Source organism: Paenibacillus terreus (genome assembly GCF_042138595.1).
Classification (GTDB): domain Bacteria; phylum Bacillota; class Bacilli; order Paenibacillales; family Paenibacillaceae; genus Paenibacillus; species Paenibacillus terreus.
On record NZ_JBHIRX010000002.1, the window covers coordinates 57,672 to 115,342 of the forward strand.

46 protein-coding genes and 1 riboswitch (2 of these 47 cut by a window edge) are annotated in these 57,671 nt (G+C 51.8%); of the genes, 43 read left to right on the forward strand and 3 right to left on the reverse strand.

The features are described from left to right. Nucleotides 1-1,546 carry the 3' portion of a rhamnogalacturonan lyase gene (locus ACE5KN_RS04480; protein ID WP_375523404.1) on the forward strand. It extends 1,058 nt beyond the left edge of the window, so only the last 1,546 of its 2,604 coding nucleotides appear in the window; its start codon lies off the left edge, out of view; it ends in the stop codon at nt 1,544-1,546. A gap of 122 nt (nt 1,547-1,668) precedes the next feature. On the opposite strand, the gene ACE5KN_RS04485 is transcribed toward ACE5KN_RS04480, so the two are convergent. Next, on the reverse strand, nt 1,669-2,109 hold the full coding sequence (locus tag ACE5KN_RS04485) for a GNAT family N-acetyltransferase (protein ID WP_375523403.1): 441 nt from the start codon (nt 2,107-2,109) through the stop codon (nt 1,669-1,671). A 422-nt stretch (nt 2,110-2,531) separates the two neighbouring features. Then, nucleotides 2,532-2,726, forward strand: a riboswitch (cyclic di-AMP (ydaO/yuaA leader). Between the two features lie 127 nt (nt 2,727-2,853). Between ACE5KN_RS04485 and ACE5KN_RS04490 the strand changes: the two genes are divergently transcribed. The 25 genes from ACE5KN_RS04490 (at nt 2,854) to ACE5KN_RS04610 (ending at nt 33,265) form a co-directional block, all read left to right on the forward strand. Continuing rightward, the gene (locus ACE5KN_RS04490; RefSeq protein ID WP_375523402.1) at nt 2,854-3,270 is read left to right on the forward strand and encodes a hypothetical protein; all 417 of its coding nucleotides are present in this window, start codon (nt 2,854-2,856) and stop codon (nt 3,268-3,270) included. A 98-nt stretch (nt 3,271-3,368) separates the two neighbouring features. After that, entirely contained in the window at nt 3,369-5,111 is a 1,743-nt protein-coding gene (locus tag ACE5KN_RS04495) for an ABC transporter ATP-binding protein (protein ID WP_375523401.1), read from the forward strand. Beyond that, nucleotides 5,092-6,903, forward strand: a complete 1,812-nt coding sequence (locus ACE5KN_RS04500) for an ABC transporter ATP-binding protein (protein ID WP_375523400.1) — start codon at nt 5,092-5,094, stop codon at nt 6,901-6,903. The genes ACE5KN_RS04495 and ACE5KN_RS04500 overlap by 20 nt, the downstream gene beginning before the upstream one ends. A 266-nt stretch (nt 6,904-7,169) precedes the next feature. Beyond that, a complete protein-coding gene (locus ACE5KN_RS04505) occupies nt 7,170-8,843 on the forward strand; it encodes a DEAD/DEAH box helicase family protein (protein WP_375523399.1) in 1,674 nt (557 codons plus the stop codon). Between the two features lie 380 nt (nt 8,844-9,223). Then, the gene (locus ACE5KN_RS04510; RefSeq protein WP_375523398.1) at nt 9,224-9,475 is read left to right on the forward strand and encodes an AbrB/MazE/SpoVT family DNA-binding domain-containing protein; all 252 of its coding nucleotides are present in this window, start codon (nt 9,224-9,226) and stop codon (nt 9,473-9,475) included. Next, nucleotides 9,469-9,909 carry a type II toxin-antitoxin system VapC family toxin gene (locus ACE5KN_RS04515; RefSeq protein WP_375523397.1) on the forward strand — a complete coding sequence of 147 codons (441 nt, stop codon included), beginning with the start codon at nt 9,469-9,471 and terminating at the stop codon, nt 9,907-9,909. Before ACE5KN_RS04510 ends, ACE5KN_RS04515 begins: the two co-directional genes overlap by 7 nt. A 271-nt stretch (nt 9,910-10,180) precedes the next feature. Next, nucleotides 10,181-10,951, forward strand: coding sequence for an amino acid ABC transporter substrate-binding protein (locus ACE5KN_RS04520; protein WP_375523396.1), 771 nt, complete (start codon nt 10,181-10,183; stop codon nt 10,949-10,951). Between the two features lie 125 nt (nt 10,952-11,076). Further along, complete coding sequence (locus tag ACE5KN_RS04525) at nt 11,077-11,736, forward strand: amino acid ABC transporter permease (RefSeq protein ID WP_375523395.1); 660 nt, start codon at nt 11,077-11,079, stop codon at nt 11,734-11,736. A 15-nt stretch (nt 11,737-11,751) separates the two neighbouring features. Then, nucleotides 11,752-12,519, forward strand: coding sequence for an amino acid ABC transporter ATP-binding protein (locus ACE5KN_RS04530; protein ID WP_375523394.1), 768 nt, complete (start codon nt 11,752-11,754; stop codon nt 12,517-12,519). Between the two features lie 74 nt (nt 12,520-12,593). Next, nucleotides 12,594-13,538 carry a nucleoside hydrolase gene (locus tag ACE5KN_RS04535; protein ID WP_375523393.1) on the forward strand — a complete coding sequence of 315 codons (945 nt, stop codon included), beginning with the start codon at nt 12,594-12,596 and terminating at the stop codon, nt 13,536-13,538. A 193-nt stretch (nt 13,539-13,731) separates the two neighbouring features. Then, nucleotides 13,732-14,121 (forward strand): GntR family transcriptional regulator, encoded by a 390-nt coding sequence (locus ACE5KN_RS04540; protein ID WP_375523392.1) that lies wholly within the window; start codon nt 13,732-13,734, stop codon nt 14,119-14,121. Further along, nucleotides 14,114-15,016 (forward strand): ABC transporter ATP-binding protein, encoded by a 903-nt coding sequence (locus ACE5KN_RS04545; RefSeq protein WP_375523391.1) that lies wholly within the window; start codon nt 14,114-14,116, stop codon nt 15,014-15,016. Before ACE5KN_RS04540 ends, ACE5KN_RS04545 begins: the two co-directional genes overlap by 8 nt. After that, on the forward strand, nt 14,970-17,000 hold the full coding sequence (locus tag ACE5KN_RS04550) for an ABC-2 transporter permease (RefSeq protein ID WP_375523390.1): 2,031 nt from the start codon (nt 14,970-14,972) through the stop codon (nt 16,998-17,000). Before ACE5KN_RS04545 ends, ACE5KN_RS04550 begins: the two co-directional genes overlap by 47 nt. A gap of 118 nt (nt 17,001-17,118) precedes the next feature. Further along, complete coding sequence (locus ACE5KN_RS04555; RefSeq protein ID WP_375523455.1) at nt 17,119-17,841, forward strand: class I SAM-dependent methyltransferase; 723 nt, start codon at nt 17,119-17,121, stop codon at nt 17,839-17,841. A gap of 168 nt (nt 17,842-18,009) precedes the next feature. After that, entirely contained in the window at nt 18,010-18,873 is an 864-nt protein-coding gene (locus tag ACE5KN_RS04560; protein ID WP_375523389.1) for an aldo/keto reductase, read from the forward strand. Further along, a complete protein-coding gene (locus ACE5KN_RS04565; RefSeq protein ID WP_375523388.1) occupies nt 18,870-19,382 on the forward strand; it encodes a mismatch-specific DNA-glycosylase in 513 nt (170 codons plus the stop codon). The genes ACE5KN_RS04560 and ACE5KN_RS04565 overlap by 4 nt, the downstream gene beginning before the upstream one ends. 347 nt (nt 19,383-19,729) lie before the next feature. Further along, the gene (locus ACE5KN_RS04570; RefSeq protein ID WP_375523387.1) at nt 19,730-20,965 is read left to right on the forward strand and encodes a branched-chain amino acid ABC transporter substrate-binding protein; all 1,236 of its coding nucleotides are present in this window, start codon (nt 19,730-19,732) and stop codon (nt 20,963-20,965) included. A 129-nt stretch (nt 20,966-21,094) separates the two neighbouring features. After that, entirely contained in the window at nt 21,095-22,078 is a 984-nt protein-coding gene (locus ACE5KN_RS04575; RefSeq protein ID WP_375523386.1) for a branched-chain amino acid ABC transporter permease, read from the forward strand. Nucleotides 22,079-22,096: 18 nt separating this feature from the next. After that, nucleotides 22,097-23,353 (forward strand): branched-chain amino acid ABC transporter permease, encoded by a 1,257-nt coding sequence (locus ACE5KN_RS04580; RefSeq protein ID WP_375523385.1) that lies wholly within the window; start codon nt 22,097-22,099, stop codon nt 23,351-23,353. A 27-nt stretch (nt 23,354-23,380) separates the two neighbouring features. After that, a complete protein-coding gene (locus tag ACE5KN_RS04585; protein WP_375523384.1) occupies nt 23,381-24,166 on the forward strand; it encodes an ABC transporter ATP-binding protein in 786 nt (261 codons plus the stop codon). Then, a complete protein-coding gene (locus ACE5KN_RS04590) occupies nt 24,163-24,867 on the forward strand; it encodes an ABC transporter ATP-binding protein (protein ID WP_375523383.1) in 705 nt (234 codons plus the stop codon). The genes ACE5KN_RS04585 and ACE5KN_RS04590 overlap by 4 nt, the downstream gene beginning before the upstream one ends. A 335-nt stretch (nt 24,868-25,202) precedes the next feature. Then, nucleotides 25,203-26,954 (forward strand): methyl-accepting chemotaxis protein, encoded by a 1,752-nt coding sequence (locus ACE5KN_RS04595; RefSeq protein ID WP_375523382.1) that lies wholly within the window; start codon nt 25,203-25,205, stop codon nt 26,952-26,954. A 65-nt stretch (nt 26,955-27,019) separates the two neighbouring features. Beyond that, entirely contained in the window at nt 27,020-30,706 is a 3,687-nt protein-coding gene (locus tag ACE5KN_RS04600) for a non-ribosomal peptide synthetase family protein (RefSeq protein WP_375523381.1), read from the forward strand. A gap of 155 nt (nt 30,707-30,861) precedes the next feature. After that, nucleotides 30,862-32,286 (forward strand): helix-turn-helix domain-containing protein, encoded by a 1,425-nt coding sequence (locus ACE5KN_RS04605; RefSeq protein ID WP_375523380.1) that lies wholly within the window; start codon nt 30,862-30,864, stop codon nt 32,284-32,286. 79 nt (nt 32,287-32,365) lie between these two features. Then, nucleotides 32,366-33,265, forward strand: coding sequence for a helix-turn-helix domain-containing protein (locus ACE5KN_RS04610; RefSeq protein WP_375523379.1), 900 nt, complete (start codon nt 32,366-32,368; stop codon nt 33,263-33,265). 139 nt (nt 33,266-33,404) lie between these two features. Here the strand turns inward: ACE5KN_RS04610 and ald are convergent, their stop codons facing one another. Beyond that, entirely contained in the window at nt 33,405-34,544 is a 1,140-nt protein-coding gene (ald, locus tag ACE5KN_RS04615) for an alanine dehydrogenase (protein ID WP_375523378.1), read from the reverse strand. Nucleotides 34,545-34,721: 177 nt separating this feature from the next. Here ald and ACE5KN_RS04620 point away from each other — a divergent pair, with 177 nt between their 5' ends. The 5 genes from ACE5KN_RS04620 to ACE5KN_RS04640 all read left to right on the forward strand — a co-directional run bounded on the left by ACE5KN_RS04620 (nt 34,722) and on the right by ACE5KN_RS04640 (nt 41,644). Further along, entirely contained in the window at nt 34,722-36,389 is a 1,668-nt protein-coding gene (locus ACE5KN_RS04620; RefSeq protein ID WP_375523377.1) for a PucR family transcriptional regulator, read from the forward strand. A gap of 144 nt (nt 36,390-36,533) precedes the next feature. Beyond that, on the forward strand, nt 36,534-38,048 hold the full coding sequence (locus ACE5KN_RS04625) for a copper amine oxidase N-terminal domain-containing protein (protein ID WP_375523376.1): 1,515 nt from the start codon (nt 36,534-36,536) through the stop codon (nt 38,046-38,048). 297 nt (nt 38,049-38,345) lie between these two features. After that, complete coding sequence (locus tag ACE5KN_RS04630) at nt 38,346-39,263, forward strand: RecB family exonuclease (protein WP_375523375.1); 918 nt, start codon at nt 38,346-38,348, stop codon at nt 39,261-39,263. Between the two features lie 126 nt (nt 39,264-39,389). Further along, nucleotides 39,390-40,661 carry a methyl-accepting chemotaxis protein gene (locus tag ACE5KN_RS04635; protein ID WP_375523374.1) on the forward strand — a complete coding sequence of 424 codons (1,272 nt, stop codon included), beginning with the start codon at nt 39,390-39,392 and terminating at the stop codon, nt 40,659-40,661. A 62-nt stretch (nt 40,662-40,723) separates the two neighbouring features. Then, the gene (locus tag ACE5KN_RS04640) at nt 40,724-41,644 is read left to right on the forward strand and encodes a serine/threonine protein kinase (protein ID WP_375523373.1); all 921 of its coding nucleotides are present in this window, start codon (nt 40,724-40,726) and stop codon (nt 41,642-41,644) included. A 57-nt stretch (nt 41,645-41,701) separates the two neighbouring features. Here ACE5KN_RS04640 and ACE5KN_RS04645 read toward each other — a convergent pair whose 3' ends face one another. After that, entirely contained in the window at nt 41,702-43,816 is a 2,115-nt protein-coding gene (locus ACE5KN_RS04645; RefSeq protein ID WP_375523372.1) for a VWA domain-containing protein, read from the reverse strand. Nucleotides 43,817-44,367: 551 nt separating this feature from the next. Between ACE5KN_RS04645 and ACE5KN_RS04650 the strand changes: the two genes are divergently transcribed. From ACE5KN_RS04650 to ACE5KN_RS04705, 12 genes are all read left to right on the forward strand, one after another. Then, the gene (locus ACE5KN_RS04650) at nt 44,368-46,536 is read left to right on the forward strand and encodes a transcriptional regulator (RefSeq protein WP_375523371.1); all 2,169 of its coding nucleotides are present in this window, start codon (nt 44,368-44,370) and stop codon (nt 46,534-46,536) included. Between the two features lie 119 nt (nt 46,537-46,655). Further along, nucleotides 46,656-47,081, forward strand: a complete 426-nt coding sequence (locus ACE5KN_RS04655; protein ID WP_375523370.1) for a membrane-associated protease 1 — start codon at nt 46,656-46,658, stop codon at nt 47,079-47,081. Between the two features lie 125 nt (nt 47,082-47,206). Further along, nucleotides 47,207-47,662 carry a DnaJ domain-containing protein gene (locus ACE5KN_RS04660; protein ID WP_375523369.1) on the forward strand — a complete coding sequence of 152 codons (456 nt, stop codon included), beginning with the start codon at nt 47,207-47,209 and terminating at the stop codon, nt 47,660-47,662. Nucleotides 47,663-47,702: 40 nt separating this feature from the next. After that, complete coding sequence (locus ACE5KN_RS04665) at nt 47,703-48,278, forward strand: FHA domain-containing protein (protein WP_375523368.1); 576 nt, start codon at nt 47,703-47,705, stop codon at nt 48,276-48,278. Nucleotides 48,279-48,316: 38 nt separating this feature from the next. Then, a complete protein-coding gene (locus ACE5KN_RS04670; RefSeq protein WP_375523367.1) occupies nt 48,317-48,838 on the forward strand; it encodes an FHA domain-containing protein in 522 nt (173 codons plus the stop codon). Between the two features lie 30 nt (nt 48,839-48,868). Further along, on the forward strand, nt 48,869-49,735 hold the full coding sequence (locus tag ACE5KN_RS04675; protein WP_375523454.1) for a PP2C family protein-serine/threonine phosphatase: 867 nt from the start codon (nt 48,869-48,871) through the stop codon (nt 49,733-49,735). A 49-nt stretch (nt 49,736-49,784) separates the two neighbouring features. Then, a complete protein-coding gene (locus ACE5KN_RS04680; RefSeq protein ID WP_375523366.1) occupies nt 49,785-51,566 on the forward strand; it encodes a serine/threonine protein phosphatase in 1,782 nt (593 codons plus the stop codon). A gap of 17 nt (nt 51,567-51,583) precedes the next feature. After that, entirely contained in the window at nt 51,584-52,882 is a 1,299-nt protein-coding gene (locus tag ACE5KN_RS04685) for a normocyte-binding protein (protein WP_375523365.1), read from the forward strand. Continuing rightward, a complete protein-coding gene (locus tag ACE5KN_RS04690) occupies nt 52,879-53,568 on the forward strand; it encodes an iron-dependent peroxidase (protein ID WP_375523364.1) in 690 nt (229 codons plus the stop codon). The genes ACE5KN_RS04685 and ACE5KN_RS04690 overlap by 4 nt, the downstream gene beginning before the upstream one ends. 55 nt (nt 53,569-53,623) lie before the next feature. After that, on the forward strand, nt 53,624-56,275 hold the full coding sequence (locus ACE5KN_RS04695) for an Hsp70 family protein (protein WP_375523363.1): 2,652 nt from the start codon (nt 53,624-53,626) through the stop codon (nt 56,273-56,275). Nucleotides 56,276-56,353: 78 nt separating this feature from the next. Further along, entirely contained in the window at nt 56,354-57,508 is a 1,155-nt protein-coding gene (locus ACE5KN_RS04700; protein WP_375523362.1) for an RDD family protein, read from the forward strand. A 29-nt stretch (nt 57,509-57,537) separates the two neighbouring features. Continuing rightward, a protein-coding gene (locus ACE5KN_RS04705) for a DNA and RNA helicase (RefSeq protein ID WP_375523361.1) crosses the window boundary here: on the forward strand, nt 57,538-57,671 show its beginning. 652 nt of this gene lie beyond the right edge of the window; only the first 134 of its 786 coding nucleotides appear in the window; it begins with the start codon at nt 57,538-57,540; its stop codon lies beyond the right edge, outside the window.

The window sequence follows — 57,671 nt, forward strand, 5'->3', positions numbered from 1 at the left end:
GGAGCTTGCGGACTATTTTATGGATGAATACGCGCCTGCCCGCAGCAGCCGTAACGATCTGCGCACCTTTGAAGGTTTTATTGTTGACGGACCCGAGTATTTAACGGTCTTTGACGGGGATAGCGGGAAAGAGCTGGATACTGTGCGGTATGAGCCGGAACGGCATGATGACGGGCTGATGTGGGGAGATTACGCCATGGCCCGGATTGAACCAGGCAACCGGGTGGACCGTTTTCTCGCAGGGGTCGCTTATCTGGACGGGGTACATCCGTCAGCTGTATTGGCGCGAGGCTATTACACACGCTCGACCATTGCAGCCTACCAGTGGGATGGCGAGCAGCTGCGGAAGCAGTGGCTGGCGGACAGCGGCTGGACGGTCATGAGCAATCCGTTCAATGACAGCCCGCATGGCAGGGATGGCACCGATCCGGAGCTCGGCGCACTGACGACCCAGGGGGCGCATTCCTTGAGCGTGGCGGATGTTGATCAGGACGGCAGGGATGAAATCGTCTATGGCTCGTCCACTCTGGATAATGACGGCAGTCTGCTGTACAGCTCCATGGATGAGATGCCTGAGCAGAGCGCCGTGCCGGGTACGGTCGCCCGTCTGGGGCACGGGGACGCGCTGCATGTCACGGATATTGACCCTGATCGGCCGGGACAGGAGATTTTCATGGTCCATGAAGGCGGCACCTACGCTCCTTACGGCTATTCCCTGCGTGATGCGGCCACCGGTGAGGTCATTTATGGCGGATACACCGGCAAGGATACGGGACGCGGCATGGTAGGAGATATCGAGCCGGAGCACAGGGGGCTGGAGACATGGGCCGTCGGCCTGTGGACGGCGGACGGCGAACAGCTCAACGGAAGCATGCCCGGCACCAATATGAACATCAAATGGGCCGCGGATATGACGACGCAAATTGTGAACGGGGCCATTGACGTCACGCCGGTGATTGAAGACTGGAAACGCGGCGTTCTGCTGACAGCCGATGAAACCTTGACCAACAATTATACCAAAGGCACACCATCGCTTGTTGCGGATATTTTCGGGGATTGGAGAGAAGAAATGTTTGTCCGCAAGGCGGACAGCTCGGCAATCCGGATTTATCTAAGCACGGAAGTAACGGACCGCAAGCTGTACACGCTTATGCATGATCCGCAGTACCGGACCGGGGTAGCACGGCAAAATACGGCCTACAACCAGCCGTCATATACCAGCTTTTATTTCGCTTCAGACACGGATTGGGCGGATGTGCCGGTTCCTGTCTTCCATGCGCCCGCCGCGCTGAACGGTCTGCAATCCGTATTTGAACAGTACCGTGCGGCCAAAGAAGTAAAAGGCGACCTCGCTTCCCGTCTGAACAGCACTCTGAAGCAGGCGCAAAAACAATTGGAGCAAGGGAATACAGGCAAGGCTGCAAGTTTGATGGAGAAGTTCATTTCTCAAATAAGCGGGAACAAAAAAGAGGAGCAGATTTCGCAGCGGGCTGCATGGACTCTCACCCGGTATGCTCAGCTGTTTATTGGACAAAATGAGAAGTGATGTGAAGCTATCATTTTACGAAACTTTTCGGTCAAAAGATAAACCGCCCCCGTAAAGGGCGGTTTAATGCAGTCAAGGCACCAGTTCATGCAGCATAATATTCATAATTGCAATCAGATAAGTTATTCAAAACTATACTTTGCAAGTATTTCCCCCCAAGGAGCTGGTCCCACTTCTCTAAAGCCTGATTTTGTGTATAGCGCTCTGGCTTCTTCATTATCTGGATTGTAGCCAAGCATTATAACCTCAGTTCTGTTATTGCTTTTTCTTATCTCATCAATAACCAGCAGCATAGCTTTATAACCATGGCCTTGTCCTTGGAATCTTTCGTCAATCATAAAACGGTAAATCCAGTAATTCCCATCCTCAGGATCGGGTCCATACATTGTAAATCCAATCATTACATCATCATTGTAAATCGCCTTTGTTACAAATCCTTCTAAAAATTGCGCCTCTGCAATCGAATAAAGATTTGCAGCCATAAACCTTTCTTGTTCCGGTTTCGGTTTAAGATAGGCACATTCTTCCCAATTACTCTTGGATATGGTTTGTAATGTAATCAATACTGGACTCCTCCTTGTATTCAGGAGAACCCTGTACGTGCTCCCCTACTTGGTAGACTTTTTCGGCATAGCATCAATTTGACATCTGTAATTTCTCATACCACATCACTCCTTCAAGAAGATGCATCAATTTCGTTCGTCATCTTTTTGTGAACTTTGAACCGAGGAGTTCCCGTTAATATTAAACTACTTGCACCTACGATGGTAGTGAATTTCAGATATAACTAAAGCCTTCCGCAAACGTCTTTTCGGATGGTTATGGCGGATATTGACATTTTTGATATAGTAGCGCCTCAACAGGCTGCTTTGACAGCCTTTGATTAAAGCAAATTTTGAAAGAATCGGGAATAACAAGTCTTTACACTATCATCCGGGCGGGTGTATGATTCAAATCGTAATTTGATTTTTTTTATATGATGATTTTGCTTTTATCGCTGAATTTCCGCACAGAGCGGAAAATGGGGGAACCAAAGCGGCCGACTGATTCCGGCAGAAGAGGCGGAACAGTTATGGCTTGCAGGGGTGAATCGCGGAGGAGATTCCAAGGTCTCGGCCGCGTAGGGCGACTCTCTCGCCCGAATCCGACAGCTAACCTCATAAGCGTACAGGGAGAGGCAGCAAACCGACTAATATCCAGTCCGTGTTTTATTGGCATATGGACCTTGGGAGAGAAGCCGCGGGAAGCTACTTGGACGCCCTGGCTTCTTTTTTTATTTTGCTGCCCGAATATCGAGGAGGATCTGAATGCAAACCGAGACCATTCTCGTTGTTGCTCCTAACAACGACGGCCGAAAATTTGTAAAGCTGTTGCAGCATCACCATTTGCCCTTTGCGGTTCTGACGAACAGCACCGCAGAAGAGAAGCATTTTGAGAAGCAGGGGGTGGAGCAAATTGTTCGGATCGATACGTCCATGACGGAGAAGTGGGTCATTCCCAAAATGACGGTAGGCTGTATTTTCATATTTGAGAGCAGTCTCAATCTTACCTGCCGCTATCTGCAAATCTGCAGGTCATGGACAGAACGGGAGATTCATGTCATTACCCGGCAGCTGATGCATCCAAGAGGCGTGTACCAGCGGATGGGCGCGGACCATGTGATTTATACCAAGACAGGAGAAGTCGGCTTTATCTTGAAAGGACTTAGAGATGGATGCCGGTAATATGTTTGTTACAATGTACGTATTAAAGGATGCAGACTAAGCGGCGGGAGTCGCTAAAGCTCAGGCTGAACGGCGGACCGTGCTAATCGGAGGGGGATATGGCATTCATATTTGTATTTCTGAAGAAGTATCGACTCGCCTCATTTATCGCTATTTTTATGATGCTGGTGGAGCTGTCGGTTGAACTGCTTCAGCCGTGGATCATTTCCAGAATCATCGATGATGGCATTCGGACGGGCAATCTGCAGACTGTCTGGCTGTGGGGCGGCATTCTTGTGGCAGGAGCAGCCGTCGCATTTGCCGCCGGGATCATTGGCACGTTTTATGCGTCACACGCCAGCCAGGGATTTGCTTATGATTTGCGGAGCAGGCTTTATGTGACGGTACAGTCTTTTTCTTATGCGCTGTTCAGCCGGTTCGCGGCCTCGTCGCTGATTACCCGCCTTACTGGCGATGTATCGCAGCTCCAGGATACCATTTTCATGAGCTTGCGCTTTATGTCCCGTGTGCCGCTGCTTGTTCTGGGCAGTGTCATCATGTCGCTCGTGGTTAACGTCAAACTAGGGGGGCTTCTGACAGTTACCGTTCCTGTGCTGCTGGTGTTTCTTTACCTTGTAATGAAGAAAGCCTCGGCTTTGTTCCGCAGCGTACAGCGCCGGCTGGACAGCGTAAACGGCTCTATTCAGGAAAATCTGACCGCGATCCGGCTGATTCGGGTATTTGTGCGCATGGGGCATGAAATCGGGCGTTTCTCCCGTCTTAGCGGAGAATTGATGAAGGGCACCGTTCGTGCGCTGCGGTTGACGGAAACGACGATGCCGTTTATTTTGCTGCTGATGAACCTGGCCATCATAGCGGTGCTGTGGAACGGAAGGGCGGATATTGCCACTGGAGAGGTCTCAGTCGGCGAAGTTGTTGCAGTTGTCAATTATGCGCTGAGGACGATCGGCGCCTTGTCGGCCCTGTCCTGGATTGTGGTTACCTATTCCCGTGCGGGAGCATCGGCGCAGCGAATCGGTGAACTGCTTGCAGCGACAGACAACATGTTGAAATATGTGGAAGGCACGTGCGAGAGGAAGCCTGTTCAAGGACAGGTGGAGTTTCGCAACGTTGGGTTCCGTTACCCGGACGGCAGCGCCCCGGTTCTGGCGGATATTTCATTCCGGGTGCGTCCGGGCGAGCGGGTGGCAATCATGGGGGCGACCGGTTCGGGCAAGTCTTCGCTCGTTCAGCTCATACCCAGGCTGTATGAGGAGACGGAAGGTGTCGTATTGATCGATGGCACGGACGCGAAGCAGCTTGATGTGAGGCAGCTAAGGGATGCCACTGGTTACGTGCCGCAGGAGGTGATACTGTTCTCGGGAACGATCCGTGAAAATATCGCCTGGGGGGATGAGCGTGCCACGCTGGACGATATCCGTGCAGCGGCACGGCAGGCGCAGCTTCATGAGACGATCGAAGGCCTGCCGAATGGTTACGATACGGTTCTGGGCCAGCGTGGGATCAATCTGTCCGGGGGGCAGAAGCAGCGGCTCTCCATTGCCCGTGCGCTCGTACGCAAGCCGTCCATTCTGATACTGGACGACAGCACCAGCGCGCTTGACGTGAAGACCGAAGCGGCTTTGCTGGCCGAATTGGAGGCTCTCTCGTGCACGACGTTCCTGATTACACAGAAAATCAACTCGACGATCTCTGCGGACCTGATTCTACTGCTGGATGAAGGCCGCCTCATTGCGAAGGGAACACATGAGGAATTGCTTTCCGGTTCAGAATTATACCGGCGTATTTATCAGTCCCAATTCGGAGAGGAGGCACTTCAGCATGCTCAAGGCATTCACTGAACCATTCCGGTATCCAAGGCCTGCATCGGCTCAGCAGCCAGGCGCCCGTGGCGGCCGGAAACCTGCGGCCAAAGCGAAGAACTGGTCCGGCACATTACAGCGGGTATGGCATTACCTTGCCCGCCGCAAATTCAAATTGGCGCTTGTTCTGCTGATGGTCTTGCTCAGTTCCGGTCTGGCGCTGCTGGGGCCTTATCTCGTGGGCGTGGCCATAGATCATTATCTGGAAGGAGGGCTAAACCGGACATGGATCTGGTTCCTGGCCGGATTGGCTGTCGTGTATGCCCTGTACTCACTGACCGTCTGGCTGCAAAATATCTGGATGATCGAGGTGGCGCAGGAGACGGTGTACCGGATGCGCCTCGATTTGTTTGCTCACCTGCACAGGCTGCCGATCCCGTTCTTCGGCAAGCGCCAGCAGGGAGAAATTATGAGCCGCTTGACCAACGACATTGAGAACGTCAGCTCCACGCTGAACAGCTCGGCCATCCAAATTTTCTCCAGCGTGCTGACGCTCGCGGGAACGGTGATTGTGATGCTGTCCCTAAGCCCAGTGCTAACGCTGCTGACTTTTACGGTTGTGCCGCTGATGGCTCTTGGCATGCGCTGGATTACACGCAGGACGGGGCCGCTCTTTAAGGAAAGGCAGCGGAGATTGGGGGAGCTGAACGGCTTTATCGAGGAAACGCTGTCCGGGCAGCGTATTGTTAAGGCCTTTTCCCAGGAGCAGCGGGTAATTGGTGAATTCAGCACCCGTAATGACAGCATCCGGCTTGCAGGCTTCTGGGCTCAGACAATATCCGGCTTTATTCCAAAGCTGATGAACGGACTGAACAACCTGAGCTTTGCCATAGTTGCGGGCTTTGGCGGCATTTTGGCCATCCGCGGCTCCATTACCGTGGGTGTCATTATTATTTTTGTGGAATATGCGCGCCAGTTCACCCGTCCGCTGAACGATTTAGCCAACCAGTGGAACACGCTGTTGTCTGCTATTGCCGGAGCCGAACGGGTCTTTGAGGTATTGGATGAGAATGAGGAAGCCGGGGATGAGGGCGCATCCGCATCGCTCGACCGGCTTGAGGGCGAGGTTTGCTTTCGTAACGTCTCGTTCTCGTATGAGGAAGACGGAAATACGCTGACAGAGATCACCTTCACGGCACACCCCGGAGAAACGATTGCCCTGGTTGGCCCGACCGGCGCAGGCAAAACGACGCTGATTCAGCTGCTGTCCAGATTTTACAATCCCTCCTCGGGAATCATAACGATGGACGGAAGGGATATCACAACCATCCGGCGTGAGAGTCTCAGATCCCATATGGCCTTCGTGCTGCAGGATACCTTTCTGTTTGCGGGCACGATCCGTGAAAATATCCGCTACGGCAGGCTGAATGCCACCGATGAGGAGGTGGAAACGGCAGCCAAACTAGCCAATGCCCACTCCTTTATCATGCGTTTGCCGGACGGTTATGATAAGAAGCTCGAAACGGGGGGCAGCGGCATCAGCCAGGGGCAGAAGCAATTGCTCGCGATTGCCCGCGCCATGCTTGCAGACCCGGCGATCCTGATCCTCGACGAAGCGACCAGCAGCATTGATACGGTCACTGAGGTTAAAATTCAGGAGGGGCTGAACAGGCTGATGAAAGGGCGTACAAGTTTTGTCATTGCTCACCGACTGAACACCATTCACCGGGCGGACCGTATTCTGGTGCTCAAGGATGGAAGGCTGCTTGAGCAGGGCTCCCACGAAGAGCTGCTGACCAAGGATGGCTTCTACGCCAGTCTGGTTAAATAGGTTGTTCAAAAAGTCATCTTTTGATCACGAAGGAAGTCAGGAAGCAGACTCGACATCGAATCTTGAATTCAGCCGGTGTATGAATTTTCAGGCCGTCAAATTTTTGCACGGCCTTGTTTGCTGCACTTATTCGCTTAACAAAGAATTGCTGCTGCCCTCTGTTTTTGAGTATTTCAGTTTCTAAAGATTTGTTCAGAATCCGTTCAGAACTGCATGTTACTTTGAAATGTAAAAAAGACATTATTACATCCAAAGGAATGATTGAGATGAGTGAACGGAGGCAGCAGACAGCCGAAAGTCATCCGGATTCCATGGATCATCACCTGATCCAGATCACTTCATTGCATCGACAGCTCAGATTTGTAAAAGACGGTGAATTGAAAAAACAAATGAATTTCGCCGGACGAAGCATAGAGGCAGGGCCAGGCAACGTTCAGCAAAAATACAGGGTGTTTGCTGCAGCGAAGGAAGCGGTCAAACGGGTAACGGGACTTGAACTGCATGAGCTTCAGATGACGGCAGGCTGGTGGATGACCGAGGGGAAAATTATTCAAATGGCATCCAGCGAAGAAAGACTGCTCGCCTCGGTACTGACATGCGCATGGCGTGCCCTGCAGGGACGCGGGGTGCATATGATGTCAACGGACAATCAGTCCTCCTGGAGGGATTATAATGTGTTATATCCGGTGTACACCCTGCTTGGTCTCACTGCGGGCTGCAATCTTGCAGGCGCTTCGATTGAACAGAAGCAGCAGGCTTATCTCACGGATATAACCTTTGGTGATTTCAGAGAGTTTGCAGCAGATTATTTGCACGATCATCTGACCATGAATGCCGCTGAGCGTATGCAGACGTTCAACGCCTGCACGGTCATTGACAACGCAGAGCAGGTGCTGGTTCATCATCTTTTGACCCCGATCACTCTTTCGGAGCAGAGCGGAGCGGCGGGGCAGACAGCCGCAGGCGCACATGCCGAAATAACGGTGCATCATTACATGCAGCAGTACGAGAGCATTGCAGGGATGATCGACCGGGTTACCGGAAAAGATGTCCTTTTACGGAAAGCGTATGGTCTGGACACGGTTATTTTGCCTGCTTCAGATTTGAGGAAAAGGTCCGTAGCGGAGGAAGTCATCAGATATCGCCGGGAGAAGGCTTCCTTCAAAGCCAGCGGAACGGATGGGCAGCCGACGTCCGGTTCCGCGGAAAGTCTGAGAACAGCGGGTTTGAAATGTTTGGTGAAAAGGGATTCCCACGGAGAAAAGACGCTCAGCCGGGAAATAATCGGACAGCCGGGGACTGCCGAAGAACGGCGCAAGCTGATATTGCAGCCTGATGGAGCACGCTTGGAAGAGGAATGGCTGTATGTTATGGAAAAGGAACGGATTGTGCATACCCACCGGCAGCTTGTGTATGAGCGGCGTGACCAAATGTGGGAGAAGGCCAATATCAAGCATGTAATGAATACCCACGTGTCTGCAACGATCATGGAAACGGATGCTGCATATCGGGAAAAAATGCGGGGCTGGCTGTTCACAATCGGCCAGGACACATTGGAAGAGGGCCATCCGCTGCTGCAGGGGAATACTTTGGACGGTGAGCAGCTTCAGCAGGCATGGGCGGATATATGGCAAAGTCTGCTGAGGCGTCCGGCGATGAGCAAACATCTCCTGAGCTGGAGCCATAAATATATATGTCTGCTGGATAAGCACTGGGCCCGGTATATGGATGGCGTGAAGGAGCTGCGGCTGCAGGCCGGGAATGGTGAAAGCCTCAAGGAAACGATGATTCAAGCTTATCATGAGGCATGCTCCGATCTGTTCCTGCGAATTAAAGCCGGATGGAGAACCGATTTCACGGACTGGTTTTTGGGCGAAGCGCTGCTTGCCTTTGCGGCCGGAAAACAGGAACAGTCATTATCCGGCTCAGGAGCTACTTAGACGTTGGCATTGACTCAAATCATAAAATAGTCTGAATTCCTTGGAAAAAGGAATTCAGACTATTTTATTTTCATCTCTCTTCTCATCATTGAACTTATGGATTCTTACTTTTTTTCTGAACTTTCCAATACTTCCTCTAATCTTGATTCTCGATATTTCTGGAACCGTTTATAGGTATTCTGTATGACAGTATCGATCAATGAATCCACTTGATTTAGATAAGGGAAGGGAGCATTTGAAAGGTAGTTTGATGGAAGGTGATTTAATGATAATTTAATACTCCTAAAATTGGGTTGCGATAAGATCAAGTTTGATTAGATGGATTTATTTTATGTATGATATAATTCATATATGTAAGAAATATCAAGGAGTTGATCTGTGTGGATCATGTTGTTAAATCAGAAAGCGAAATTCGCACAAGATATCAAATAACAATACCCGAGGAGATAAGAACGAGGGCTAAACTTAATATTGGCGATTCATTACTCTGGCAGTACGATGAAATAAGTCAGGAGATCATTGTTATGCCAAAACCAAAATCTTTCTCAGACAAACTGTGGGGACTTGGCAAAGACATCTGGGAACAGGAATCAGCAGATGGTTACATTCGCAAGGAGCGTGCTGAATGGTAACGTCTAATACTCTCCGTGGTAATAAGAAAATTGCGTTAGATACTAACCTATTCATTTATGTTTTTGAGCAACATCCTGAATTTGGTGAGAAAGCTAAAGCGATTTTGGAGCAGATAGAAGATGGATTTGTTGCAGCAGTGGCTTCTTCTGTCTCTCTCACCGAGATCTTAGTTAAACCAATACGTGAAGGAAATCTGACTCTGGAAAAGCAATACAAATTGCTTTTTTTCCACTTCCCCAACCTCACCATCTTACCGATAGATAACATGGTCGCCGAGCAAGCTGCCTATCTTCGAGGAAAGTACAATATTAAAACACCGGATGCATTGATCGTCGCCACGGGACTGGTAGCCAATGCGGATTTGTTTATAACGAATGATCAACGACTCGAAATGATCAAAGAAATAAAATGCATATCATTGAGCCAGCTGTAATTTAAGTGGAATGACACTTGGAAAATAAAGCGGAATACCATTAAGCTAACGGGTAGAAGAATTCAATAAGAAAGCTCCCAATCGGCAAATGAGGATTTCCATTCAAGCCGATTAGGAGCTTATTGTTCATTCACTATTCCGCAGCCTCCTCTCGACGAATCTATCCTATCATGTTAATATAATAGTCTGATAACGTGGTAGCGGACTAAAGCGACTGCCTGCATCAGCGGGTGCTTTTGCATTCCGGGGATCAATACGGAGGGGATTTTAAATGAGAAAAACAGCACTTCTAGTTATTATAGGGTCGATTTTGCTGGTCCTGGCCGGGTGCTCGGGCACAGGCGGCAAGGATGGGAATACCCTGGTGGTGGGGATTGATGACAAATTCGCCCCCATGGGCTTCAGAGATGAAAACAATAACATTGTTGGCTTTGATATCGATTACGCCAAGGCGGCTGCGGAGAAAATGGGCAAAGAGGTCCAATTTCAGCCAATCGACTGGTCTTCCAAGGAATCGGAGCTGAACAGCGGACGGATTGATTTGATCTGGAACGGTTACACCATTACAGATGAGCGCAAGGAGAAGGTGCTTTTCACGAAGCCGTATCTTTCCAATAGCCAGGTTGCTGTCGTTCTTGCCGATTCGCCGCTGGCCAAGCTGGAGGATTTGAACGGCAAAGCCGTCGGTCTTCAATCCCTGTCCTCTGCAGCGGATGCGCTGAATGCCAGCCCGCTCAAGGATCAGGTCAAGTCGGTTGCAGAATTCAAGGATAACGTGCTTGCGCTGACGGATCTCAAGACAGGCCGTCTGGACGCCGTCATTATTGACGAGGTTGTGGCCAGATATTATATGGCCAAGGAGAAGGGCGTATTCAAAATTGTAGATGGCACACTGGCTCCTGAAGAATATGGGGTTGGGGTCAAAAAAGGAAATGAAGAGCTGCTCAAGCAGCTGCAGACGGCCATGGACGAGCTGAATGCGGACGGAACGGCTGCGAAGCTGTCCGAAAAGTGGTTTGGAGAAGACAAGGTGTTGAAGTAAGAGGGATACCTTGTGCCACAGCTGCTTGTTAAAAATTTGCTGGAAAACCGGAAAATTATCTTCCGGTTTTCTTTACTTGGAGCCAAACAAAGGGCACCGTTCGTTAAGGGAGTCGAATAGATACAATGGAAACCGATTATATTTTGAGAATTACACAGCCGCTGCTGCAAGGGGCCTGGACGACAGTATACACCTTCCTGATCGTTATTGTGCTGTCCATACCGCTGGGCTTTCTTGCCACACTAATGGCCAACAGCCGTATCAAGGTACTGTCGGGGGCGGCGCATTCTTTTATCTATGTCATGAGAGGCACGCCGCTGCTGCTGCAGGTGCTGTTCTTTTGCTTCGGGCTGCCGCAGCTTCCCGTGGTTGGCGAATATCTTGTGCTGGATCGTTTTGTGGCCGCATGCCTCGCCTTTGTGCTGAACTATGCTGCTTATTATGCGGAAATTTTCAGAGGCGGGCTGCTTTCTATCGATAAAGGTCAATATGAGGCGGCCCAGGTGCTTGGATTAAGCCGGCTGCAAACGATGACGAAAGTGCTTATCCCCCAGATGATCAGGGTTACGCTGCCGGCGATGGCCAATGAATCGATCACGCTGGTTAAGGATACGGCGCTGCTCTATGCTGTGGCCGTTCCCGAACTGCTGTATTATGCGCAAGCCGCGGTGAACCGTGATTTTACCATTACGCCGTTTTTTGCGGCAGGTGTGATTTATTTATTGATGACGCTGCTGCTTACGCTCTTGTTCAGAGCGCTGGAAAGAAGATTCAAATTCGAATAAAAGGACTGTCGTGACATGAATTCGATGATAGAAGTAACCCATTTGCAAAAATCCTTCGGCACGCTGCCGGTTTTGAAGGATGTGAGCTTTACTGTAAGGCAGGGGGAGACCATTGCCGTCATCGGCCCTTCCGGCTCGGGCAAGAGCACCATGCTGCGCAGCCTGATTCATCTGGAGGATATTACAGGGGGCAGCATTCGCATCAACGGTGAAGTGCTCGTTTCCGAAGGAAGATATACCGGTGCAGCCCGGATCAAGGCCATTACCTCCCGGATGGGAATGGTCTTCCAGCAGTTCAATTTGTTCCCCCATCTGACGGTTCGCGACAATCTGGAGCTTGCTCCACGGGCACAAAAGCTGGAATCGGCACAGGAAATCCGCCGCAGAAGCGATATGCTGCTTGCCAAGGTGGGACTTGCCGATAAGGCGGATGCCTTCCCCTCCAGACTGTCGGGCGGGCAAAAGCAGCGCGTGGCCATCGCCAGGGCGCTGATGCTGAAGCCGGATATTCTGCTGTTCGACGAGCCGACCTCCGCGCTTGATCCGGAGCTGACCGGCGAGGTGCTGCAGGTGATCAGGCAGCTGGCGGAAGAACGGATGACGATGATCGTTGTCACGCATGAAATGAGCTTTGCCAGAGACGTGTCCGACAGGGTGATCTTCATGGATCAGGGAGAAATCGCCGAGGCGGGCACTCCTGCGCAATTATTCGGGAATCCGCAGCTCGATCGTACGCGCGCATTTCTGGGCCGCTTTACCGGGACGGCGGATGCCGACAGGTAGCTTGGGTGCAACGCCGTTGCTCACTGTCTGATTTGGTGTATAATCAGTGGGACAACTGCTGATGGAGGACTGGAATGACGAAACGAATCATACTGGATGTAGACACAGGCATTGATGACGCGCTGGCCATTGGTTATGCGGTACACTCGCCCGAGCTGGAGCTGCTTGGAATTACGACAACGTTCGGAAATATTTCTGTACCGGAAGCGACCCGCAATTCGCTGGTGCTGCTGGAGAAGCTGAATAAAGAAATACCGGTGTACCAGGGGGCGGACAAGCCATATGCCAGAGAACTGTTCAAGCCCTACTCAAGACATATTCATGGCGAGGACGGCATCGGCGGCTGCTACAGCACAAGTCCGATGGGCTCGGCAGCTGAAGGGCATGCGGCTGATTTTATCATTCAGCAGGCACGCAAGTACTCCCGGGAGCTGACAGTAATTGCTGTGGGACCGCTGACGAACCTTGCGCTTGCGCTGGATCGCTGTCCCGAGCTGCCTGAACTGCTTGACGGTCTGATCATTATGGGCGGTGCGGTCACCGTGCCCGGTAATGTGAAGCCGACGGCCGAAGCAAATATCTATGCTGATCCCGAAGCGGCGGAAAAAGTGCTGACTGCAGGCTTTAATCTGACGCTTGTCGGCCTGGATGTGACAATGCAGACGCTGCTTCCACAGTCTGATGTTGACGCTTGGCGCGGTCAGGGCGAGCTTGCGGAGTTTATGGCTGACATGACCGATTTTTATATGCAGGCTTATAAAAATTTCAAGCCAGGCATCGCAGGCTGTGCGCTGCATGATCCGCTCGCTGTAGGGGTGGCGATCGATCCGGGTTTTGTCACAACAAAACCGATGCATATCGCTGTGGACACCGGGGATTCACCTACTGTCGGCCGGACCTATGAAGTGCCAGCTGCCGGGGTTGCCGCCGGGGCCGCCCGTGCGGGCAAAACCATTGATGTGTGTCTTGAAGTTGATGCGGAACGTTTTCTGCAGCATTTTCTGGGCCGCATCCTGTAAATGATATAGAATCCGGTTGGTTGAAAGTGGAGCCGTCGCTATTTGTTGCTGTTGCAGCAGATAGCGGCGGCTTTTTTTCTATTGACAAAGGTGTATTAACTGTATTATTAATAGTAATACAGTTAATACACTTTTTTAGCATGAGTAACCGCGGGCCAAGTACATAAGAGTGTGAAGAGAAGGGAGGAGAAGTATGTTCGAATTGGATGTGCGGAGCCGCAAGCCTATTTACGAACAGCTGCAGGATAAGATCCGGGAAATGATCGTGTTCGGCGCCCTGCAGGCGGATGAACAGCTGCCATCCGTGCGGACATTATCATCCCAGCTTACAGTGAATCCCAACACAATACAGAAAGCCTACCGGGAGCTGGAACGCCAGGGTTATATCTATTCCGTTCAGGGAAAAGGCAGCTTTGTGGCGCCGCCCGAGCATCATCCCAAGGAAGCAAGCAGGGAGAAGCTGCGAGGGGAGCTGCTGCGGTTAATGACGGAGGCGGTATTTCTTGGATGGACGAAGCAGGAAATCGATGATTTGTATCATGATGCTGTGAAGCAGCAGGAAAGGGGGATATCCCGTGATTGAATTGGGAGAGGTTACGAAACGATTTCAAGGGGAAGCGGCGGTCGACAGGCTTACGCTGCTGGTACGCAAAGGCTCCATCTTTGGTCTGCTTGGCTCCAACGGGGCAGGCAAAACCACTTTGCTGAAAATGCTTGCCGGGATCTACAGGCCAGATGAGGGCGGAGTTGCTGTCGAGGGAGAGGTGGTTTATGAAAATCCCAAAGTCAAGCAGCGTATTTTCTTTTTACCGGATAGCCCCTACTTTTTTCCGCAATCCTCTATCGAGCAGATGGCCCGTTTTTACAGGTCGGTGTATCCGGGATGGAGCGAGGAGCGTTATGCCATGCTTGGTAAGGTGTTCAAGCTGGATACGAAGCGCAAGCTGAGCCGTTTTTCGAAGGGGATGCGCAGGCAGGCGGCTTTCTGGATGGCATTAAGCTGCATGCCGGATCTGCTGGTGCTGGATGAGCCGATCGACGGCCTTGATCCGGTCATGCGCAGACATATTAAAAATCTGCTGTTCCAGGATACGGCTGAACGCGGGATGACAGTGATTATTTCATCCCATAACCTGCGTGAGATTGAGGACTTATGTGATCATGTTGCCATTATGCACAAGGGACGGCTGGTGCTGGAGAAGGAAGTGGATGATCTGAAGGAGGACACCCATAAAATTCAGATCGCCTTCCGTGAGCAGGCCCATGAACAGGCTTTGGAGGAGCAGGTGGATGTTTTACATAAGGAAACGAGGGGCAGCGTTGTTCTGTATATCGTGCGGGGAGAGCGCGAAGGGATCAGTCGTATAGTGGAAGCCTTTGACCCTTATGTGTTTGACGTGCTTCCGCTCACCTTGGAGGAGATATTTATTTATGAAATGGGGGACGCCGGATATGACATCCAGCCGATTCTTCTTTAACGGCGGGGTAATCCGTCAAAATATAAGACAGCACGGATGGATCGGCATCCTGTATCTGGCCGGGCTGTTGTTCACACTGCCGCTGCAGCTGATGATGGGGTTGCCGTACGAGGAGGCTGTCCGTGTAAGAGACTTGTTTGAACATCACGGTGATGAACAGATGATATTTGTCCTAAGCCTCCCGGTCATTGCCGGCGTCTTCATTACAAGGTACATACAGAGCAGGCCCGCGGCCGATTTGTACCACAGTCTTCCGCTTCGCAGAGAGCATCTGCTGACTGCTCATATAACAAGCGGTCTGCTGCTGCTGATCGTTCCGGTCTGGTTAACGGCGGCCGTCACTGCTTTGCTGTCCGGCAGGCATGACCTGGACTATTGGTTCACCCTGTCCGATGTTTTGTCCTGGGCAGTTACGGTTACAGTCATTACATTATTCCTGTACAGCTTTAGCCTGCTTGTCGGCATGTGTACGGGACAGTCCATCTTTCAGGCGATAGCGGTGTATGCAATCCTTTTCCTGCCCATGGTGCTGAGAGGGCTGCTTGCTGCTCATTTTGACTGTTACCTGTACGGATACCCGGATCCGGGGCGCATAGGCCATACTTTTGAAGTCTATTCACCGCTGTACCGTATGATCGCTATTTCGGAACTGACCTTTAGCGGTCTGGAATTGCTCATTTATATGGCTCTTGCCATGCTGTTCCTAGCGCTGTCTTATCCGCTGTACAAGAAACGACATATTGAAACTGCGGGCCAGGCCGTGGCTTATGTCTTTTTTCAGCCATTGTTCAAAACGGCCGTTATTTTTTGTCTGATGCTGCTGGGAGGCATCTATTTTCAAGGCCAGTCTGACGGGAAAACAGGCTGGATGGTTGCGGGTTACGTGCTTGGAGCAGTGTTGGGCTACATTATCAGCGAAATGATCATCCGCAAAACCTGGCAGATATGGTCCAAAAAAGCAGCGATCGAGCTGCTTGCCTATGGGGCGGGAATCGGTCTGCTGCTGTATGGATCGGTATCCGACGTCACGGGTTACGAAACGCGGATTCCGGCTGCATATTCTGTGGAAGCCGTCTATTTGGGAGACTATTTTGACTGGTCCAATACGGAGGAGGAGAACTCCTATTCCCGCAATCCGGATTATATCTCCGCGGTGCTCAGCCTCCAGCGTGAGGTTGTGAACGCGCGGCCACCCGAAATCTCGGACGCGGATCGTCCCCAAACCTATCGGAATGTATCCATCGCTTACCGGTTGAAAGAAGGGGGCACGATATACCGTGAGTATCAGATTCCTGAAGAACAGTTCGGAGATGAGCTGAAGAACGTGATGGAATTTGAGGATTACAAAAGAAGCAGCTACTGGCTGTATAAATTGAACGGTACGGCGTCGTCCGCCGAGATCTCCAGCGGAATATCTCCGAATCGGAGAGTTACAATTCACGATCCGGCAGAAATACAGGAGCTTGAGCGGGCTTTGCTGCAGGATATGGATCGGCTGAGCTATGAGGAAATGACCGCAAATCGTATACCGGAGGCGGAAATCAGGATATATTGGAAGGTTCCGGGCTCCCTCCATAATGAGTATCGATTCAAGTCCTACCCGGCCAGCCCCACATTTACGCATGTGCAGGCGTGGATGAATCGAACAGGCTATGCCAAACGCATTAAGGTAGATCCGGGGAATGTCAGCATGGAGATGGTTAATACGAAAGACTACAGTCTGCTTGACGCTTTGAACGGATTTAGCGGTTTGGCGGAGGTATTCACGCATCTGGAGGAAACGAACGGAGGGTATAACGTTAAGGATGCCAAGCTTAAAAAGCAGGTGCTTGAGCATCACAGCGATTTTGATTTTGGTAAAGAAGATACGGCTTACCTGATTCGGACCACGGTGGGAGTCGATGAGATGTACAGCGTTCTTTACAGCAAAGATCTAACGCCTGAGCTGGAGGGACTGCTGAGTGCTGATCTGGAAACTAGATAGAGAAAAATAGGTTCTGGTATAATATGGACATCCCCTGTATTTTTGGGATTCAACAGATACACAGGAGGTCTGAAAACAGTTGAACTATGATGCGAAATTTTTATTTTATCTGGAGCATATGAACAGACAATTCAGCGGCTGGGACTTCTCCTATGTTGAAAAGGCAGGCAGAATCCAGGAGGAACCGCTGGATTGGTCCTACGGAAGCCTTGCGCTTTCGTACATGAACAAGGCGGGTGCCGTGCTGGATATGGGGACGGGGGGCGGAGAGCTGCTGTCCATGCTGGGGCCTTTCCCGCAGGATACGTGCGCAACGGAGGCTTATGCACCGAACGTTCCGATTGCCAAAGCGCGTCTTGAGCCGCTGGGCATTCAGGTGGAGCAGGTGTTTGCAGATGATGAGCTGCCTTTTGCGGACGGGCGGTTTGATCTCGTTATCAACAAGCATGAATCCTATTCCGTACGCGAGGTGCGGCGGATTTTGCGGGACTCGGGTATTTTCCTGACACAGCAGGTTGGCGGGACTGACTGCCGGGAAATTAATGAAAGGCTTGGAGTTCCTCTGAACGATGAGTTCCAGCATTGGAATCTGGACTATGCCATCAAGGAGCTGGAGGAGAACGGTTTTAAGATAATTGAGAAGCGGGAACAAGCGCCGATGCAGCGTTTTTATGATATCGGAGCGCTGGTGTATTACTTGAAGGCCATAGAGTGGCAGACTGTCGGTTTCCGGATTGAGGATCATATGGAGGCGCTGTATGGCATACATGAAGACATCAAAACCAGCGGCTTCTGGGAAACGACACAGCAGCGCTTTCTGATTGTGGCGGCACCGCAGTAGGTGCTGCAGACAAGGCTCCGGTTATTCTCCGGGGCCTTGTACTGTAATGTTCGATTATCTGGCGGGTAATATGTAAGAGGATGGAGCTGAAGCAGGCCTCATCCTCCTGTTTTTTTGCCATAATAAATGTAGAGGAGTGAAGAAGAAATTATCCAAGGAGGGGACATAATGAGCGGTCAACAACATAAAGGTGTGAAGCTGCCTGATGGCACAGATGTGCCCGTCATCGGCCAGGGAACCTGGAACATGGGGGAGAACGCCTTCGCACGGGATGCTGAGATCAAGGCGCTGCAGACAGGCATTGATCTCGGCATGACCCTAATCGACACAGCGGAAATGTATGCGAACGGAGAGGCTGAGAAAATCGTCGGGCAAGCGGTAAAAGGGAAGCGGGATCGCGTATTTATCGTGACCAAGGCTTATCCGCATCATGCGGACAGCAAAGGGCTGGCGGCGGCCTGTGAGGCCAGTCTGAAGCGCCTCGGCACGGACTATGCCGATCTGTATCTGTTACACTGGCGCGGCAGTATTCCGTTTGAAGAAACTGTTCGAGGCATGGAGAAGCTGCGCAGGGAAGGGAAAATCAGACGCTGGGGCGTTTCCAATCTGGATACGGCCGACATGGAGGAGTTGTGGCAGCTTCCGGGCGGTACGGAGTGCGCGGTCAATCAGGTGCTGTACCATGCGGCATCCCGCGGCATCGAGTATGATCTGCTGCCCTGGTGCAGGGAACACCATGTTCCCGTCATGGCTTACTGTCCCATCGCCCAAGGCGGGAGGCTGCGAAAAGAGCTGCTGCAGCATCCAGTCATCGGGCAGATTGCCGAACATCATGGCGCGAGTCCTGCGCAAATTGCCCTGGCCTGGGTTATTCGCGGCGGGCATGTGATCGCGATCCCAAAAGCTGTCCAAGAGACGCATATCCGGGAGAATGCCGAAGCTGCACGCATTGTGCTGACAGAGGAGGAATTGCGGCAGATCGATGAGGTGTTCCCTGCTCCAAAATGCAAAATGCCGCTTGATATCGTATGAATGGAATTCCTGATCATCTGGAGCACGGCCTGTCCGTCGTTTTTATCGGCTTCAATCCTAGTCTGCGCTCGGGGGAAACGGGGCATCATTATGCCAACCCGCGCAACAACTTCTGGCGCATTCTGCATCAGTCGGGTCTGACACCAAGGCTGTATCAAGCTGCAGAGGACGGGGAGCTGCTGCAGTTGGGCTACGGGTTCACGAACATTGTGGCCAGACCGACCAGAGGCATTGAAGATATCACCCGCGAGGAGTATGCGGAGGGCAGGCGCATTTTGCGTGGGAAGCTGGAGATCTACCGACCGCGGGTGGCATGTTTTGTTGGTAAGGGAGTGTATACGGAGTACAGCCGAAAAAAACAGGCGGATTGGGGCTTTCAGCCTGATCCGCAGCTTCCGTTTACGCATGAATTTGTAGCCCCCTCCTCCAGCGGGCTTGTGCGCATGCCGATGGATGAAATTGTAGGGGTTTATCGGAAACTAAATGAGTATTTGACAGATTTAGAGTAAAATTATTTGATATGAAAAATGTTCAATAACACAATTCCGGGAAGCATCCGGGGTTGTGTTATTTTTGTGTTATTTTTTATAACAAATAAATTGAATTTTTTTATTCTTTTTCCTGGATCACTTGCATTTTTACGAAGAAAAAACGAAGGAATGTAATCTGATTTATAAATAAATTAATAATAATATATATTTAACATTAAAAAATAAATAAATTATGAACGAAAACTGATATTTATGAAGAAAAAAACCGAAAAAAGGAATTGCCCAATTATATGTTTGTGTGTATACTAAGTGTATTATTAATACCACTTTATGTTAAATAAAGTGACATTAAATTAAATGGGGGAATGTTTGTGAAGGTAAAGGGACAAGGATGGTTGGCATTAACACTCATAGCCGGACTGCTGGCCGGCTGCGGAGGCGGAAGTGGTGGAGGAGGCACAACTGGCACCACACCGCAAAGCTCGGGTACCACAGCTTCAGGTGGGGGTGGCGGAAAAGTCATAAAAATTGCAACCCAGTCCCCGTTATCCGGAGGGAGCGCCATCCAGGGCGAGGCGATCAAACTTGGCGCACAAATGTCGCTGGAAGATCATGCGGAAGAGTTTAAAGCTCTTGGATATGACCTGGAGCTGGTTCCTTATGACGATCAGGGCGACCCCAAGAAGGGTGTTGCCAATGCCGAGCTCATCGGTGCCGACCAAGCGGTGCTGGGTGTGATCGGACATCTGAATTCCGGCGTTTCCATTCCGTCCTCGGTTGTTTATGAGAAGTACAACATTCCTATGATCTCTCCAGCCAGTACAGCTACAGACTTCACAGACAGAAAACTGAAAGTGGCGAACCGTGTCGTTGCCCGTGACGATTTCCAAGGACCAGCAGCTGCAGAATATGCAGTTAACAACGTGAAAGCGAAGAATATCTTCGTTATTCAAGACAAAACAGCATATGGGCAGGGTCTTGCCGAAGCGTTCCGTGATGCAGCAGAAAAGCTTGGAGCCACGATTTCCGGATATGAGGGGATTACGGTAGGCGAGAAGGACTTTAACGGGGTGCTCAACATTGCCGCCAGCAAAAAACCGGATTTTATCTTCTTTGGCGGTTTATACGCTGAAGGCGGGCTTCTGATCAAGCAGGCCCGTGGCAAAGGCATTGCGGCTCCCATTATGGGCGGCGATGCTCTTGACTCCTCCGGCTTGGTGGATATTGCCGGGAAAGATGTCGATGGCTCGCTTTACAGCTCCGTCGCCGGTGATATCACGAAGATGGAAGAGGGCAAGCAATGGGCTGAGCAGTATGAACAGAAGTTCAGCAAGAAGCCTGAGGGTTATTCTGTTTACTCCTATGATTCGATGAGCGTGATGCTGGAAGCGATCAAGAAAGCCATTGAAGAGAACGGCGGTGAACTGCCAGCCCGGGAAAAAGTACGGGACGCGGTAAGGGCTACGAAGGATTTCCAAGGTGTTGCGACCAAGGTTTCTTTTGACGAGATCGGCGATAATGCGTATGCCAAAGTATTCATATATAAGTTTGATGGGGCGGCCTACCCGGGAGCGATGGTTTCGGAAATCGAAAATAAGTAATCTGGGATCCACGCAGCCAGGAGGTATGTTCCGGATTGGACATACAGCCTGGCTGCAGTTTTTAATACTGGCGTCTTGGTGAACACATCGATAAACGTTTTTCTTTTCAGATGGAAGGGGTAACCAATCATGTTTGCGACGTTATTGCAAAGCTTGCCGCAGGTGCTGATTGACGGGCTGGCATTAGGCGCCATATATGCCGTGGTCGCACTGGGCTACACCATGGTTTACGGAATTCTGGAGCTGATCAATTTTGCGCACGGGGAAATTTTTATGACCGGCGCTTTCGCAGGGACCGCCGTGCTGTTCCTGTTTCAAAGCCTCGGCCTGCTGGGCGGCCTGCCCGCGTGGCTGTCCTATGTACTCATTATATTTGTGGCCATGATGGTGACCGGAGCGCTCGGAGTCGGGATTGAACGGGTCGCCTACCGGCCGCTGCGCAAGGCGCCGAAGCTGATCTCCCTGATTTCCGCATTCGGAGTTTCCTTTGTGCTGCAGGATCTCATCCGTTTTATCGCAGAGCTGAAAACCGGCAACTATATTGTAAGCACGCCTTCGTTGTTTGAAGGAAGAATCGATCTGCCTCTTTCCACCGTATCTGGTTTCGCGGATACCTCGATCAAAACAAACACCATTTTTATTCTGATCATTGCGGTGCTGCTGATGGTGGGCCTGGATTTGTTCGTCAACCGCACAAAGTGGGGAGTGGCCATGCGGGCGGTTGCCCAGGACCGGGAGACGGCGTCCCTGATGTCGATCAACGTAAATAAAGTCATTGTGCTTACCTTTTTCATCGGCTCGGCACTCGGAGGCTCCACGGGTGTTCTGTTTGCGCAGCAGTACGGAACCATAGACCCTTATATCGGTTTTATTTTGGGCATGAAAGCCTTCACGGCGGCGGTATTGGGCGGAATCGGCAACATCCGCGGGGCCATGTTTGGCGGCATTGTCATCGGGGTGCTGGAGATGTTCGCGTCCGCCAATTTGGGGCTGCTTACGAATGGCAACTTTGGGGCAGAGTACAAGGATGTTTTTGCATTCATGATTCTGATCATTGTACTGATCTTCAAACCTGAGGGCTTGTTCGGAAAAGCCGTCAAAGAGAAAGTGTAGGTGAATCCGGTGGAGTTCATGAAGAAGACTTTGTTTACAAATAAACCGGCGCAGGCTGCGCTGCTGCTGCTGTTTGTGGCGGTGACCGCCTCCGGCGTCTATTTTATGGATAAATCGGTCATTTCCTTTTTGCTTCTGCTTGGGTCGCTGCTGCTGCTGTATTACACAACCTTCAGCAACGGGATGAAGTGGGTTATTGCCGGTGTGCTGCTCGTACTGATCATTCCTTTTGCGAGCTCCGGCGGTCCAGCGTATGAGTCGTATATGGAAGTGGCGACCCAGTGCGGCATTTATATTGCCATGGCACTGGGGCTGAATATTGTGGTCGGCTTTGCCGGATTGCTGGATATGGGATTTGTCGCTTTTTTTGCGGTTGGCGCGTACACGTACGGCATATTTGCCACCGGACAGGCCAACAACTTCATTTCTGGCGATCTGTTTCCGCTGTCGGGAACATCATTTTGGATCTTCATCCTGTTGGGCGGATTTATGGCCGGGATATTCGGCATTCTGCTGGGACTGCCGGTGCTGAGGGTGAAAGGCGACTATTTGGCGATCGTAACCCTCGGCTTCGGTGAGATCATCCGCATTATATTCAACAATCTGGAGAAGCCGGTGAACATTACAAACGGGGCGCTTGGCCTGTCTTCCATCCAGCCCCCTAATCTGTTCGGCTTCCAGTTTACGTTTCCGCATCAATTTTATTTCATCGTAATTGGCATTCTGGCGGTTGTTATTTTTGCGGTCCGCAGATTCGAGCATTCCAGGCTTGGCCGCTCCTGGAAGGCTGTTCGCGAGAATGAAATTGCTGCCCAGTCCATGGGCATTCCGCTGATCCGGACGAAGCTGACGGCCTTTGCAATCGGCGCATCCTTCTCGGGCATGATGGGTGTCGTATTCGCTGCCAAGCAGACGTTTATTGATCCGACGAGCTTTACACTGATCGAGTCGACCACGATTCTGGTCATGGTTGTGCTCGGCGGGATGGGAAGCGTTCCAGGGGTCATTTTGGGGGCAAGTCTTGTAACGATATTGAATCTCCAGGTGCTCACGGAGTTCACCAACTGGCTGAATCAACTGTCCATGCAGGGAATTGTGCAGGTTCCAAACGCGCTGTCTCCCGCCAAAATGCAGCGGTTCATTTTTGGTGCAATTCTGATCCTTGTCGCCATTTTCAGGCCGAACGGACTGATTCGCGCGAAAAACCGGCTGGTGAAGCTGGAACAGGTGAAGGAGCAGCCTGCTGCTGTCAAGGGAACAGCGCTATCGGAATGAAAATTTTATACGAAGGGAGGAACCTGTATGGCGGTATTAAAAGTGACGAATCTGGTGAAGCGTTTTGGCGGGCTTACAGCCGTGAACGGCGTGAATTTTGAATTTCCGGAAGGAAAAATATCGGCTGTGATCGGACCGAACGGTGCCGGGAAAACGACATTTTTTAATATGATCACCGGGATCTATGTTCCGGATGAAGGACAAATTGAACTGAAAGGCCAATCCATCGTGAATGTGAAGCCTGACCGCATTACTGGCCGGGGCATTGCGCGGACATTCCAGAATATTCGTCTTTTCGGCAGTATGACCGTATTGGAGAATGTCATGGTCGGCATGCACATTCATTTGCGGTCAGGTGTGGTTGGCACGCTGTTGAATTTGCCGTGGGTGAGGCATGAAGAGCAGCAGGCCAAGATCGCGGCGTACAGGCTGCTGGAATATGTCGGGATGGAGACATTGTACAACGAGGAAGCGGCAAGTCTGTCCTACGGGGCACAGCGGCGGCTGGAGATTGCGCGTGCGCTCGCGGCCAGGCCGTCAGTGCTGCTGCTGGATGAGCCGGCAGCCGGCATGAATCCGCGCGAGACGGCAGAGCTGACGGCGCTGATCCGCCGCATCCAGCAGGAGCTCGGCACCTCGATCATCCTGATTGAGCATGATATGAAGCTGGTCATGGAGCTGTCCGATCATATTCTCGTATTGGACCATGGGGAGAAGATCGCGGAAGGCGGCCCCGAGGAAATTCGCTCGAATCCGAAGGTCATTGAGGCGTATCTCGGCAAGAGCGCTCTGGAAGAAGAGGTGACATTATGAGCTTGCTGGCTTTGGAAAATGTAGAGGCTTATTATGGCGGGATTCAGGCGTTAAAAGGAATTTCCCTTCAGGTAAATGAGGGGGAGATCGTAACGCTCATCGGTTCGAACGGCGCGGGAAAGTCCACGACGTTAAAATCCATCTGCGGCCAGGTCAGAACCAAGGGCAGGATCCTATTCGCCGGAAAGGATATTGCCTCCGAGCAGCCGCACCTGATCGCTTTGGGTGGAATTGCGCATGTTCCTGAAGGACGGCGCATTTTTCCCAAGCTGACGGTCAAGGAAAACCTGGAGATGGGAGCCTTCTCTGTCAAGGACAAAAAGCTGATCAAACAGCGGATCGAGCAGGCCTTCACTTATTTCCCACGGCTAAAGGAGCGTTATCATCAGGCCGGGGGCACGATGAGCGGCGGGGAACAGCAGATGCTCGCCATTGCCAGAGGGCTGATGATGAATCCGAAAATTTTGCTGCTGGATGAGCCGTCCATGGGACTGGCGCCGGTGCTGGTGGATCAAATTTTTGAAATCATTCAGGAGCTGAACGAAGCAGGGATGACGATATTGCTGGTGGAGCAGAATGCGTATCATGCACTGCAGATCGCCCACCGGGGTTATGTCATTCAGACCGGAGAAATCATCATGCATGATGATGCCGTCAAGCTGCTGTCCAACAGCCAGGTGAAGGAAGCTTATCTTGCATAATTTGCGTATTTGCGGCCCTGGGCAGCAACACAAACAGGCTGAAAATCTGTGTCTGTTTGTGTTGTTGTGCCAGGGTTTTTGCATTTACATAATGTAGTTACAAAGAACTATATTTAACTTGTTTTTCACGAAAATTTTACAATTAACTATTAATTTCTTAGTTAATAGGACCGATATTAATACATAGTCTATGTAGAAATTTGGCAGCAAAGCGGTTGTTTAATAGTCAAGTCAGATGATATGGAGTTTTAAATATAACAAAGGGGGGCATTAAGCCGTATTTGAAAATGCAGCCAAATCTACGACAATAAAATCATAATAGGAGCGTTAAACTGATGTTGTTGATCAGACGTATGTCTTTCTTCACCAAAAATTTGTTGCTGGCCTTTATTAACATTATTTTGATTGGGACGATTCTAATTGCATCCTGTTACATAACACAAAAATCTATCCTGACTGAACAGCTGCGGGAGCAAATTACGGCGATTACCCAGGAATGGGCCAAGGAAATCGACCCGGCCCTCGTAGCGCAAGCAATTACCCAGAAGAGTTACCAAGGATCGGCGCAAGCCGAACTGCAGGCCAAATTGGACGAAATCCATAAATACAACCCGAATATCGCGCAAGCGTACCTCTTTGGCACGGAGCTCGCGGATGGAAACAAAACTTCGCTGATAGCCATGCCCACAAATCTCGTTGAAGCTTTCTCGGCGGATAACGTGAACATTGGCGATATGTATGCACAGCCGGAGGCTATGGCTAACGGCATTGCTGAGATGCTTAAAACGAAGCAACCGACATTTACGAGCTTTTATACCGATGACTTCGGAATCTGGACGACGATCCTTTACCCGATGACGAACCAGCAGGGAGAGATTATCGGCTTTTTCGGCGCGGACGCGGATGCCAGTGCCGTTCCCCAAGGACTTCATAAGATGCTTGTGAACGGTATAACCATTATGGTTATTTTCATGCTGCTTATCTTCCTGATCCAGTTTTATTTCTCCCGCTTGACTTTGAAACCCATTAACGAATTGGTGCGCGGCATTGAAGCGGTCAGCAGCGGCAATTTGAATGTCGAGCTGAAAACAGGCCTGGATGATCTCGGCATCGTGAACAGCAAGTTTAACAGCATGGTAAACCAAATGAACGACATGATGCTCCAGGTTCAGCATACCTCTCATGCAGTAACGAATTCCGCCAAGAGCCTCCGTGAAATCTCGGAGCAGAACAGCAAAAATTCGAACCTGATTACAGCTAGCGTTCAGGAAATTTCGCAGGGGATCGTGGAGCAGGAGCAAGCTTCCGTAAGTACGGCGAGAGCCATGTCTGAAATAGCGACTGTCATCCAGAACATCGCTGAAAATTCTTCGAAGGTTGCACAAGAAGCTTTCGACATGGAAATGAAATCAACTGAAGGTAATACGGCTGTTAAGCAGGTAATGACGCAAATGGAGCAAATCCAAACGTTTGTCGGCAAGTCGACGAGTGCCATTAAGTCACTGGATAGCCGTTCCCAGGAGATCGGGAATATCGTTTCCATTATCATGAACATTTCCAGCCAAACCAACCTGCTGGCATTGAACGCTGCCATCGAAGCCGCAAGAGTCGGGGAGCATGGCAAAGGTTTTGCCGTTGTTGCCGGCGAGGTGAGGAAGCTGGCCGAGCAGTCGGATCAGTCCGCAAACCAAATTTCGGAGCTCGTCAAAGAAATTCAAGAGTTGATCCGGGTAGCCGTTGAGGCATTGGAGCAAGGTACTCGTGAAGTCGGCGGCGGTCTGCAAATTACGGATACGACGGGCCGGATTTTAAGCGAGATTCTGCAAGCCACGCAAAACGTTACGATGCAGATCCAAGAGGTGTCCAGTTCGACGGAAGAGCTGGCAGCAGGAACGCAGGAGCTTACGGCTACGTCTGAAAGCCTGTCGGCTTCGGTTGGTGTAACAGCTGTAAATAGCGCCAAAATTTCCGATTCCGTCAAGGAGCAAAAAGCGGATATAGAGGCTATCGTTGATTCCTCGACCGAACTTACGGCTCTGTCGGAAAAACTTCAGGAACTTATTAACCAATTTCAAGTACGTGTTTAAGGCAACCCATTTTTCTAGCATCGAACCCGATGTTGAGGCATTTTACTGCTCAGGAGGAATTAGATATGACGGAGATTAATCATCACACCACTGCTTTGGTAACCGAAAGTCCACTGCTATACATCCCGCTCGATTCGTCACGTCACGGCCGAACGTATTCCTACTTAACAGCAGATGTTCTCATGGAGGAAAGCCTGAGCGCCAAGCTCGGGCAATTGAAAGCCGGTGAAGAGCAAACCGGTATATTGGCAGCCGCTTATTTTGCGCTGCTTTTCCGTTTATCAGGAGAATCTGACATTATTGTGGAGTGGATCGCTGATGAAGGAAAATCCGTTCCGCTGTGGATGAGCTTTGAACAAAAACAGACCTTTTCCAGCCTTAAAAACAGTATCATCGCCCAAATGGCCGCAGGCGCGGAAGCTGCCCCGGACCTTCAGTTTGACACCCGGTTTTCCATTGGGCGTCCGATCGGGACAGTGCAGGAGCTGCTAAACTGGCAGCTGCTTGATGAAAACGGCAACCGGGTCATACGCGTGACTTACGACAGCTCCGTCCTTAAGGAAGGTACGGTTCACAGGTATATTCAATATTTCCATGCATTGCTCGGAGCGGCGCTTACGGATGCAAACCGCCCGACCGCTGCCATCGACATTTTGACTGAGCAGGATAAGGCTGTCTACGAGCAAATGAACGATACGGCATGGCCTTACGACAAATCGATGACCATTCATGGCATGTTCGAGCAGGCAGCTGTTTTATTTCCGGAACGGATGGCGGTGTCGTCGGTTCATGGGCAATTGACATACCGGGAATTAAACGAAAAAGCGAATCGTACCGCCCGGATGCTGCTGGAGCGTGGATTACGCAAAGGTGAATTTGTTACGATTTTTATGGAGCGAAGCCTTGAACTTATCATCAGCCTGCTCGGTATCCTTAAGGCGGGGGGTGTATATGTTCCGGTTGATCCCGAGCATCCGGAAGACCGCAATCGCTACATTTTATCGGATACACGATCTTCCTTTATCCTCACCAAAACCGAATATAATGAGCAGGCGGCGCTGCTGTGTGCGGAACTGGAGACGGTCAAGGACATCATTTCAATGGATTCGGGCATGATAGAAGCTTACGAAGGGGCCGTAAACGTCGATAGCGGAGTGAGACATGACGATCTTGCTTATATCATTTACACGTCCGGCTCAACGGGAAGACCGAAGGGTGCGCTTATCGCGCATGAAGGGGTAGTTAACCTGGGGGAAACGGTTCGCACGGATTGCCGGATTGGGCCTGATGATGTGCTTACACAGTTTGCTACCTACAGCTTTGACGCCTCGGTATGGGATACGATTGGTGCGTTATTTTACGGTGCGCATTTGTATCTGCTGTCACCGGAGGAACGGGTATCAGTCGAGGAGTTCGCCGCTGCCATCGAAAGAACGGGAACAACCATCATCACGATTCTTCCGACCGTGTTCTTCAACCAGTTGTCCGCCTATTTATCGGATGAAGGCTACCGCAAGCTGTCTGGCGTAAAGCTGATTACAGTGGCGGGCGAAGCGCTTTACGGCGAACAGGTTCGTGCTTTTCAGCGCAAATTCAGGGATGCGATCGAAATTGTTAATGTCTACGGGCCAACGGAATGCACCGTATGCACGACCACACACACGATCAGAGGCCTTATACCGGATGACTTGACGAATATTCCAATCGGCAAGCCTATTCATAATTACAAGGTTTATATTGTTAACGAAGAGAATCAGCTATGCCCGGTTAATGTGCCCGGAGAAGTATATATTTCGACCGTAGGTTTGGCCAAAGGTTACCTGAACCAGCCGGAAAAAACGGCGGAAGCCTTTATCGCGAATCCGTTTGGTGAAGGACAAATCTATAAATCCGGCGATATTGCGAAGCTGCTTCCGGACGGAACCATCGAATACGTCGGCCGCCGCGATTCCCAAATCAAGATCCGGGGGCATCGCATTGAAATCGGGGAAATTGAGGACAGCTTCGCCAAAATTCCTAACGTTCAAAATGTTGCCGTCATTCACAAGAAGGACACGGAAGACCAAAACATGCTGGTTGGTTACTTTACAACGAAAGACGGGAGCCTACTGCCAGCCCCTGACGTTAAACGTTTGCTGGGAACCAAGCTGCCTTCCTATTTCATTCCAAAGTGGATTGTCCAGCTTGAAACCATGCCGACTTCGCCAACAGGGAAGATCGACCGGAAAAGCCTGAGAAACTACGATCATCGGGTGATGGCCCAGTCGGATACCGGATTCGAGCCGCCGGTTACGGATATCGAGCGGCGTGTTGCAGAGTCATGGCAGGAAGTGCTGAAGGTGGAACAAGTGGGCAGGTATGACGACTTTTTCTCAATTGGCGGCGACTCTTTGGCAATCATCCATGTCCTGGTCCTGTTAAAGCCGCATTATCCGGATTTGAAAATAAACGATTTCTTCCAGCATCGGACAGCCGAAGTGTTATCTGCACACATCGGGCAGCTGATGGAAAAGCCGCAGACGGCGGAGCGCTCTGTTATGTTGACCGGACCTGCTATTTCCCTGGAGGAGCACCCGCCTATACCACAACGGGATGGAAAGAGCGGAATCAGCTTTCGGGAGCCTAAAGCCGTGTTATTGACGGGAGCCACCGGATATCTTGGCGCTTATTTGCTGCATGAGCTGCTTGTCCAAAGCAAAGCTATCGTGTACTGCCTGGTCCGTCCAGGGATTATTCCAGGTTTGGCACGGATTCAGAGCCATATGGAGTATTTCTTTGGCTCGTCCGTTCAAGAGCTTATGAAGGACCGCGTAATCACAGTAGATGGAGATTTGGAGCGTGAGCACCTGGGCATAACATCCGAAATGAGGCATAAGCTGGCCGGTGTACTGGATATGATTGTGCATAGCGCCGCAGACGTAAGGCATTTCGGAGATGAAGACCAATTCGCGAAAACGAATATAGCCGGCACACTTTCCTTAATCGAGTTTGCGCGCAGTTGTGTAAATCCTGTTCGGTTCCATCATATTTCAACAATGGGCATACCGGAAGATCTGGCATTAAGCTGTCAGTGGGAGAAGGTAGTGAGCGAACAAACGCTGACCCCGGATCTTAAGGTAGAGAACCTCTATACGAACAGCAAGCTTGAAGCGGAGAAAGTGCTAATGGCTGCGGCACAGCAGGGGCTGCATGTCAGCATATATCGGGCAGGCAATTTATCCAGCCATTCGGAAAGCGGGCTTTTCCAGAAAAATATCGACAGCAATTCATTCTATCGTATGTTAAAGGCAATGCTTCTGCTCGGCAAAGCTCCAGAGGTACAATGGGAGGTCGATTTCACTCCCATTGATTATGCGGGAAAATCGATCGTTGCCCTTGCGATGCAGCCCGATTCTTCGGGCAAAGTGTTTCATATTTGTAATCCGCAAACGATCTCCTATACCTCGTGGGTCAATCTCATTCGTGAATTTGGATATGAGATTGAATTGATGGAGCAGGAGGCGTACAGGGCATGGCTATTTGATCCTGCCGCTCCGAAAAACACGGAAGGCGTCAAGCTGGCGATTGCCCAGCTTGAAGGAGACGGGGCGAAGGATTCCCGCTACCGGTACGGATGCAAGTTGACCTCCGAGGCTCTGCAGGGAACTGGCATTACATGTGCTATTCCCGACAGCGACTTTATGAAAAAAATGATAGAGCATGCCATCAAAATAGGTTATTTGCCGAGAACAACAGCATTGGCGAGCATTTAATGCCCAATCCCCCTTATCCGCATTTTGTCGGATAAGGGGGATTTTTATTGGAATATGGAATTGACTGCATGCGACTATTGAAAATATAATTATATTATCCAAATTATGGTGTTTTCCATATGGGATGATCATTTTCGTAGCTGGGGGTGGATAACATGAAACACACAACTACGATACGCGATTTGTTAAGGGAGCATTTGGAGCATAACCGGCTCACGCTGGAGCGGTTCTCACGGATTACGGGAATCAATCGGGGGACACTAAGCTCCATTCTGAATGTGCGCAGCCCCAAACCGTTGTCTATTGGGCAGCTGGACCGGATTACAGGGGGGATGGGCTACGACGAAGGAACCTTGTATGAATTATTTGTCGACGAATGTTTTCACCAGGCTGCCCCTCATTGGCGCCGGCTGCGTCCTTTCCTGATGCGCTGCGCTTCCCTGGGGAAGACGGAATGCATTCGTATGGTGATTGGGCAGCTTCTGGATGATCTTGCCCACGTCCCCGGGATCTATGACACTGCGGGCTTGATGTATGAGGAAGGTTACCTGGCGGAAGCGTCCATACTGTACGAATGTGTGGCCGAAAGCGAGAAATACAGCCATTCGGAAAGGCTCGCCATGAGCCAGTACCGGATCTTTCTGATCGCCTGCAGGCTTCAGGACAGACCGGCGGATGCTGCAATCCGCTTTATCCCTTATCGTTTCAGACTGCCTGAAGACTGTGTTATGGATGGATTGTGGAATCTGGCTGAGCAATTTGCGGCGGCAGGCAGGTGGGATGATGCTTACCGGTATGCAGTTGAACTGGAGGAGCTGGCCCAGGCCATGTCCCCTTACCGTGATGGAAGCATGAAAGGAAGAATGCGTTCCAAAACCACCGGGGAAGAACGGATTCCGGCGGTCTATTACGCCAGGAGCCAGCTGCTTAAAGGCTCTGTGCTGGTAGAGCTGGGGGACCTTGAGGGAGCGCGCAGGTGTATGGCCGTCTGCAGAGAAATGAGCTGGGGCAAGGATTCCGGTGGTGGAGCAAGTTCCGCCGTTCGCATGCTCAAAACGATGGCCGAAGGAAAGCTGCTTGAGCTCGACCTGTTGGAAGGCTGCAGGGAATCTCTTGCACCCTATGTCGAATTCCTGCGGCGTCATCCGCAGGAAGCGGAAGATGGGGTGTCCAATATACTGCGGGCAGCGGTAGAGCATCATTATAATGTGGATGAAGAGCTTTCCGAATTTTCGCATCTTATTCATGTAGGATGGATGACCGAAAGAGGCGGGTCCTTGCCGGAAAAAGGCAGGATGCGAAGCCGCGCCAGACTGTACTATTATTATGCGGCTTATCTGATTGCAGGGAAGAAGTGCAAGGAAGGGTTTGAATTTCTTTTGCACAGCGTACGGTTTGCGCGCGAAAGCGGGATGCAGGATATCATGCTGCAGTGCATGTTTCTTTACGAAGAGCATCGGGACGAGGCGGGCACCATGCAGACACAATTTAAAAGTACATACGCCCTATACAGAAAAGAAACTGAGCACATTTGCAGCAGCGGGTGCAAGGAAGAGCTTACAGTCCTGCAGAACGGGTGATTTGGCAGGAGCTGTCAGCAAAAAAAATCAAAAAAGCGCCTCCTTGTTCTGCTAAGCTGGACATCAAGGAGGCGTTTGTGTGAGCTATCATCCTGCCATTCAGAAAGTTATCCGTTTTATCGAAAATAATCTCGAAACGGAAATGAACGGAGAACTTCTCGCGATGGAGGCTGGCTTCTCTTTCTTTCATTTTCACCGGATCTTCCGGCACGAAACAGGAATGACGATTGCCGAATATATACGGATGCGCAGACTTGCCAGGGCCGCGGTCACGATCCTGTCTACTGATGAGCGGATTCTCGATATCGCTCTCCGTTTCGGCTTTGAGTCCCAGGAAGCGTTCAGCCGGGCTTTCAAAAAAGTGTATAATCTGCCGCCCGGCCGCTATCGCAAGCTGATGGGCCGAATAACCGACAAGGAGGAAGAATTTATGACACAGCTGCAGAACAAGGAAAGCAATAGCATCAAGGGCTGGTTTCTCAGCGGCAGCCATCCGTCCTGCTACGAAATGGGTATTGACCGGCAGGTCGTTCATCAGGGAACCGGGTCCGGTTATCTTAGATCCGTGACTGTTGATTCCCACGAGCAGTTCGCCACGATGATGCAGATGTTCAAGGCGGGGTATTATCTTGGCAAAAGAATCAGGCTGTCTGCTTTTGTGAAAACGCGGGAGGTTGATGAGGGATATACGGGATTATGGATGCGGGTCGATACCGCTGCCGGTGACATACTGCAATTCGACAACATGAGCAACCGGCAGTTGAAAGGAACACTGGACTGGAATCATTACTCTATTGTGCTCGATGTGCCTCCGCAGAGTGCTGCCATTTCATTCGGCGTTCTGCTTGCAGGGCGCGGGCAGGTGTGGGTGGACCGTTTTTCGTTTGAAGAAGTTCCCGAGACCGTGCCTTCCACCAATTTGGAAATATCAGGGGAGCTGCTTGACGAGCCTACCAACCTGTCATTCGAAGAAGTCTGAATTTTAAATGGAAGAAACGGGGCGTCCCATGAGTGGTTTTTATAGGAACGAAGGACAAAAAGTCGAGAACAGGGAAAACTTGCTCCTGTTCTCGACTTTTTTTGTCAAATTGAAAATCGGAGGAAGCGGCCATCCGGGTTCAATTCGGCTGCTTGAGCGCCGTTTCCTGCATGGCCTGAAGAACGGGCACATAGTCATAACCGAGATCATGCGCCACCGCTTCGTACGTTATTTTCCCGTTCATTACATTGGTGCCGCTCCGGATCGCCTCGCTGCTTCGGATCGCTTCCAGAACGCCCTTGTCCGCAATTTGTACGGCAAAAGGCATGGTGGCGTTCGTTAACGCGATCGTGGAGGTTTGGGGAACGGCCCCTGGCATGTTGGCTACAGCGTAGTGCACAACTCCGTGTTTTACATACGTAGGCTGGTCATGGGTTGTAATCCGGTCGATCGTCTCGACGATGCCGCCCTGGTCAATGGCCACGTCAACAATGACGGAGCCGGGCTTCATGGCTTTGACCATTTCCTCAGTTACGAGCTTTGGGGCCTTGGCGCCTGGGATCAGAACGGCTCCGATCAGCAAATCGGCTTCTGCGGCAGCTTGGGCGATGTTGGAGGGGGTGGAGACGAGCGTGTTCATCTGATTGCCGAAAATATCATCCAGCTGCCGCAGTCTGTGCAGGCTCAGATCAATGACGGTCACATCCGCTCCGAGCCCGATGGCCAGCTTGGCGGCATTCGTTCCGACGACACCGCCGCCGATAATGACAACTTTGCCGCGCTTGACGCCGGGCACACCGGACAGCAGGATGCCTTTTCCGCCTTTTGGCCGTTCGAGCAGCTGGGCTCCGATCTGCACGGACATTCGTCCGGCCACCTCGCTCATCGGCGTCAGCAGCGGCAGAGCTCCGCCCACGGTGATTGTTTCATAGGCAATTGCTGTCACGCCGCTTGCGGTCAAGGCCTTGGCAAGCGACGGTTCGGCAGCAAGATGAAGGTAGGTGAACAGGACGAGGCCTGGACGGAAGTATCCGTATTCGCTTTCCAGCGGTTCTTTTACCTTCATAATCATTTCGGACTGTGTCCACACGTCCCCAGCCTTTTCGACCAGGGAAGCTCCTGCTTTCGCATAATCCGCATCCTGAAATCCGCTTTCAGCACCGGCATGCTGCTCGATCAACACAGTGTGGCCCTGGCGAACCAGCTCCAAAGCTCCTGCAGGAGTCAGAGCAACCCGATTTTCATTATTCTTGATTTCCTTGGGAACCCCGATGATCATGGCCATGCACCTCGAATGTTAGATTTAATATCAGTTTACAAAGGGTCTCCTTGGATGGCATCATACAAAGTGTCAATGATTTTCAAATTTAGGCTGGACGTATTGTTGATGCTTCAAAAATAGCTTGGTAATAAACGGATAACCATGTTATCTATCGTGACATTAGGAGGGAGACGGATGAAGGGTGAAGCTCTGTTTACCATTGCGGATGTACTAAAGCGTCCGGTATTTCACCGGGCCAGGCTGGCTGCCGGGGAGCGGGGGATAAACCGCCCGGTCCGCTGGGTGCATGTGCTGGAAATTACGCATGTCTCTCCCTTTGTGAGCAGAAATGACCTTATTTTAACGACCGGACTGTGGCTGAAGCGGTATGAGGAAGAACGGATTGAATATATGAAGCAATTGTTCAGCCAGGGAGCCGCGGGCTTATGTGTGGAGTTCGGCACCACGATTGATGCGGTTCCTGATGAAATTTTGGAGTGGGCCGAGGAGCATGATTTTCCGGTGATCGTCTTTGAGCAGCCGGTCCGTTTTGTCGAAATTACACAGGACATCCACTCGCTGCTCATTAACCGTCATCATCTGCTGCTGCAGAGTCTGGAAAGCTTCTCCCGCAAGCTTCAGCAGGAGACGCTGCGCAGTTCGGACATGTCCGCCATATTACGGCTGCTGCATGATTATGTATCAAGGCCTGTTGTGTATATTTCTTCGATCGAAGCGAACCGGTTTGTGCCTGCTGTCAATTCGGAGCTTGCAGAGAGGCTGGGGGATATATACGAACGAGAAGTAGAGGGGCGTATGAGTGCGGACCGGGAGAATCATCTGCTTTTTCAACTAAATGGCCATGCCTCTGTCTTATTTCAGCCGGTCGTATGCTTCGGACAGGTGTTCTCCGCCGTCGGTATTGTGCTGCATGATGAGCAGCCGGGTGAAGCTGTACCTTTGCTGCTGGACTATACGGCAAGAGCGGCCGCGACGCTTGTTCTGCGCACCCAATTTTTGGAGGAGCGTTTGCTGCGTAATCAGAATGAGCTCATACAGGAGATTCTGAACGGGCAAATCAGAAGCGAGGAACAGGCGAAGACCCGGATGGGGCTTCGTCTGCTTGCCAAGGGTGAATATCTGTTCATGGCAGGCATTATTGAAGTGGAGTCGCTCGATAAGGAGTCCGGACAGGTGCGCCGCGAGGCGATTCACCAGGATATCCTTGTTCTGCTGCGCTCCCTGCTCAAAAAAAATAATTTGCACAGCCTGCTTATGATGAAAGGCAACCAGTGTTATCTGCTGTGCGCCAAGGAATCGATTACCACGCGCTCCTTGACGAATCTGAGGAGCGTCCTGTCCAATATTGTGCAGCATTTGAACCGGTATGCGGAGGAGGAACTGGGCGGGGTGCGGATTCACGCAGGCTTTGGAAAGAGCAGGACTAGAATGCTGGAGACGGACCGGAGTTTCCATGAGGCCTACCAGGTCATTGAAACCGCGCGCAGTGTCGCACGTATGAAAGATAAACTGTTTTATAACGACCTGGGCATCTACCAGCTGCTGAAGGCCGTGCCTGTTACTCCTTTTCTTGCCGCATTTGTTGAAGACCATCTCGGCGCTCTCATAACATATGATCAGGAGCACCCAATGCAGCTGCTGAACACGTTGGATATGTATTTTCAATGCCATGGCTCCAAGAAGGATACGGCCGACAAGCTGTACATTCATCGGCAGACGCTGTACAACCGGCTCGCTAAAATCACCGAAATCATCGGGACTGATCTTCTTGAACCTGATAAAAGGCGCTGTCTGGAGATGGCCTTGCTTGCTCACCGCATGCTGCAGTCGGAAGGATGCTGAGTCCTGCATACCGGGTCTTAAGAACTTGCCGCAGGAATATAACGAAAAGGGGCTGATTTACAAATCAAGGCAAGCTTGCGATAATGGAAAAGGGAACCAGGCCGTATCATTTTTTAAAAATAAATTTGGGGAAGGGGATTTTACATGAAGCTGAAAACATGGCTTGCAGCTCCGCTTGTCCTGCTGCTCGTAATTTTAACGGGATGCCAGGCGGTAGGAGGCTTTGATGTCAACCAGGGACTGCTCGGCACACTTAAAGTCAAACCGCAGGAGTCCAGTTCCACAGTGTCCTTTCATGTTGAGCCGACTGGCAGCGCTTCGGCAGAAGACCGGGAAATCATTGATTTTATTAACTCTGTATCGATTTCAGTATATGAAGCAAAAGTTCAATCGGAGGATGTTATATCCGCCAAGGGTGCTTTCCATTATCAGGATGTAAGCCTGCCGTTTGCCATGTCCATGGATCGGTCGGGGCTGGCGTTTGAACTCGAAGGCTCCAAGAAGCCCTACTACATAGACTTGAAACAGGCGGAAACACTTGAAGGGCTGCCTGAAGGGTTCGATCCTTATGCTTACAGAGACAAAATCAATGATCTGGTGCTGGAAGCAGCCGGACTGTTCATTGAGCATTCGCCGAATCCGAAGGACATCTCGGTTGATAAGGTGACCGAGGAAGTGAACGGAGAGAAGGTTGATCTGACGAAGCTGTCCGTGCAGCTGACAGGAGAAGAGCTGGTTCAGTTGGTTAAACCGATGCTTCAGAGCCTGGCCCAGGATGAAGAAGGGCTGAAGCGGCTTATTGGACAGGGGCTGGATCTTGCAGCCGAGATTGCCGCCGCTGCCGGTGAAGAAGCAAGCATGGAGGAAGGTTTGTCCGAATTTGGCGCCAACAAGGAAGAAATTGTCAATACCCTGTATACGGAAGCCAAAGGTGTGCTGGACCAGTTCATAAGCCAATATGATGCCGGTGTAAGCCTGATGTACACGCAAGCGCCGGAGCTGCGGACCGTACTGGGGCCAAACACCGTGCTGAAAACCGACCTGTATTTTGATGGGAATAAAGATGTTCGCAAAGACCGTACGGAGCTGACCGTCGCTCTCCCTGCAGTGGATGATCTGCCGATTACTTCTTTCACGCTCCGCTCCGAGAGCGAGGTGTGGAATGTGAACGGTGCCGTAACTGCCGATAAGGTAGACACCTCCGGCGGTGTCATTAGTGTAGAAGGAGATGGACTGACACCGGGAGACACTCTGCGCAATTTTGACAGCAGCTCGAAGGTTTATGATATTTTGAAGAACGACCTGAAGGTAACGCATAAGGAAATTGTCATTGATCCGGAAGACAGCTATTATGACCTGGTGACCAAGAAAGGCACGACCATGATTGCCCTGCGGGATATCGCTGGCGAGTTGGATGCCAAGCTGGACTGGGATGCGTCTGCGAAGCAAATCACGGTAACCGACGATATTACGGAAGCGAAGTTTGTGATTAAAAAAGGAATGAAGCAGATCGAGGTGGGCGATCGGACGATTGACCTGCCGCAGCCGGTATTTGCCGATGAAGACGGCACGCTGTATGTTCCGCTTCGCCAGGCTGCCACCGCTCTTGGAGCGGAGGTAACTGTTCAGAACGGTGAGTTCGTCATCGAAAGAGATTAAATATTGGAATTAGGGAAAATAGCAGATCTTCCGCTGTGGCGGGTCTGCTATTTTTTTGTGCTCATAAAGAACGTTTGTTCTTCTTTTTTGCTCCATTCCGGGCTGGTTTGATGTATAATCATCCGGTAGAACTTTTCAATCAGTGAGGGTTCAAAAAGTCAGGTTTTCAGCATGCTTCGGAAGCATCCGCTTAGGCCCGGCTGAATTCAAGATTCGATGTCGAGTCCGCTTCCTGACTTCCTTCGTGATCAAAAGATGACTTTTTGAACTACCTCTATCAAGGAGGGGACGGCCAAGTTGGTTATGTATCCGCCCTGGTCCTACTCTCAGTCAAGGGCCAATACGTTTGATGAATGCCTGCGCAAATATTATTTTCATTATTATGGTTCCCACAACGGCTGGAACCGGGAGCTGGCTACAGAGGAGCAAGCTGCGCTGTACCGCCTGAAGCAGCTGAGCAATTTATATTTGCTGTTCGGCGATCTGGCCCACCGCATGTGTGAGTCGGCCGTTCGTGCGCTGGACGTGCGCCGTGAGCCTCCGAGACAGGAATTTCTGGACAAGGCCATGAGGGACATGCTGAACCGGGGTTATCAGGAATCCCTGGACCGTGAAGCCTGGCTCAGCCAGCCCAAGCAGCGGATGATGCTGTCTGAGATTTATTATGGAGAGGACAAGCTCCAAGACCGGATCTCCATCATTAACGACCGCCGTCAGGCCATTGTCCGCAACCTGTACACATCTGCAACATGGAAAGAGCTGAGCACAGGAGAAGCCCATATCGTTGAAGTCGAAAAATGGGATACGATGCTTCTCCATGAGACGAAGGTGTATATCAAAATGGACTTGCTGTACCGCCGGAACAATGGCACGATGGTTATTGTGGACTGGAAGACGGGCAAGGAGGGGGATTTCTCGGACCAGCTATACTTATATGCGGCCTATGTACGGGAGAAATATAATATTCCGCTGAAGCAGCTTGAGCTGCGGGTGGAGTATCTGGTTTCCGGTGAAAGTGAAGTTTATAAGCCGGAGCAGGAGGAAATCGCTAAAGTTGAAGAGAATGTGGGCCGATATATTGAAGAGATGAAATCCTGCCTGGACGATGAGTATTATAACAAGCCGAAGCCCATGTCCTTCTTTACCCCCATGCCGTCCCGGCGTACCTGCGGCAGCTGCAATTTCAGAGAAGTGTGCGAGCATAGGCTCGTATAGGGAGAAAAGACCTAAAGAAAAAGCGACTTTTTTCTTAAAATTTAGAATATCAATGATATTTATCACACTTACGGCTAGGATTTACTGGTAAATTAGACTTAAAAAGCGATATCAGAGGTGTAAGCCATGAAATTATCCTTGGGAACGAAACTGGTTGCAGGCTTTATAGCAATATCCGCCATAACATACGGGACGAGCTCATTTTTCATCTTTGTGCTGAAGGACTGGCTTGCTCCCCGTATGGCGGACTGGCTCTACGTATCGATTATTTTGCTGCTCGGCGTGATATGGACGGGAATTCTCGGCTGGCTGACCTCCAAGTGGCTGACTCGGCCTATTGTCCGCCTGGCCAAGGCTGCGGAAGAAGCCACGGGAGGCAATTGGCATGTCGTGATTCCGGAGCGGCGCTCCGGGGATGAGATTACAGTTCTGTACGATGCATTTCGCAATATGCTGGCTCATATCGGGGGCATGCTTGACGAAATCGCCTACAGCACGAAGACGACCTCGCATAATGCTGAAACCTTGAGCACGGCCATCGCTCATGCGACTACGCAAATTGAGTCCATGTCCAATGTGGTGGACGGTATTGTCTCCGGGGTGGAGGAGCAGCAGAAGGCTTCCGAGCTGTCTCTGCAGACAGCCGACCGGATGCTTGGGGACTTCCGGCTGATGCATTCGAAATCCAACCGGATGATGGAGCTTTCGGGCAATATGGAGGGCTCTGTCCGTTCGACCCAGTCGCTGTTCTCCTCGCTGATGGGCGGAATGGACGCCCTGTCGGATTCCCACCAGAGGTCTCATGAAGTGATCCTGAAGCTTGAACGGGAAGCGGAACGGATCGAGAACATCACGAATACGGTGAAGGAAATTGCCGAGCAGACCCATTTGCTCGCCTTGAATGCTTCCATTGAAGCCGCCAGAGCAGGGGAGGAAGGAAGCGGGTTCGCCGTAGTGGCCCAGCATATTCGAACGCTTGCGTCCCAAAGCTCCACTTCTGTGGAAGAAATCAACCAAATGATCAGTCGCATTCAAGAGCAGATTACGGAAGCGGTCTCCCTCATGCAGCAGCAAAATGCGTTGGTGAGAGAGGAAGCGGAACGCACCCGCTCGGTGGAAGCGACACTGAATGAGCTTAACCGGATTATTAATGAATTCGTTGATGGGGTGCGCATGCTGGAAAACTCCGTCTCCGAGCAGACCGGCCGTGTTGAGCAGACGTACAATTACATGAACCGGATTCGGGAGATGTCAGCTTCGTTCGCAGAGGGAGCGCAGCAAATCAATCGCGCGGCCCATGAGGAAACGGCTATTATGCAGGAAATATCGTCCGCGTCGGATGATTTAAGAACGCTTACCGGCAAGCTTATGCTGAAAACACAGACACTTCAGGGTTGAAGTGAAGAAGAGTATCGTGTACGTTACGATAGTAGTATAAGCATGCGGGAGGTTTGGTAAGGTTGATCAGCAATAATGAGGCAATCAACGGCTGGGAGGAGGTTTTGCCCCGCGGCACAAAATTGGACGGCACCTATCAAATCAGGTCCGTTCTATCCAGCAGTGCCTTATCCGTCGTATATACCGCCAGAGAAATCAGCACCCGTGAGAAAGTCATCGTGAAAGAGCTGTTTCCGACCGTCCTGGCGGCACGGGGGCAGGACAGAAGAGAGGTGATCTGTCCCCAGCGGACACTGCGGCCCAAGTTTGATGAATTCCGGGACGCCTTTTTGCAGGAAGCCGTTATTTTACAGGAATTGATGCATCCGGGTATCGTCCGTTATATCGATCATTTCGAGGAGCGGGGTACGGTTTATCTTGTCATGGAGTTCTGTGAAGGGACGACGCTTGCGCAGTTGTTGGCGGACAAGCGGGAGGGGGACCTTCAACTGATGCACGATACTTTGCTGCCGTTGATGGATGCGCTGAATTATATCCATACGCAAGGCATTATCCACAGGGATATCAAACCCTCCAATATTATGATTGGCCCTCAGGGCGAAGTGAAGCTGCTTGACTTCGGCTCTGCCGTACGTTATGCGGAAGAGGATCATCCGATCTTTACCACATCGGGTTATTCGCCACTGGAGTTTTATTCGAAAAAGTCGCGTCAGGGGCCGGTATCGGATATTTACAGCGTGGCAGCAATCATGTACCGCTGCTGCACCGGTGCGCCTCCCCCTGACGTGAAACAAAGGCTGTTCGAAGACACGCTTGTGTCTGCTGCGGGGAAAGGCATCACTCCGTTGCTGGATCGGATCATCCGGAGCGGCCTGGCGCTGCACCCCCATAAACGCTGCAAATCGCTTGGCTGGTTCAAACGTGCGCTGCGGGCGGAGTATTTGATGAAAAAAAGGAAGCTTCAGCGAATATCGGTACGTTAGCCGTATTCGTCTGGCTTCCTTTTTTTTGTGCACCTTTTTTTGTATCTGGCTCACCGCTCAGGAGGTGATTTTAACCGTCAGATGATCGGTGTAGATATTGGTATTTGGCTTGATCGCCTTGTAGCGCAGCTCGATTTCGGTTACGCCATCCTCAAAGGTGATATACAGCTTCTCGTTATACCCGAGCGCTGTTTTTTTGCCCGGAGGGACGGGCTGCTTGCCATGCTGCACGGCGCAGCGGGTATCATGCTTGACCAAGAGTCTGCCCTGCTTGCCTGCGCTGAACACGATTCGTTCCGCTTCAGGAAGCGGCTCGTACACAGGAAGGGTATGAAACAGCTCTGCAAGGGTTACTCTGCGCCCTGAAAACGAAGTAAGAGGCCATGATTTGACAGGTATATCCTCCCCGCTGGCTGTGGCCAGAAAAAGGCCCTCCAGCCTTCCGCTGAACTGCGGCTTTGGCCGAAGCAGCAAATACAGAACCGCAGCGAGCGCTCCAACTGCAGCTATTACAACAACCGCCCACAGGAGGACGGTATAGCCGGACCGCACGCTAATATGAAGCGTAGCGGTGGCGGTCGCCCCGTCAGGGTCGGTGGCGGTAAGCGTCAGATCAGCCTTCCCCGCCCTTGGCGCGGACAGGATCAGTGCTCCCTCGTCCGATATATGAGGCTCGCCAAGCGGGAAGTTCTTATTTTTATCCGCCAGGGTGTAGACCAGCCGATCGTTGTTTGGATCCGTGAAGTAGCTGCCCAGTTCAAGCTTGATCTCCCCGGCCTCAGGCACTGCGGATACATTCAGGTCCCCGGCAGGGGCAGGCGCCCCGTTTATGGCATTTACCGGCTGTGCTATGCTGTGGCGGTAAAATTCCGGCCCATCCAGTTGAATCTGCCAGGTGTATTTGCCGGTCTCGGGAAATAGGTATTCCGTCCGGAACAGGCCGTCCGCATAAGTCATGGGCACACGCTCCGCTTTGCCCGGGTCCACTGGCGTTACGACCAATTCCGCTTTAAGCGGCCCGTACAATGCAGTGTCTTTGATTTCCCCGCCATTCTTGCCTTCGAGATAGGCCTCGAACCGATTCTTTTGCCCCTTCAGCACCTCGGATGTTTTGCCGTTTCCTTCCTGCCCGCTTGGCCCGGCACCCTCCGCCTTGACTGGAGTCATGGAGGAACGCATTTCAAAGCCGTAGCTGCCCAGCAGATTGATTTTAATAAGATCCCCGGGTTGGCCACGCAGCTTCAGCTTGACCTCGCCGGCTTCTGGCTGTCCGATTTTGAGAATGGTGTATTTGTCGGATTCATACCTGCGTATGTTTTGCGAGTTATAGTACAGCTGAGTCTCTCTCAGCTTATGCTCGGACAGCAGGATGAGGCTGGCCTCTTCCATACTGGAATCCGGAATGGTTACAGTTACTTCCTGCAGAGCGCCGGTGGCGCTAATGGCCGCCGAGGGCACCAGCTTGGAGCGAATCTGGGCGGCGAAAATGTGGTTGAATATTTCCGGCAGGTCATCCGCGCTGCTGGTAATATAGGAGCTTCCTCCAGTTTGGGCTGCAATCCGTTCCAGCTCTTCACGATTTACGGTTCCGTCATGGTTAAGCCCGATCGTGTAGACCGGATATCCATCCTTCCGGGCCGCCTTGATGACGGCTGACACATCCCTTGTGGAGTCTGCTTTGGTCCGGGCACCGGAGGAGCTGCCAAAGTCAGTTTCCCCGTCAGACAGAAGAATCAGGAACGGTTTCCTTCCTTTCTGTGTCCCATCGGACAGGAGCTTGGCTCCATGTCGCAAGCCCATACCGAGATCCGTATATCCAGAAGGAGTGAGCCGTTGAATTTCCTGCCGGATTTGTGCTTTATGCGCGACTACCGACACGGAGGTCAACGGGTGCGAGGCTACAATCCTGTGGTTGTAGGCTACAAATCCGACACGGGTCTGGGAGGCCTCGCTCATATCCATGAACATATTGATCACTTCGGCAGCGATGCCTTCCGGGTCGGATTCAGTCATGGAATAGCTCGTATCCACCACGAAAACGGCGTCATATCCGGCCTCGCTGCCCGCTGCGGACGCATGTCCGGGAGCCCCCGAAAAAAAAGTTGCCGAAAATGCGAAAAACAGGAAAAAAGACCTAAGAAAAATAGTCTTGATGTGTGTCCTGCGTTTCATGATTTACCCCCTAAATTTTAATGATTGACCCATCCAGGCTGATAAAGAGTGCTTGTATTTCAAGGAAACTAGGAAATAAGGGATATATTCGACATATTCTTAAATGAGCCCTTATCCTCCAGAAATATCCTAAAATTCACTTAATAAATAACTATCGACAAGAGAAAGAAGAAAATCAATAGCAAATAATAGAAATAGAACCAAAGAATCAAAATTATTCATATTGATGATTCATTTAGGTGCATATGAACTTCTGTAAATAAGTATTTGTACCCAGCAATATGAAAGAGTTGCGAAAATACGAGCAAATTGACAAAAAATGAGGTGCTAAAGTATGATCCTCTCAGATATCGTCAGATTTTGGAATTAACTGCGATTGTTGCAGTTAACATGGTATTCGTACATACACCAGGAGGAAACGGATGAAGTGACGGGACGGAGGTCCCTAGCTTGCGGCCGATCCGATATAAATCAGAGGGAGGAGGAGGCAAACGGATAGGCTGGAATTCTGAAAGTTTCGACAAATAACGACCTATCCCTTGCCGACCGCAATGGAGATTATCAATCAAACCAACCGTACGATGCTTTTTGAAGAGATTAATCCCGAGAAGCTCGACCTGATTACTATCGTAGGGGATGTCAAAGGAATCGACAGCCTGAGCGATGAGAAGATCAAGGAAATCAATGAGCACCTGCTGGTGCGCAGCTTTGACGAGTTCCTCGACAAATTTTCGCCGACGGTCTACTCCTTTTTCAATGCTGCCAATCAGAAGGTGATGTACACGCTCAAGAAACCTGAGGGCATCCCGGATGATATGATCTCCGAGATCATGGTGAACCAGCATAATGACTTCCTGAAAATGCTGTTTACCCTGATCGACACGAAGCGCAGCCAGGGCATCACAAATGTGGATTTCAAGTTCGAGAATCTGCTCGACATGATCTCCCCGAAAAAAGTGATGGATGATATCCGCCAGGTACGGAAGGAGATTCACTACTTGTACGGCCAGTACGAGAAGCTGGACGACGGTGATCCGAAAAAGCTGGATATGGGCGACAAGCTTAACGGGATGTTCGAGGAGGCCAGTCAGAACTATAACAACGTTATGGCTATGCTTCCGCTTGCTATCGAGGATATCAAGACACGCCTGCTGCTGGGTGGAACCCAGGAGGAGAACGGCGGCGAAGCGGTTCAGATCGGCATGCTGACCATCGGGGAGAGCGGAGAACTCAAAATTATCGAGGCTCCGAAGAGCGACAGCCAGGAGCTGATGCTGCTGGATGAGAACAGCTCGAACGGTCTGACGGAGGTTTTCGAGGAGGACTACAGCTCCATTACCGAGAGTCCTTCCAACTACGTGAAGGATCTGGTGGTCCGCACCTTTGTGCCGCTGCCGGCCGTGCAGACAGAAGTGAATGTGGAGCAGGAAATCCAGAACTATAACACCTACCTGGAATTTTACAAAAACGCCAAGGATGACTTTGTCAAAACGGTCAAGCCTTTGGTGGAGAAAATCCTCGGGGTAAAAATGTTCTTTGATCAGTATGCCACCAAAAACAAAGGCATGCTGCCGACGATGCTGGTCGCCAACGCCAAGCTGGATATGCTCGTTAAGAGCAGCAATATCCCGCGCCTGGAAACCTTCTTGAATACCGTTAACTCGAAAAATGATTTCAGCGATACGATCTGGTTCGGCATCGTGCCTTCAATCGAGCTGGAGACGGCCGGCAAGGTAAAGGTGACACGCCAGCGTTTCCAAGGCAACGAGAAGGTCGTGAAGCAGGAAGGCTACTCCATGGAGTCGCTCTCCATGCTGCTGCAGGTGGTCAAGGATTACAAAATCCAGGTGTTCTTCAACTTCGAATCCAGCGAAGACACGACCTTCAACAGCATGGCCACGTCGGGAATTGACAAGTATATCGACAAATGCGCGCCGCTGGTACGCAGGGAATACAGTGAGTTTGCCATACCGTGTGTGCCGAACTTCACGATTATTCCGAAGGAAAAATCCGGTGTCATTATCGACAGCAAAATGCTGAAAACCGAGAACGGGGCAGCGTTGTCGAAGGAGAAGGAAGATATCCTGAAGCTCTGGATCGAAGGCGTATATGTCGGTGCCGCCTATGTTGCCGCCGGGCTTGTGGCTGCCTATCAATGTCCGGAATATCTGCGCGAAGCGTTCAAAACCGTCAACAAGGATTATCCGGGCGTCCGCTTCGATATCGAAGCAGGGGACAACAGCCTGCGCACCGTAACCACGATGGCCAAGGAAATTACAGGTTTTACGAACAAGATCAAGGATTCGATCAACCGCAAAAACTTCGGATTCATCTTCTCGTCGGAAAACGCCCAACTGCAGGATAAGGACATCCGCCGCATTACAGTTTACAAGGCGAGAAGCATGGCACTGTCGGAGGACGGGTTTGATTCCATATATAAAACGCTGGTCAGCACTTATATCGAGCGTATTCTCCGCTATCAGACGGGGGATTTCAAACACGAAAATATCGTGCGCTTCTTCAGCAACAATCCGAGCAGCCAGAAGAGCAGATGGCTTGGCAGCCGCGGTTTCGTCAACTCGATCATTCACGACGGGGATGACATGAGCTATGTGATCGACGAGAAGAGCAATATGTGCCATATCGATCTGGTCTTTAACGGCAATGTCAAGAACCTCGAGGTCATGATTACGAAAGGCACCAGCCCGGTTAAAGCGTGATGCAATTTTTCAATAAGGTGTTAAAGGCGCTATCCTCAAGATTCGCCTTTATACATAAATTCCGGGGCAGCGCAAGCGCTCCGGAGGCCAATATATTTTATTTCAAGGAGGCAACACAAATGGGATTCAGATTGCTGGTAGAAGGACAAGAAACGATTGAGCTCGGGTTGGACAACATCCAAAAGGTTGTTTATGACACGGATACTCCGGACGACTCCAACGCCCGCTCCACTGATGTCGGCTCCACACTGCGCATCAGCGGCAAAATCATCACAGCTACCGACGGAGACAGCGCAGACGACACCATGAAGCTGGCGCTCTGGTCACTCGTTCCTGCCGAGAAGGCGGACTGCTACCGGAAGCTCACTCTGGAAGTGATCGCGGCTGACCAGGTCGTACGCAAAATCCACTTCCCGAACGCTTTTGTAGTCGACTATAACGAAAGCTTCGGCGACACCGAAGGCGTAGGCACTTTTACCCTCTTCGTCAAGCAGAAAAAGGATAAAACCGAGCTGGCGACGATCGAGGGCGGATACGCGGTATAATCCGGGTTCCGGTTTTCGCAGTTTTCGTACCACGCCTGTAAGGCGGGGAATTTTAAGAGGCATTCATATGCCTCTTAAAATTTATGTTCACCCACGAAATGCAACGGAAAGGAAGAGAAGAGGCAATGGCCGATTACTACGAACTGCTCGATGTCAGCCGGGACGCTTCGGCGGCGGAAATCAAACAGGCTTACCGCAAGCTCGCCAAAAAGCATCATCCTGATACCAATCAGGGAAGTGAGGAAGCCGTGCAAAGGTTCAAGCAGATTCATGAGGCTTATGAAACTTTGCGCAGCGAAGCCTCGCGGCAGGCATACGATGACAGGCTCAGACAGAAGGACAGCTCCGGCGGCCGGACTGAGGAGAGGGGGAACCCGCGCAGTGCCGGCAGCGGCCAGGGAACGGCAAAGACTGGAGCGTATACACCGCCGGATGCGGCGAGCATGGCGGCGGAGTTTGAGAAATTTTTCGGCTTTAATCCGAAAACCAAACAAGGTACGCACGGGAATAACGGCAAAAAGCAGGAAGGCCCTCTGGATGCGGACGATATGTTCGGCAGATTTTTCGGCTTCCGCAAATAAACGAATAAACAAATAAACAAGCGGCAAAGGGGAGATTGGTTTGACAAAACCGGTCAAAGGTATCTGGCTCCCTATCGTGGATACCGCCATCTGGACCATCATCATCTTGACCGTCCTGTATGTGATGGCACAGCCGGGAGCCGCGTATTTGAAAGCAGCGACGGCGGGAGGAGTGGCAGTCTGCGCTTTGATCTATCTGGCTATTGCAGGCGGCGGACCCGCTCCTGCAGCATGGCTGAAAATACGCCAGCGTACCAGGAGCGACGTGAAGTCCAAAGAGATTGTAAAGCTGGTTCAGCTCGACGATGACGGCGAGCCGGTGAAGGAGTGGTACATCAGGGGGGAGACCTCGCTGCTGATCGGGAAAAGCAATGCCCGGCAGGAAGCTGAGATCGATCTTTCGGACAGCGAATACGCATCACTCATCAGTGCCGAGCACGCGGTCCTGAACCGTGTAGGCAATGAATGGTTCGTGGAGGACATCGATTCGGCGAGCGGCACGGGGCTGCGTCCGGCACGAAAAAGTGCAGTCGAGCGGCTGCAGAGCGGCGAGCTGTACAAGCTTGGTGCGGGAGATTTGCTGTATGTCGCCAACACCAGACTGCTGGTGAAATAACAATTTGATTTCAAGAAGACGGGGGAAGGAAATAGACGATGAGTTTGACAAGATGCCCGAACGGCCACATGTTCAGTACACGCAAGCATGGCTACACATGCCCATACTGCAATTCGGCGGTGCATTCCGAGGCTCCGGCCGGACGTCAAAACGTGCAGCAGCAGCAGGGGGAAGACGACAAAACGATGCCTTACCTGGGGGAAACGACAGGAATCCATCCGGTCACCGGTTGGCTCGTTTGCATTGAAGGGGCGCAGGTTGGCCAGGATTACCGCATCATGGCGGAAAAGAATTTTATCGGCCGGGCGGAGGAAATGCAGATCCGCATTATCGGAGATAACACGGTGTCCCGCAGAAATCATGCCGTTATTGTGTACGACCCGAAGAAGCGCAACTTCTTCCTGCTTCCGGGAGACGCATCCGGCCTTGCGTACCACAACGATGAAGCTGTGTATTCGCCGGTCGAGCTGAATGCCTATGATATGATCCAGCTCGGACGAAGCAAGTTTATTTTTATTCCGCTGTGCGGGCCGCATTTTGAATGGGATAACAACAACTAGCCGATTCAGGCTGGCTTTGGGGTGAAAAGAGTGCCGGAAGAAAGTGGAGTTCAGCTTTATTATGTTGTAAGCGCGGCAGCCTGTCTGGTTGCGCTTTTGTTTGTCATCCGCTTCAGGCTGGCGAAACCGGCAGGCGTTCAGCAGTCAAGTCCGGCGTACGTTTCCGTTCGGATCGGCAACGGCCAGACGATCGGGACCCGCGAGGAGCAGGATGATTATTTCGCCAGTATGACGGCTTCAGCCGGAACGCTGGCTGTTGTCGCCGATGGCATCAGCGGTCTGCGCAACGGACGGATGTCCAGCACGCTGGCGGTGAAGATGTTCACACAGGAGTTTTCCAATGTTGGACGGGAGGACGACGTGGCGGATTACCTTGCCGGGGCTGCAGTAAAGAGCAACCGTGAAATTTTACAGAATCTGAACGGACAGGGCGGGGGAACGACGCTTGCTGCAGTTGTGATTACCGATGGAAGTATGTACTACGGGGCTGTTGGCGACAGCCTGATTACTATTTTTCGCGATGGAGAATTTATACCGGTCAATTCCAAGCATACCGCAGAGAGGCTGCTGGAGGAGAAGGTGCTGGCAGGCGTAATGACAAGGCAGGAGGCCGTGTCCAGTCCCGTCCGCAATCAGTTGACCAACTACCTGGGCTATGAAGGCTTCGAGCAGATGGAGATCGGAGACGATCCCTATCCTCTCCGGGCAGGCGATCTGGTGCTGCTGTGCAGCGATGGTGTTTATGACACATTGACGGAGATTGAGATGGAGAACATTTTGCGCAAGCATGACCATCCCCAGGATATGGCCGATGACATCATTGCGCAAATCGAGGCCAAAGGGCTGCGCAATCAGGATAACGCGACGGTGGTCATTTTGCAGAAAATACACACATAATCAGGGAGGCGCAGGCCTTCAGGCGTAAAAAGGAAAGACGGGGGTACACATGCGTAAGGAAAACAGCGAGTTCGAGACGGCTTTTGTGACAGAAGCAGGCTCTTTCATCGACAACCGGGATTATTTCGCTTATATGGAGACCGAGGACATGGCCTGTTATGTGCTTGCTGACGGACTGGATACCGATCGGGAGCTGAACAGCGCCGAGATGGCGGTGAAGGCGGTGCTGGAAAATTTCATGGAAAAGCCGTCCATGTCCAAAAGACGTCTGGAGCGCGGACTGCGCGATGCCCAGGAATGGCTGCAGTTCGAGAGCCGGCGTGTGCGGCTGAAGACCAGCCTGCTGATGATTGTCACGGACTATACGCGTATGGTGTATGCCTCCACCGGCAATGTCCGCCTGTATCACTTTCGCGGGAAAAGGCTGAACTTCCGCAGCAGGGATCACAGCCTGGCCCAATCGCTGGTGGATGACGGACGCGTTCCGGAGGATAAGGCCCATGTACACGAGGAACGGAACAATTTGCTTGAGTACCTCGGCAAGCCCGGTGGGGTTCGTGCCTTTTTCTCCAAAAAAACGAAGCTGGCCGACGGGGATGTGCTGCTGATGGCTACACCCGGCATGTGGGAGAATGTCGAGCTCGCGGAAATGCTGGGCGCGCTTGAAGACTCCAAAGGTCCGGCAGATCTGGCCGACACGCTGGAGGAGGTGCTTCTCAGCCGTCAGCGCCGGATCGTGCCGAATTATACGGCGGCGGCGGTGTATGTCAACAAGATTTACCAGGAGAAGCCGAAGAACAGGCGCAAGCTGATCAAACGGATTCTTATTGTGCTGCTGGTACTGCTGCTCACGGGTGGCGGGACCTGGATTGCTATGGCAAGAATGGCGGAGAAAAAGGCGGAGTCGCTTGAGCAAATGGTGGAGTCCGGAAGCCGCGGAGATGACTACGCGGAAATGGGGAACTTTGGGAAGGCGGTTGGCTCCTACAGTGAAGCCAGAAATGCCGCCAACCGTATCAAAGATCTGGTGAACAAGAAGATTTTTACGAATAAGCTGAATCTGTCGCAGGCGATCGTTGACGGTGACGAGTACGCCGATCAAGGGGATTTTGAGAATGCGAAGATCAGCTACCAAAAGGCGCTGAAAACCGCCAATGTGTATCTTGCTTCCAGCAGTGATGACATTGAGAAGAAGATCAAGGATCTGGATGCTTATGCGGATGTGCGCAGCCAAATGAACGGGGCGAATTTGAAGTTTCAGGCCGGGGAATACACGGAGGCGCTGAAGCTGTACGAGCAGGCGAATAAAGCGGCGATCCAGGCAGGCTACGAATCCGCTGTTGAGGAGATCGGCACCAAGCTGCAGGAGACCAAGGATAAAATAACGGCCATCGAGCAGGAGCTGCAGGAGATCCGGGCAGGCAAGCTGGAAGCGCGCGGCGAGCGGCTGCTGAGCTCCGGAAATTACAGCGGTGCGATCGACGCCTATGCGGGTGCGCAGCAGATCTACCAGGGAATCGGCAAACTCGAAAGCGTGCTGGCTATGGAGCGTACCATTGCCAAAATCGAAGACGAGCAAAAGGCGAAGCAGCAGGAAGAGGAAGCTGCGCTTGCCGAGCAGCAAGCCGCCGCAGAGCAGGCTGCAGCAGCTCAGGCAGCGGCGGAACAGGCTGCCGCACAGCAGGCCGCCATGGAGCAGGCTGCCGCTGCAGCCGCAGCAGCAGCCGTGAAGGAGAAGCAGGATGAGGGGAAAGATGCCGCGACTTCTCAGGACAAGGAGAAGGCCAACGGGAACGAGGAGGCTGCATCAGGCACCGGTAGCGAGAAATAAGGGAAGGGGGACCTATGATGAAGGAGCTTGTTCAGGACCGGCTGGGGAAAATGAAAGATCTGGAGCAGCGGCAGCAGTTAAAGAACCTGATGACCGGCGTATTTCTCAACCTGGTGGAGTATCAGGAGGAGATGATTCGCAAGCTGGAGCAGCGGGTGTTTGATGAGCTGGAGGACCCCGGACGGCGTTACGATATTTACGGCTCGATCTGCATCCGTGAAGACTTCGATCCGATCCATGAGTTTCTGTACCCGATGCTTCCGGCGGATGTGGCGGGCAGCATGCTGGATATGAGCCGTGTGGCACAGGTGATCCGTGAAGGCGGGGAAGTCAAGCTGTTCGGATTGTTCATGGAGATGGACACCGCCGAGATTTTGAAGCTTGTCCGCAGCGGCAGGGTGTTCCACGGCCAGGTCGTGACTGATGCGGGAAGCTACCGGATCGATATCAAGCTGAGCGCAGACAACTCTTATGTGCAGGAGATTGAGCGCCTCTACCATGTCTTTCTGGAAAACGGCATTCCGTGGCGAACGGTGAACCATCCGTACATCCGGAAATTTGTCGACGTGATCCTGACAGGCGGGGAAGGGGAACCGGATCCCCATGAAGAGATCCGGGAAATTAAGGTGTCGCTGGAGGAATACGATACGTTCCGGAGACAGGACCTTATTCCGCTCTGGAATGTGGAGCGGCTGGAACTGAAGAACAGCGGCTTTCCGGTGCCTGCCATCGACAGGGTCAACTTCGAGCATGTGCTGTCTCTGCGTAAAACCGGAGCAGAGCACGGCTATCTCGTCCGTTCCGGGGAAGAAATGGACATCCGGTACATCAAACGGACTGAGCAGGATCTGATCGTGGTGACACCGCGTGCGAAGGCAGCCGAATGGGAGGTGCTCAAGGTGACGCGGCCGGTGGAGGTCAGGCTCGGCAGGCAGCTGTACAGACTTGTATCCAACACCCGTCAGGACAGCTTCGCCGGACGCTACGCTTACAAGCAGGGCATCGCAGTTCGCGCCAAGGCGGAAATCGCCCGGATTGTGCATTCCTTTACCGCCGGGGAAGGGCTGGAGTTGGACAAGGTCGATATTGTCGACCCCGCCGCTGTCGGGGCAGATCCGGTTACTTATCCGCTGAACTCGTTTGTCAGCGACCATGTGCGGAACGAAGAAAGCAAGCTGGTGATGCGGCTGGGCTTTCGCAGGCTGGAGCATGCCGAAGCCTTCCCTGCTTTTATCAGCGGCGACCTGATGAGCTTTATCGTCTCGGAAGTGCAGATGTATTTTCCCGAATACCGCTGTGTGGGGGTATGGGCATGAACTACATCTGGGATGTGCTGATGCGCGCCCGCAGCATGGAGCTGAACACGAAAGATATTCGTTTTGCGCCTGCTGCGGCTTATTCCCCTTATATGGAACTGAGCCTGTCCGAGCTGAATGCCTCTGCGCCGGAGCAGGTGGTTGAAATCAATCCCTATTACCGTTTCTATTCCATATTCCGCGATTTGTTTGGACCTGCCGTGGAAGAGGACGCCGAACTGCGGGAAACGCTGTTTGATCTCTTGATTCATTTTCTGGCCGAGATCGATTTGTATCAGGGGATGAACCGGCGGGAGTATTATATCCGGTTTATGATGCGGGATGTTGCCGCGGGGACCTTTGGCGCACGGAACGGAGAGCGCTTTGCGGAGCTTGGGCAGGCGGAACAGGAAGCAGTAGCTGAAAACCTGCTGTGCCTGTATGAAACCGGGGAAGCGGTGCATCTGTTCAGAAAGACGATGCGCCATCTTTTTCCCCGCTCCATTATTTATGCCAACTGCGAGGAGAAGGATGAGCTGCTCATTTATGTGGGACGGGAAGAGAATGAAGCCTCCCGCCTCCGGGTCGGGCTCGTGATGGACCTGTTTCTTCCCGCCCGTTTTCATACCGAGATTTACTGGAGCAGGCATTTTGGAATTATGGACACGGACAGCACCATGCGGATGGATGAAATCGCTTTGTATTGAGCGAGCTGAGAGCTTGAGCAGGCGGCCAAGGGCTTAAAGAAAGGACAAGTGAAGGATGAGCGGACCATATACATATCGGCTGTACAACCACTCCATGGCGTCCGATGGAGTCCGGTTTACAGCGAAATATACGAGAGCCGAGCTGGAGCAGATGACGACGTTCCAGCTTCGCAGCATATGCAATAAAGAGCGGCTGGTGGAAGGCCTGGCCAATCCGCTGGACCGGGACAAGCTTATTCAGCTTATCCTGCGTTTTCGCGGAGCGGACAGCACCAGGCTGATCACAAGACCCCACCCGGGCGGATTCGAGCGTCTGGAAAGGGCGCTTCGCCAGTATCTGGGGGCAGACCGGAAGGATGCCGGACGAATGAGGGTGCCGGCCAAGATCGTATTGTACGAGGATATCCGGCTCGGCCGCATGGACGGATACAAGGTAGAGGCGGAGCTGCCCTGGCTGGATGAAACGAATGTGCTGATCGTCAATGCGCTCGGCGAGCTGTGCGGCGTTCTCAATCTGGTGAAGGACGGGATGGATGGAGGCCTTTATTACCTCTCCCGCGACAGCTCGGCCGAGCTGCGCAGGACCGCCAATCAGCACTACAGCCTGCTGTTCTTCCGGCGCAAGGATTCGGATTACCTGCATGAAGCCTACTACGGGGACAGACCTTTGCTCCCGGCCAGCCTGCATGCGGTGCGGGTTCCGGTCGCGGAGCTGGCCATCCGCACGCCCGAGCGGACGGATGCCGTGCTGGCGATTGATTTCGGCACCTCCAACACGTCGGCCGGAGCTTATCTGGACAGCGAATATGTGTCGATACCCGACGGCGGAGCGTCCGGCCGAATCCGGCTGAACGAGATCAACTATGTAACGTTTCCGGGAGCTGACGGGCCCGGTGGAGAGTGGCTTGAGGTGCTGCCTACTGCAGTCAGTGTAGAGGACTGCTCCAATCCGGAGCGTATTGTATATGCGTTCGGGGAAGACGCCCTGCGCGGCAGCCGGGCTGCGGGCACGCGGGGGACCATTATACGTGGCATCAAGCGCTGGGTGAATGATTATAAGCGGACGGAGGAATTGATGGACCCTGTAGGCAACACGGCCAGCGCTCCACGCAGTGAAATTCTGGCCTCCTTCATCCGTTATGTGGTCGGTACGGCGGAGCAGCAGTTTAAATGCCGCTTCCGCCATCTGCATCTGTCCGCGCCGGTCAAGCTGAAGGCGCAGTTTATTGAAATGTTCAGCGAGATTTTGCCGGAGTACCAAATTGAGGCGGCAGATGCCCTGGACGAAGGAGTGGCGGTCCTGTATAACACGCTGGCGGACCAGATGGAACGAAGAACGTTCGCCGACGGCAGGGAATATCAGGCGCTTGTCATTGACTGTGGCGGCGGCACAACGGACCTGTCCTCCTGCCGCTTCCGCATCGAGGACGGCCGCATCGCTTACAAGCTGGACATTCATACCACCTATGAGAATGGGGATACAAATTTCGGCGGCAACAATCTGACCTACCGAATCATGCAGTATATGAAAATCGTATTCGCCGGTTATTATGCCGCCGAAACACGGTTGCCGGACACGGAGATCGACGCCCTGATCGGCGTGTCCTCCGGCGACATCTACCGGTATGTGGACGATCATGGTGTCAATGCGCTCTATGCCGAGCTGGAGCGGCGCTACCGTGAGGCTGAAGCGATCCTGCCCACAGCCTACAGGCGGTATGAACATGCGAACCGCGAGGAATATGAACGGGTGCTTGGCAATTTTTATCTGCTGTGGGACGCGGCCGAGCATATGAAGCGGGAATTTTTCCGGCGGACGGGAATTTTGCGCAGTCGCTTCGAGGCGGAGCATATGCCACCTGCCGATACGGATCTCAATATTGCGGTCATGAGCCGCTGGATGGTCTCGGTGCTGGAAAACGGTCGCTTCCGGGAAGAGTACAGACTGCCCGATGTAACCTTCAACATCCGTGAGGTGGAACAACTGCTCAAGGCGGATATCTACGGCATTGTACGCAAATTTCTGGAGGAGATCTATCAGGACGGCCGCCTGCAGGACTACTCGATCATCAAGCTGACCGGCCAAAGCTGCCGGATCGACGTATTCCGCGAGGCCCTGAAGGAATTTGTACCGGGGCGGAGCATCGAGTTTCGGCAGAAGGCTGAGGATACGGACCGGGTGCCGGAACTGAAGCTGGCATGCGTGCGGGGAGCGATCCGCTACCTGAATGCGAAGAAAATGGGGCGGATCGAACCGCTCCTGACCAGCGATGTGCCGGCCATTCCATATACGGTCAGCGCCTATACCCATACCGGGCAGGAGAAAGAGCTGATCGAAAGTCTGGCTCCGCTGCGGACCGCCCGTTATATCTCGCGACCGTCGCATGCGGTCGAGGTGGAGTTTTTCCTCACCGCAAGCGGTGCATCGGCATTCCGCCGTCATGTGTACCACAACCGTCCGGACAAGTTCCGGCCGGTCACGTATGAAGATATTGCGGAATTGTATAGCAAGGAAATTCCGCAGGATGACACCGACTCCATCGGCAACGGCGAGACTCGTTACTTTGTGTTCACAGGCGGCAGCCGCTGGGGCTTCCATGTCGTCCCAATAGCCCGGAAGGATGAGATTTTGCAGCTTGGCGAGAAGCGATTTTTTGCTTTTGAGAACGACCTGTCCGAGCTTGATTTCTTTGACGGGACGAAATAGCACGGGGAGGCTCGCAGGCTGGGAATTGAGATGACAGCTTAGACTGGCACTGGTATGAAGGGAGATTTAAAGAAAGTTATGTATGTTGGATTTTGGAGACGGCTCGGCGCGTATCTGATAGATGCCTTGATCATAGGCCTGGCAGGCTATCTGCTTTTGCCGGTTTATGTAGTCGTCGGCGCTGTGATGCTTGGAGGAATCACTTCTTTGGCAGAGTTTGAGAATAGATTCGAATCGGCCCTAGGCTTGGTCATGAATGTTATCACTTACCTGAACATGGTTTGGTTATGGCTCTATTACGCCTATATGGAAGCCTCGGTCTTTCACGGGACAATAGGGAAGGTAGCGCTTGGTCTGGCTGTTGTTGATGAAAACGGGGAACGCCTGAGCTTTAAACAGGCAACAGCAAGATACTGGTCAAAATATTTATCTGTGCTCACCTTGTTCGTCGGTTTTATCATGGCCGGTTTTACCCGCAACAAGCAGGCCCTGCACGACAAAATAGCCAGCACGTTCGTCGTGGACAGGCGGGCGCCGGAAATGAGCCGGAAGCGGGAAAAAGAAGTGGAGTTGTTCGTGGAAGCCCTGGAGTCCGACTCTCCTGAAACCTCCGGAGCCAAGGCCCCCTTCCTGTTCGGGGCACGGAGCCTTCGGGAGCTGCTGGAAGGAAGGGATATGAATATAGGCTTCTGGAAACGGCTGCTGGCCTATGTTATCGATATGGTTTTGCTCATCAAGGCCGTACATATTGTAACCATGGTGCTTATGATTTTTTCAATCCCTGTAATGGCTGTTATAGGTGCAGCTGCTTCACAGCTAACTGGTGCTGATTCAGAGGAGGCCTTCGAGAATATACTGCTTGGAATCATCATGGTTGTAAGCTTGGTTGTCTGCTGGTTGTACTTCGTTTGTCTGGAGTCGTCAAAGCTCCAGGGCACATTCGGTAAACTGGCTGTCGGAGCAATTGTAACGGATTCGCAGAGGGAACGGATCACCTTCGCCAGGGCGAATGGCCGTTTCTGGAGCAGATGTTTGTCTGCACTCCCGGTTTTCATGGGTTATATTATGACAGGCTTTACCGAAAGCAAACAGGCTCTTCATGATCGAGTGCCCAAAACCTATGTGGTAAACCGTGAAGTGTTGAAATGGAGCTGCATACTCCAGCAGGGCAAGCCTTCCGCTATGAAAATTTCTTTGCAGAAGGACATGGATAACCAACCGGGTTCTGTATAAGAAGAAAGAGGGAAAGGAGGCGGGAGCTGTTGTTCAAGCACACGAAGCCCCTGTTCGAGAAGGGCAGGATTCTTAAAACCGCAATGCTGGAAAGTCTGCGTGATTATCCGCGCTCCTTTCTGGATATCCGGTACCAGGAGTACACGGACGGCATTATCACCGG

What these genes read in the sequence shown, in the direction of transcription:
- ACE5KN_RS04605 (WP_375523380.1), top strand. Translation starts at nt 30,862, where the DNA reads ATGAAACACACAACTACGATACGCGATTTGTTAAGGGAGCATTTGGAG.
- ACE5KN_RS04560 (WP_375523389.1), top strand. Translation starts at nt 18,010, where the DNA reads ATGAGCGGTCAACAACATAAAGGTGTGAAGCTGCCTGATGGCACAGAT.
- ACE5KN_RS04495 (WP_375523401.1), top strand. Translation starts at nt 3,369, where the DNA reads ATGGCATTCATATTTGTATTTCTGAAGAAGTATCGACTCGCCTCATTT.
- ACE5KN_RS04540 (WP_375523392.1), top strand. Translation starts at nt 13,732, where the DNA reads ATGTTCGAATTGGATGTGCGGAGCCGCAAGCCTATTTACGAACAGCTG.
- ACE5KN_RS04660 (WP_375523369.1), top strand. Translation starts at nt 47,207, where the DNA reads ATGGCCGATTACTACGAACTGCTCGATGTCAGCCGGGACGCTTCGGCG.
- ACE5KN_RS04595 (WP_375523382.1), top strand. Translation starts at nt 25,203, where the DNA reads ATGTTGTTGATCAGACGTATGTCTTTCTTCACCAAAAATTTGTTGCTG.
- ACE5KN_RS04685 (WP_375523365.1), top strand. Translation starts at nt 51,584, where the DNA reads ATGAAGGAGCTTGTTCAGGACCGGCTGGGGAAAATGAAAGATCTGGAG.
- ACE5KN_RS04670 (WP_375523367.1), top strand. Translation starts at nt 48,317, where the DNA reads ATGAGTTTGACAAGATGCCCGAACGGCCACATGTTCAGTACACGCAAG.
- ACE5KN_RS04655 (WP_375523370.1), top strand. Translation starts at nt 46,656, where the DNA reads ATGGGATTCAGATTGCTGGTAGAAGGACAAGAAACGATTGAGCTCGGG.
- ACE5KN_RS04525 (WP_375523395.1), top strand. Translation starts at nt 11,077, where the DNA reads ATGGAAACCGATTATATTTTGAGAATTACACAGCCGCTGCTGCAAGGG.
- ACE5KN_RS04550 (WP_375523390.1), top strand. Translation starts at nt 14,970, where the DNA reads ATGAAATGGGGGACGCCGGATATGACATCCAGCCGATTCTTCTTTAAC.
- ACE5KN_RS04680 (WP_375523366.1), top strand. Translation starts at nt 49,785, where the DNA reads ATGCGTAAGGAAAACAGCGAGTTCGAGACGGCTTTTGTGACAGAAGCA.
- ald (WP_375523378.1), bottom strand. Translation starts at nt 34,544, where the DNA reads ATGATCATCGGGGTTCCCAAGGAAATCAAGAATAATGAAAATCGGGTT.
- ACE5KN_RS04620 (WP_375523377.1), top strand. Translation starts at nt 34,722, where the DNA reads ATGAAGGGTGAAGCTCTGTTTACCATTGCGGATGTACTAAAGCGTCCG.
- ACE5KN_RS04690 (WP_375523364.1), top strand. Translation starts at nt 52,879, where the DNA reads ATGAACTACATCTGGGATGTGCTGATGCGCGCCCGCAGCATGGAGCTG.
- ACE5KN_RS04535 (WP_375523393.1), top strand. Translation starts at nt 12,594, where the DNA reads ATGACGAAACGAATCATACTGGATGTAGACACAGGCATTGATGACGCG.
- ACE5KN_RS04580 (WP_375523385.1), top strand. Translation starts at nt 22,097, where the DNA reads ATGAAGAAGACTTTGTTTACAAATAAACCGGCGCAGGCTGCGCTGCTG.
- ACE5KN_RS04555 (WP_375523455.1), top strand. Translation starts at nt 17,119, where the DNA reads ATGAACAGACAATTCAGCGGCTGGGACTTCTCCTATGTTGAAAAGGCA.
- ACE5KN_RS04570 (WP_375523387.1), top strand. Translation starts at nt 19,730, where the DNA reads ATGTTTGTGAAGGTAAAGGGACAAGGATGGTTGGCATTAACACTCATA.
- ACE5KN_RS04500 (WP_375523400.1), top strand. Translation starts at nt 5,092, where the DNA reads ATGCTCAAGGCATTCACTGAACCATTCCGGTATCCAAGGCCTGCATCG.
- ACE5KN_RS04645 (WP_375523372.1), bottom strand. Translation starts at nt 43,816, where the DNA reads ATGAAACGCAGGACACACATCAAGACTATTTTTCTTAGGTCTTTTTTC.
- ACE5KN_RS04565 (WP_375523388.1), top strand. Translation starts at nt 18,870, where the DNA reads ATGAATGGAATTCCTGATCATCTGGAGCACGGCCTGTCCGTCGTTTTT.
- ACE5KN_RS04695 (WP_375523363.1), top strand. Translation starts at nt 53,624, where the DNA reads ATGAGCGGACCATATACATATCGGCTGTACAACCACTCCATGGCGTCC.
- ACE5KN_RS04520 (WP_375523396.1), top strand. Translation starts at nt 10,181, where the DNA reads ATGAGAAAAACAGCACTTCTAGTTATTATAGGGTCGATTTTGCTGGTC.
- ACE5KN_RS04590 (WP_375523383.1), top strand. Translation starts at nt 24,163, where the DNA reads ATGAGCTTGCTGGCTTTGGAAAATGTAGAGGCTTATTATGGCGGGATT.
- ACE5KN_RS04625 (WP_375523376.1), top strand. Translation starts at nt 36,534, where the DNA reads ATGAAGCTGAAAACATGGCTTGCAGCTCCGCTTGTCCTGCTGCTCGTA.
- ACE5KN_RS04585 (WP_375523384.1), top strand. Translation starts at nt 23,381, where the DNA reads ATGGCGGTATTAAAAGTGACGAATCTGGTGAAGCGTTTTGGCGGGCTT.
- ACE5KN_RS04530 (WP_375523394.1), top strand. Translation starts at nt 11,752, where the DNA reads ATGAATTCGATGATAGAAGTAACCCATTTGCAAAAATCCTTCGGCACG.
- ACE5KN_RS04575 (WP_375523386.1), top strand. Translation starts at nt 21,095, where the DNA reads ATGTTTGCGACGTTATTGCAAAGCTTGCCGCAGGTGCTGATTGACGGG.
- ACE5KN_RS04515 (WP_375523397.1), top strand. Translation starts at nt 9,469, where the DNA reads ATGGTAACGTCTAATACTCTCCGTGGTAATAAGAAAATTGCGTTAGAT.
- ACE5KN_RS04505 (WP_375523399.1), top strand. Translation starts at nt 7,170, where the DNA reads ATGAGTGAACGGAGGCAGCAGACAGCCGAAAGTCATCCGGATTCCATG.
- ACE5KN_RS04490 (WP_375523402.1), top strand. Translation starts at nt 2,854, where the DNA reads ATGCAAACCGAGACCATTCTCGTTGTTGCTCCTAACAACGACGGCCGA.
- ACE5KN_RS04650 (WP_375523371.1), top strand. Translation starts at nt 44,368, where the DNA reads ATGGAGATTATCAATCAAACCAACCGTACGATGCTTTTTGAAGAGATT.
- ACE5KN_RS04635 (WP_375523374.1), top strand. Translation starts at nt 39,390, where the DNA reads ATGAAATTATCCTTGGGAACGAAACTGGTTGCAGGCTTTATAGCAATA.
- ACE5KN_RS04700 (WP_375523362.1), top strand. Translation starts at nt 56,354, where the DNA reads ATGTATGTTGGATTTTGGAGACGGCTCGGCGCGTATCTGATAGATGCC.
- ACE5KN_RS04600 (WP_375523381.1), top strand. Translation starts at nt 27,020, where the DNA reads ATGACGGAGATTAATCATCACACCACTGCTTTGGTAACCGAAAGTCCA.